Consider the following 44,186-nt stretch of genomic DNA (forward strand, 5'->3'; position numbering starts at 1 on the left):
GGAGATGTGTATAAGAGACAGGATCTGGAGGATTACGCCGCCGCAGTCCCCTGGTACGAACGGCGGACTCAAATGGGGGGCTACGACGAAGAGGTCTACTTCTCGATGTACCGCAAAGCCGGCGCAATGGAGGTACTCGGCGAACCGTGGCCGGAAGTGCAGGCCGCCTACCTACGGGCCTGGGAGTTTCGGCCGACCCGCGCCGAACCGCTGTATTGCATCGCGTTCGCCTACCGCTCCGCGGGGCGCTACCAGCTCGGTCACCTCTTCGCCAGGCAAGCCGAGGAAATCCCGATGCCCGACGACAACCTTTGGGTCGACGCGGGGGTCTACAACTTCCGCGCGACCGACGAGCGCGCGGTGTGCGCGTCGTGGCTCGGCAACCACGACGAAGCCTTCATGCTGTGCCGGGACCTGGTGGCGCGCACCGAGGTCCCCGACGACGAACGGCAACGCATCGCCTCCAACCGCGATTATTCGGTTCCTGCCATGCTCGACGCAGCGTCGCAGTATCCGGAGGCGGTGGTGCACAACCTGGTTGGCGGGCCGCCCGACGCGCAGGTGACGCTCACCCTGCGCACCGGGCCTGACCGATCCGGTACCGAGCAGACCCTGAACTCGTTCCTGCACTGCTGCCTCGACGTGGCCCGCGTCGGACGCTTCGTGGCGATCGACACCGGCCTGTCAGGCGAAGATCGGGCGCTGCTGGCCCAGCGGTACCCGTTTCTGGAGTTCGCCGATCCGGGCACGGCGGCCATCGACGCGGTCGGCGGTCGCTATTGGCTGCGGCTGGACGCGGGCTGGCGGTTCTTCGCCCCGGAGAACTACATCGCCCGACTGACCGGCGTACTGCAGGCCGAACCACAGGTGTTCCAGGTCGGCGTCAACTTCACCGACGCGGTAAAGCTGACCGGCACCTGCGCCCCAGAGGACCTGGTGCGCCGCACCCCCGATGCGGGCCGTTACCTGTTGACTGACAGGGCGGCCACCGGCCCGGCGATGTTCGACACCACGCGACTGGATCACGTGAGCGGCACCGCCACTCTCGACGAAGTCCTCTGCGTCCTTCAGTAAGCCGACCGGCCGCCCGCCGCCGCGTCAGTCCTTGGCGTCGATCGCAGCGTTGAGTGTCGGGCTGGGCCGCATCACCGCCGAGGTCAGCGCGTGATCGGGTGCGTAGTACCCGCCGATGTCCACCGGCTTGCCCTGCACCACGCTCAGCTCGTTGAGGATGGCGTCCTCGTTCTTGTCCAGCACGTTCGCCAATGCGGCGAAGTGCTCGGCCAGTCCGGGGTCCTCGGTCTGCGCGGCCAGCTCCTCGGCCCAGTACTTGGCCAGGTAGAACTGGCTGCCGCGGTTGTCGAGCTCGCCGGTCTTGCGCGACGGGGATTTGTTGGCGTCCAGCAACTTGCCGATCGCCGCGTCCAGGGTGACACCCAGGATCTTGGCCGCCGAGTTACCGGTTTTGGCACCCAGGTCGTCGAAACTGGCCGCCAAGGCGAGGAATTCACCGAGCGAGTCCCAGCGCAGGTGGTTCTCCTCCACCAGCTGCTTGACATGCTTGGGCGCCGAACCGCCCGCGCCGGTCTCGTACATGCCGCCACCGGCCATCAGCGGGACGATCGACAGCATCTTGGCGCTGGTGCCCAACTCCAGGATCGGGAACAGGTCGGTGAGGTAGTCGCGCAGGATATTGCCGGTGACGGCGATGGTGTCCTGGCCGCGGATCAGCCGTTCGAGGGTGTATCGCATGGCCCACACCTGCGGCATGATCTGGATCTCCAGACCCTCGGTGTCGTGGTCTGCCAGGTAGGCCTTGACCTTCTTGCGCAGTTCGGCCTCGTGCGGACGCTCGGTGTCCAGCCAGAACACCGCCGTCATGCCCGAGGCCCGGGCCCGCTGAACGGCCAGTTTCACCCAGTCGCGGATGGCGGCGTCGGTGACGGTGCACAGCCGCCAGATGTCGCCGGCCTCCACCTTCTGACTCAGCAACACCTCGCCGGTGGCGAGGTCGACGATGTCGGCGACACCGTCCTCGGGCACCTCGAAGGTCTTGTCGTGGCTGCCGTACTCCTCGGCCTTCTGCGCCATCAGACCGACGTTGGGCACGGTGCCCATGGTGGCGGGGTCGAACTGGCCGTGGGTCTTGCAGAAGTTGATCAACTCCTGGTAGATCCGCGCGAAGGTCGACTCGGGGTTGACGGCCTTGGTGTCCTTCTGCCGCCCGTCAGCGCCGTACATCTTGCCGCCGGCCCGGATCATCGCCGGCATCGAGGCGTCGACGATCACGTCCGAGGGCGAGTGGAAGTTGGTGATGCCGTTGGCCGAGTCGACCATCGCCAGTTCGGGCCGGTGCTCGTGGCAGGCGTGCAGGTCTTCGATGACCTCCTCACGCTTGGAGGCCGGCAGCGTCTCGATCTTGCTGTAGAGGTCGACCAAACCGTTGTTGACGTTGACGCCCAGGTCGTCGAAGAGCTGCTGGTGTTTGGCGAAGGCATCCTTGTAGAACACCTTGATGGCGTGGCCGAACACGATGGGGTGGCTGACCTTCATCATGGTGGCCTTGACGTGCAGGGAGAACATCACGCCGGTCTTGCGGGCATCCTCCATCTGCTCCTCGTAGAACTCCCGCAGGGCGCGCACGCTCATGAACATCGAGTCGATGACCGTGCCGTCGAGCAGCGACACCTTTTCCTTGAGCACAATTGTCTTGCCGCTCTTGGTTTTCAGTTCCATCTTGACGTCGCGGTCACGGTCCAGTGTCATCGACTTCTCACCGTGGTAGAAGTCGCCGTGGCGCATGGTGGCGACATGGGTGCGCGACGCCTGTGACCACTCCCCCATGCTGTGCGGGTGCTTGCGCGCGTACTCCTTGACCGCTTTGGGCGCACGGCGGTCGGAGTTGCCTTCCCGCAGAACCGGGTTTACCGCACTTCCCAGGCACCTGGCGTAGCGGTTGCGGACGTCGCGTTCACGCTCGGTCTTGGGGTCTTCGGGGAAGTCCGGCAGCGCGTAACCCTTGCCCTGCAGCTCCTTGATCGCGGCGACCAGCTGGGGCACCGACGCGCTGATATTCGGCAGTTTGATGATGGTGGTGTCCGGCAGCAGGGTGCGGCGCCCGAGTTCGGCCAAGTTGTCCGGAACCCGCTGCTCCTCGGTCAACTCGTCGGGGAACTCCGCGAGGATGCGGGCCGCCAGCGAGATGTCACTGGGCTGCACGTCGATGCCCGCGGGGCCGGTGAAGGCCTGCACGATCGGCAGGAACGAGTAGGTCGCCAGCAGCGGCGCCTCGTCGGTCAACGTGTAGAAGATGGTCGGCTGGTCGGCGCACATGGCTGTTCTCCCGGCGTCAGGTTCGTGGCGAACGATCGTGTGCCGCGTTGTACACGGCGGCCCCCAGTATCGCGTACCTCTCCGGCGTGCACACCGCCGGTGAGTAACTGGCGACAGCTCCGGGGGATGCGATAAGATCCGTGGCGGTCATGAGTGCCAGCGCGAAGCCCCGGCTTGCTGGCCGGCAACCCTCCAACCGCGGTGGGGTGCCCCGGGTGATGACCGGGTTGAGTAGCCACCGTCGGCTACGCGGCAAGCGCGGGTCCGCCACAACGGGCCCCCCGAGTAGACAGGGGAACCTGATGCGTGCCTCATTGCGCCCGCTCGGCCGTTGTTGTTGTTGCTGATCCCAGACCCAGACTTGCTCTTCTGTCCAGCGATAACACCCCCGAGGAACCGATGACCGCCGACAACACCACCGACCCGACTGCGCTCTGGTCGTTCGAGACCAAGCAGATCCACGCCGGGCAGGCTCCCGACGCCGCCACCAACGCCCGTGCGCTGCCGATCTACCAGACCACCTCCTACACGTTCGACAGCACCGATCACGCGGCCAAGCTGTTCGGCCTGGAGGTTCCGGGCAACATCTACACCCGGCTCATGAACCCCACGACCGACGTCGTCGAACAGCGGATCGCCGCACTCGAAGGCGGGGTCGCGGCCCTGCTGGTGGCCTCCGGGCAGGCCGCGGAGACCTTCGCGATTCTGAACCTCGCCGGCGCCGGCGACCACATCGTGTCCAGCCCGCGCCTGTATGGCGGCACCTACAACCTGCTGCACTACTCACTGGCCAAGCTGGGCATCGAGACCACCTTCGTCGAGGACCCGGATGACCTGGACTCCTGGCGGGCGGCGGTGCGGCCGAACACCAAGGCGTTCTTCGGCGAGACCATCTCCAACCCGAAGATCGACCTGCTGGACATCCCGGGCGTGTCGGCCGTGGCGCACGAGCATGGTGTGCCGCTGATCGTCGACAACACCGTCGCCACCCCGTATCTGATCCAGCCGCTGGCCCACGGCGCCGACATCGTGGTGCACTCGGCCACCAAGTACCTGGGCGGGCACGGATCGGCGATCGGCGGCGTGATCGTCGACGGCGGGAACTTCGACTGGACCCAGGGCCGCCACCCCGGGTTCACCACACCCGACCCGAGCTACCACGGCGTGGTCTTCGCCGACCTGGGCGCCCCGGCGTTCGCACTGAAAGCCCGCGTGCAGTTGCTGCGCGACCTGGGTTCGGCGATCTCGCCGTTCAACGCCTTCCTGATCGCTCAGGGCCTGGAGACGTTGAGTCTGCGGGTGGAGCGGCACGTGGCCAACGCCCAGCAGGTCGCGGAGTTCCTGGCGGCCCGTGACGACGTGCTGAGCGTCAACTACGCCGGACTGCCCAGCTCGCCGTGGCATGCCCGGGCCCAGCAGCTGGCTCCCAAGGGCGTCGGCGGCGTGCTGTCCTTCGAGCTCGCGGGCGGTGTCGAGGCCGGGAGGGCGTTCGTCGACGCGCTTCAGCTGCACAGCCACGTCGCCAACATCGGCGATGTGCGCTCGCTGGTGATCCACCCGGCGTCGACGACGCACGCCCAGCTCAGCCCCGAGGAGCAGCTGGCCAGCGGTGTGACCCCCGGCCTGGTTCGGCTGGCGGTGGGCATCGAGGGCATCGCGGACATCCTGGCCGACCTGGAGCTCGGCTTCGCGGCGGCCTCGGCGCGCCTCGACGGCGCGTCGCTGGCGGCCCGTTGAGGCGGTCCCCGGTGACGGTCTCCGACGTGCCCAGGCAGCTCCTGCCAGCCGAGGGTGAGACCGGCGTGGTCGCCATCGGGTCGCTGACGTTGCAGAGCGGCGCGGTGCTCGATGACGTGCACATCGCGGTGCAGCGCTGGGGCGAGCTCTCGCCCCAGCGCGACAACGTCGTCATGGTGCTGCACGCATTGACCGGGGACTCCCACGTCACCGGGCCCGCCGGCCCGGGCCACCCCACCCCCGGCTGGTGGGACGGCGTGATCGGTCCGGGCGCCCCGGTCGACACCGACCGCTGGTGCGCGGTGGCCACCAACGTGCTGGGCGGCTGTCGCGGGTCGACCGGGCCGGGCTCACTGGCCCGCGACGGAAAGCCTTGGGGCTCCCGGTTTCCCGCGATCACGATTCGCGACCAGGTGCAGGCCGACATCGCCGCGCTGGCCGCGCTGGGCATCACCGAGGTGGCCGCCGTGCTGGGCGGTTCGATGGGCGGTGCTCGCGGGCTGGAGTGGATGGTGGGGCACCCCGACCGGGTGGGCGCCGGATTGCTGCTGGCTGTCGGTGCCCGCGCGACCGCCGACCAGATCGGCACGCAGAGCACCCAGATCGCGGCCATCCAGGCCGATCCGGACTGGCAGGGCGGCGACTACCATGGCACCGGCCGCAGCCCGGAAACCGGACTGGCGATCGCCCGGCGCATCGCGCATCTGACCTACCGTGGCGAGGCCGAACTGGACCGGCGATTCGCCAACGCCGCCCAGGACGGGGAGGACCCTGCCGCCGGCGGCCGCTACGCGGTGCAGAGCTACCTGGAGCATCAGGGCGAGAAGCTGGTGGCGCGGTTCGACGCGGGCAGCTACGTGACCCTGACCGATTCCCTGTCGAGCTTCGACGTCGGCACCGGACGCGGCGGGGTCGCCGCGGCGCTGCGGGGCTGTCCGGTTCCGGCGGTGGTCGCCGGAATCACCTCGGACCGCCTGTATCCGCTGCGGCTGCAGGCGGAACTGGCCGAGCTGCTGCCGGGCTGCGACGGGCTGGCGGTGGTGGAGTCCGACGCCGGGCACGACGGCTTCCTGCTGGAGACCGGTCGGGTCGGCGAGCTGATCCGGCACACTCTGGACCTGGCGAGCGCCTCCCGGGACCGCCGCCGGTGAGCCCGTCTGAGCCGGGCCGCCGCGACCGTTCGCTGTCGTTCGGTTCCCAAGCCGCCGCCTATGAGCGGGGACGCCCGTCGTATCCCCCGGAGGCCATCGACTGGCTGCTGCCGCCCGACGCCCGCGATGTCCTGGACCTGGGTGCGGGCACCGGCAAGCTCACCGCCCGCCTGGTGGATCGCGGCCTGAATGTGGTGGCGGTGGATCCGATCGCCGAAATGCTCGAAGTGCTGGCCAGCGCCCTGCCGGGGACCCCGGCGCTGCTGGGCTCCGCCGAGCAGATCCCCCTGCCCGACAACAGTGTCGACGCGGTGCTGGTGGCCCAGGCCTGGCACTGGTTCGACGCCAGCCGGGCCATTCCCGAACTGGTCCGGGTGCTGCGGCCCGGTGGCCGCCTCGGTCTGGTGTGGAACACCCGTGATGAGCGGCTGGGCTGGGTCAAGGAACTGGGCACGATCATCGGCCGTGAGGATGCCCGCGACGTGGTCGACGCAGGAGTGAGCCTGCCCGCGCCGTTCGGCGACATCGAAAGCCATCAGGTGGAGTGGACGAATTACCTGACGCCGCAGGCCCTGATCGACCTGGTCGCCTCCCGCAGCTACTGCATCACCTCCCCGGACGCGGTGCGCACCAAGACCCTGGACCAGGTCCGCAACCTGCTGGCCACCCATCCCGCCCTGGTCGGTTCCACCGGCCTCGCGCTGCCCTACATCACCGTGTGTACGCGGGCCACGCTGTCGGATTCCTAGCCCAGGCAGATATTTACGCTGGCCCAGTAGCCGGAGCCAAAGCCCTTCTCGCGACGGCGATTCCCGCTAGGCGCTGAACAGGTCGGCGAAGTCATCGGCGATCGACTGGAACGCGCTCATCACGCTCATCAGCTCGAACCCGATGGCTGTGGGGATCAGTCCGGCGTCGGCCGCGCTCGGCATTCCGATGGCGTTCGTCAGAGTGGTCAGCAGGTCGTCGCCGTTCTGGAATGCGTTGAAGAACATGCTGATGTTGTAAGCCGGCATGGTGGTCAGCAAAGCGTTGATGATGTCCGCGGTCGGCAGCAGCACCGAATACAGCGTGGAGGCCGCGCCGGAGAAGGTGTTGACGACGTCGAGCAGACTGGGCAGCGCGAAGTCCATCCCCGAACCGAGCGCATCGGCCGGGCTCCCGAACGACAGGTGCCCAAGGTCGTAGATGAAATCGTTGAAGCCATGCTGCGCGCCCTGCCACAGCGAGTTCAGCAGCGTCATGACGTCGATCTCCGGGAACACGCCGTAGGTGGTGAGCACATTCGCCGGGCCCTGGTCCCAGCCGCCATGGGTCAAGACGCCGTCGACGTAGGTGTCGACGTTGCCGTAGCCCAGGTCGACCAGGATTCGGGTGACGGGCTCCAGCAGGTCATACAGCGGCTCGCCGAACACCGGGATGGCGAGCAGGGGCTGCAGCAGCGGCAGGATCTCCGTCGGGATCATGTAGTAGTCGGTGTTGAGGGCGGCCGAGACGCCGTCCGGCAGCGTCAGGGGTCCGTCGTAGTTGGTGGAGCCCAGCAACAGCTGGGCGCTGTCGATGGAGTCCGGCCGGGTGTAGCCGGGGCCGTGTACCAGCGCGATTCCCAGTACGGCGTTGAGCGTCGACAGGAAGTTCAGCGGATAGCGCGGGAAGTCGGCGAACCCGTCGTATTCCGCGATGTAGATGTCGGTGGCGTACGGGGTGTCGGGCGTAGCCCCGTAGAAGTCGATCCCCATCGACGGGATGTACAGCGGTACCTCCGGGATGGCGAAGCGCGACAGCAGGCCACCGTTAGGGAACATCTCATTGGCGATCAGGACGAACGACAACTGGTCGGCGTCGGGAGCGTCGCCGGATTCGAGCAGCCGGCTCATCTCGACTGACGACAGCACCGCGCTCTGCGAGACGCCGTAGACCACCACGTTGTCGCCGTCGGCGATGCGGTCGCGAAGCGTCCAGTCGAGCATCCGCACACCCTGGTCGACCGAGGTGTCCAGCGGCAGGCTCTTGACGCCGGTTCCGGGGTACAGGCCTTCGGGAGTGAAGACGCCGTGCATGGTGTAGCCGTCGTAGCCGAGGTGCGAGAGGAATTGGTCGGCCCAGTGAAAGTCCCATCTCCCCGGGATGGGGGTTCCGGTGCCGCCCATAACCAGGGCGACGTTGTCGAGCAGCGTCACCTCCGCGGTCACCGTGCGCACCGCAGACGCCAAATCCGGCGTCATGATCGGGGTGGCGACCACCGCGGAGGCACTGGTCACGGCCACTGCCACAACTCCCAGGGAATGGGACGTGGAAATTAGCTTCATGGCGACCTCCGACAGGAGCGGGGACTGCTTATCGCTGGCAGCACCCTAACGCTCACACGATGAAAACCTGAAGCAAATCTGGATAAATCTCCGGCGAGCCGGGCTTTTCTCCGGTCCGATGGCCATGGTCCGACTTACGTTGCTCACTGTCCGTATCCGGAGCGGAAACACACCAAGATTCAAGCGGAGGGCGGCCGCATCCACGAACGGCGCCGTCAGTTCCTCGAGCACGTCGAAAACGCGGTGGTGGCCGCGCCAGCTGTCGCCGTAGGCAAACCGTGACCCGGCCGACTCGTGGCTGTGACGGCTTTGATGCAGGATTTCAACAACAACGTTCGGATACCTTCCGCGCACCGCTCGGCGCCGAACGACCGGACGGGGGACCCATGCGAGGCTTCGGGATCAGGGCGGGCGCGGTGGCCGGCTTGGCGGGCTTGATCGCCGCCGCGGGCTCAGCGGCACCGGCGCAGGCAAGCCCGGTCGACACCACGTTTCTGACCGATCTGGCCAGGGCCGGCGTCCCGGTGGGCGACCCTGCCGCCACGGCAGCGCTCGGCCAGTCCGTGTGCCCGAAGCTGACCGAACCCGCCGGCAAGGCGGCCTCGGTGGCCGCGCCGGTCACCGGCCTGGGGGGCGGGCCCGCCATGTCCCCGCAGATGGCGCGGATGTTCACCGAGATCGCGGTACAGATCTACTGCCCGCAGATGCTGTCCCAGCTGGCCAGCGGCCAGATTCCAGAGCTGCCCCAGATTCCCGGGATACCGATGGGTATCCCCGGCCTCGACGGCGCGTTCCCGCCCATCCTGGGCCGATAGCGCTGCCCGCTAGCCGGGCCCGGCTCCAGGTTTGAGGTAGCTGACCAGGCTGACGTCGAGAACTTCGTCGCTGAAGTAGTGCTCGCAGCCGCGCAGATACTTCAGGTACCGCTGGTAGACCTCTTCGGACTGGATCTCGATGGCCGCGGCCTTGTTGGCTTCCAGCGCATCGGCCCAGATTCCGAGCGTCTTGATGTAGTGCGGCCGCAGCGACAGCGCTTCGGGTACGACGAAACCGACCTTGCGGCCGTGTTGCACCATCATGTCCGTGGTGGGCAGCCGCCCGCCGGGAAATATCTCGGTGAGAATGAACTTGATGAACCGCGCGGTCTCGAAGGTGAGCTTCTTGCCCCGCGCGTTCAGCTCGTACGGGTGGTAACCGACGCTGCTCTGGATCGTCATTCGCCCATCGGTGGGCAGTATCTGGAAACACCGGGCGAAGAAGTCGTCATAGCGCTCGTGACCGAAGTGCTCGAACGCCTCGATGGAGACGATCCGGTCGACGGGTTGGTCGAACTCCTCCCACCCGTGCAGCAGCACCCGCCGCCGGCGCTCGGTGTCGACGGCGTCGAGCAGTCGTTGCGTGTGGGCGTACTGGTTCTTCGACAGCGTCAGGCCGATGACGTTGACGTCGTAGACCTCCAGGGCGCGCTTCATGGTCGATCCCCAGCCGCAGCCGATGTCGAGCAGCGTCATTCCCGGCCGCAGATCGAGCTTGTCGAGATTGAGGTCGATCTTGGCGATCTGGGCCTGCGCCAGCGACAGTTCCGGCGGCTCGAAATAGGCACAGCTGTACGTGCGCGTCGGGTCTTGGAACAGCGCGAAGAAGTCATCGGACAGGTCGTAGTGGGCCTGGACGTCGGCGAAGTGCGGCCGCAACGACCCGGCCGCGGGAGTGTCGGTCATCGCCGGCCTACTTCTGCAACGTGAACTGGTTGACGTCGATGTAGCCGGTGCGAAAGCCGTTGGCGCAACCGGTCAGATAGTGCATGTAGCGGTCGTAGACCTCCCGGCCCTGGATTTCCAGGGCCCGTTCCCTGTTGCTCTCCAGCGCCGCCGCCCAGCAGTCGAGGGTCCGCGCGTAGTGCGGCTGCAGTGAATGCCTGCGGGTCAGGGTGAAACCCGCTCGGGCCGCATGCTGCTCGACCATCTCGATGGTGGGAAGCCGCCCACCCGGGAAGATCTCGGTCACGATGAACTTGATGAAGCGGGCCATCGAGAAGGTCAGCGGCATGCCTCGGTCGACCATCTGCTGTCCGGTGAGCCCGGTGATGGTGTGCAGCAGCATCACGCCGTCGTCCGGCAAAGCGGCGTAGGCCATGGCGAAGAAGTCGTCGTAACGTTCATGCCCGAAGTGCTCGAAGGCACCGATGGACACGATCCGGTCGACGGGTTCGCCAAAGTTCTCCCAGCCCTCCAACAGCACTCGCCTGCTGCGTCTGCTGTCCATCGACGCGAACATGGACTCCACATGGGCCGCTTGATTTCTGCTCAAGGTCAGCCCGGTCACATGAACGTCGTACGCTTCCACCGCCCGGCGCATGGTGGCGCCCCAACCGCAGCCGACGTCGAGCAGCGTCATGCCGGGCTGCAGGCCCAGCTTGCCCAGTGCCAGATCGATCTTGGCGATCTGCGCCTGCTCCAGCGTCATGTCGTCGCGCTCGAAGTAGGCGCAACTGTAGGTCTGGGTCGGATCGAGAAAGAGCCGGAAGAAATCATCGGACAGGTCGTAATGGGCCTGCACGTCCTCGAAATGCGGTATCAGCTTCTTTGCCATGGCAATGTGCCTTCGGCCGGCAGCCGAAGGCGTCCCCCTCCCTGTACTCACTCAGGTGCTAGTACTTTCCGAACGCCAGTGCCACGTTGTGGCCGCCGAACCCGAACGAATTGCTGATCGCGAAGCGGTAGTCGCCTGTTCGTACGTCGGTTGCGACGACATCCAAGTCGATCTCGGGGTCCAGATGGCGCAGGTTGAGCGTCGGCGGGACCACGCCGTCCCGCAACGCCAGGACCGTGAGGATCGACTCCACCGCCCCCACCGCGCCGACCGAATGCCCCAGCGCCGACTTCGGTGCGTACACCGCCGGCCGGTGAGCTCCCATGGCGTTGTTGATCGCCTGCGCTTCGGCGAGGTCGCCGATTCGGGTTCCGGTCGCATGCGCGTTGATGTGGTCGATATCGGTGGCGGCCAGCCCGGCAAGCTCGATCGCCCGGGTGATCGCGTATCCGGCCCGCTCCCCCAGCGGATCGGGCGCCACGATGTGGTAGCCGTCCGAGGTGATTCCGGCACCCATCAACCGGCCCAGAATCGTGGCGCCGCGCGCCTTGGCGTGTGCCAATGTCTCGATGACCATCAACGCCCCCGCCTCGCCGAAGACGAACCCGTTGCGGGTGACGTCGAACGGTCGGCAGGCACCCGCCGGGTCGTCGTTGGACGTCGACAACACGATGCGCATCGCGGCGAATCCGGCGATGGGAACGGCCTCGATCTTGGTCTCGACTCCGCCACAGATCGCGATGTCCGCTTCGTCGTGGACGATGTTGCGCCAGGCTTGGGCGATACCCTCGGCACCGGAGGCACAGGCCGAGATCGGGGTGAACACACCGGCTTTGGCTCCGCGCTCCAGCCCGACTGCCGCGGCCGCCGCGTTGGGCATGTACTTCTGCACGCCCAGTGGCGAAACGCCTTTCATGCCGCTTTCGACCATGCCCTGGTATCCCCAGACCAGTTCCTCCGGCGAGCCGAGACCGGTGCCGATCGACACCAGCAGCCGGCGCGGGTCCACTTCCGGCGCGCCGGCATTCGCCCAGACCCGGCGCCCCAGGATGACCGCCATTTTCTGCAGATACGACAGTCGGTGCAGTTCCTTGCGGTTCAACTCGTGGTCGAAGTCCTCCAGCAGGTGCCCACCGATACGCACCGGCAGGTCGAACCGCTCGACGAAAGGGTCGTCGAGTTTGCGAATGCCGCTCTGGCCGTCCAGGAGTTTCTTCCAGGTCTCCTCGGCGTCGGGGGACAGCGCGGTCGTCATCGCGACGCCGGTGACGACGACCTCGGGGAGGCCGTTTCCGGTGGAAAGCCGGGTCTGTCGGGCCATCTGAGCGCCTCGCTTCCGCACGGCTACTTGGTCAAGAGGAACTGACCGACGTTGCTGATGCCCCTGCGAAAGAGGTCGGCGCAACCGGTCAGGTAGCGCAGATAGCGCTCGTAGACCTCTTCGGACTGGATGGCGATGGCGCGGTCGCGCTGGCCTCGCAGATTGTCCGCCCAGATGTCCAAGGTCCGCACGTAGTGATCCGGCATCAAGAACTCGTCCGCCAAACGGAAGCCGGCGTCCCGGGAGTACTCGTAGATGTCGTTGAGGCCGGCCATCTGTCCGCCGGGAAAGATCTCCCGGCCCAGGAAGCGAAAGAAGTGCAGATCGCTCATCGTCACTTTGATGCCGTGCTCGCGCCAATGGGTTTGGGGGTAGGTGAATATGCTGTGGAGCAACATCCGGCCGTCGTCGGGCAGAATCTTGCGGGCACGTTCGAAGAACGCCGGGTAACGCTCCTTTTTGAACGCATCGAACGCTTCGATGGTGAAGATCCGGTCGACCTTCTCGTCGAACTCCTCCCAACCCTGCAGTCGGGCCTCGGCACGGCGTTCGGTCTGCAGCGATGCCAGCTTGGCAGCGCTGCACGCGCAGTGACTGCGACTGAGCGTGATACCGATGACGTTGACGTCGAATTGCGTCACCGCCCGCACCAGACCTGCCCCCCACCCGCAGCCGATGTCCAGCACCGTCATCCCCGGCTCGAGGTCGAGTTTGCGTAACGCCAAGTCGTACTTGGCGTTCTGCGCTTCCTCGAGGGTCATGTCGTCGCGCTCGAAGTAGGCGCAGGTGTAGGCCATCGTCGGGTCGAGGAACAACGAGAAGAAGTCATCGGAGATGTCGTATGCCGCTTGGGATTCTTCGTAGTACGGCCTGAGATCGACCATCTGCCCCCTCCTCGCCTTCGAAAGATCTCTTATGCCGCTGTCTTTTCCATCGTGAACTGGCATACGTCGGTGTAGCCGTCGCGGAACAACTCCCGGCAACCCGTCAGGTACTTCAGGAATGTCTCGTAGGTCTGTTCGCCTTTGAGCTCGACGGCTTGGTCTTTGTGCGCTTCGAGCGCTTTGGCCCAGGTGTCAAGGGTGCGCACATAGTTCGAACCGATCATGTGGTGGCGGGTGATCGAGAAGCCGCAGCGGGTCGCGTGCTCGTCCACCGTCGATATCTGCGGCAGTCGCCCGCCGGGGTAGATCTCGGTCAGGATGAAATGGATGAAGCGCAGCAGCGACATCGTCTTCTTCAGCCCGCGCCGCTCCCCTTCTTCGGCGGTGGGCACCACGATCGAGTGCAGCAGCATCACACCGTCGTCGGGCAGCACGCGGTGGCACATGGTGAAGAAGTCGTCGTAGCGCTCATAGGTGCCCACTCCGTCGGCGAAATGCTCGAAAGCTCCCAGCGACACGATGCGATCCACCGGTTCGTCGAATTCCTCCCATCCCTGCAGCCGCACCTGTTTGGAGCGCGGGCTGTCCATTTCGGCGAATTTCTGCTCGCAATACGCCACCTGGTTTTCGCTCAGGGTCAGCCCGATGACGTTGACGTCGTACTTTTCGACGGCCCGCCGCATGGTGGAGCCCCACCCGGACCCGATGTCGAGCAGGGTCATCCCGGGCCGCAGGCCCAACTTGCCCAGCGCCAGGTCCACCTTGGCCATCTGAGCTTGTTCCAGCGTCATATCGTCGCGCTCGAAATATGCGCAGCTGTAGGTCATGGTCGGATCCAGCCAGAGCCGAAAGAATTCGTTGGAACGGTCATAGTGCGACCGGATGTGGTCGACATCCGGGGCCAGTTCGACATCGCTCATATTTTTTCCTCCGCTGGGTGCGGGCGTCGGGTCTGGGCGGGATGTCGTTGCGCCGTGATCGCGGGCCCCGGCACCCTCGCCGACACGGCCGACCGATACCGGACGACCGGGACACGGATTCCCCGGCGATGAAACAGTCAAACCCGGCACCGGCACTCAAATTGAGCGTGGCGGTGTCCGAATCACGCCCGGCGACAACAATTGTCGGGCCAGTAAATTAGGGTTAGCTGGTTCCGAGCGGGTCGATCGTCGCGGCCACATAGAGCATCACCGTCGCCGCCGTCGTCATAGTGGCGAAGTCCAGGCCCCGGTCGCGCAGCACCAGCAGACCTGCCCGGTCCTCGGACAGGACCAGTCGCAACACGGCCGCCACCCCGGTCCCGATTCCGATCAGCAGCGCGCCGCGCCGCCAGAAATTCGCCCCGGCCAGCACGAACGCCGCGGTGAAGATCAGACCGACCAGCAGGATCGGCCACTGCGCGGCGATCACCCTGCGGACAGCTGCGAACCTCATCGCGTGCTCTCGACCCGTTCCACGACGTTGGTCAGCAGGAACGCCCGGGTCAGCGGCCCCACCCCGCCGGGGTTGGGCGACACGTGACCGGCGACCTCCCACACGTCGGGGTGCACGTCACCGACCAGGCCGGCCTCGGTGCGCGACACCCCGACATCGACGACGGCCGCACCCGGTCGCACCATGTCGGCGGTCAGCATGTGCGGCACGCCGACCGCGGCGACGATGATGTCGGCCTGGCGGGTCAGCGCCGGCAGATCGCGAGTTCCGGTGTGGCACAGCGTCACGGTGGCGTTCTCCGACCGGCGGGTCAGCAACAGCCCCAGCGGGCGCCCCACCGTCACGCCGCGTCCGATCACCACCACGTGGGCGCCGGCTATGGGCACCTCGTAACGGCGCAGCAGGTGCACGATCCCGCGCGGCGTGCACGGCAGCGCCGCCGGAGTGCCGAGCACGAGCCGGCCCAGGTTGGTCGGGTGCAGCCCGTCGGCGTCCTTGGCCGGGTCGACCCGCTCGAGTGCGGCGTTCTCGTCCAGATGCTTGGGCAGCGGCAGCTGCACGATGTAGCCGGTGCACTCGTCGTTGGCGTTGAGCTCGTCGATGGTGTCGTTCAGCTGGGCCGGACTGGCATCGGCCGGCAGATCGCGCCGTATCGAGTTGATGCCGACCTTGGCGCAGTCGGCGTGCTTGCCGCGCACGTAGGCCTGCGAGCCGGGGTCGTCGCCCACCAGGATGGTGCCGAGCCCGGGCGTGCGCCCGGCGGCGGACAGCGCCGCCACCCGTGCCTGAAGGTCGACGAAAATCTCGTCGCGCGTGGCCTTGCCGTCCAACGTGATCGCACCCACGCCGCACATTGTGGCACGGCACCGCCGGCTTGCGGCTCGTCGTATGCACCCGCCCCGCGTGTTCGGCACCGCCAGTGCCGACAACACCGGCGGGCCACTTGTAGGCTCCCGCTATGGCTGCTCCCGACGTCTTCAGTCCCGCCAAACTCGGTCCGCTCACCCTGCGCAACCGGGTCATCAAGGCGGCGACGTTCGAAAACCGCACGCCTGATGCGCTGGTCTCCGATGACCTCGTCGAATACCACCGGCTGCCGGCCGCCGGCGGGGTGGGCATGACGACGGTGGCCTACTGCGCGGTCTCCCGCGGCGGGCGCACCTCCAACGACGGGCTGTGGATGCGCCCCGAGGCCATCGCCGGGCTGCGGCGGCTCACCGACGCCGTGCACGCCGAAGGTGCCCTGGCCAGTGCTCAGATCGGCCACGCCGGCCCGGTCGCCGACGCCCGCTCCAACGGCGCGCGCGCCCTGGCCCCGGTGCGGTTCTTCAACCCGATCGGCATGCGCTTCGCCAAGAAGGCCACCCGCGACGACATCGACGAGGTGATCGCCCAGCACGCCGACGCCGCCCGCTACGCCCTCGACGCCGGGTTCGACGCCGTCGAAATCCATCTCGGCCACAACTACCTGGCGAGTTCGTTTCTCAGCCCGCTGATCAACCGCCGCTCCGACGAGTTCGGCGGATCGCTGGCCAACCGGGCCAAGGTCGCCCGTGGCATCGTGGCCGCGGTACATCGCGCGGTCGGCGGCCAGATCGCGGTGACGGCCAAGCTGAACATGACCGACGGGGTCCGCGGAGGGATCAGCCTCGACGAGGCGCTGACCACCGCGAAGTGGCTGCAGGACGACGGCGGTCTGGACGCGTTGGAGCTGACCGCCGGCAGCTCGCTGGTCAATCCGATGTACCTGTTCCACGGCGACGCCCCAGTGAAGGAGTTCGCCAAGGTCTTTCCACCGCCGTTGAGCTGGGGCATGCGACTGACCGGCAAGAAGTTCCTGCGCTACTACCCCTATACCGACGCCTACCTGCTGGACCACGCCCGACTGTTCCGCGCCGAACTGTCGATGCCGCTGATCCTGCTGGGCGGCATCACCAACCGCGCCACGATGGATCAGGCCATGGCCGAAGGCTTCGACTTCGTCGCGATGGCCCGGGCGCTGCTGGCCGAGCCGGACCTGGTCAACCGGATCGCCGCCGAGCCGTCGACGAAGTCGGACTGCATCCACTGCAACCGGTGCATGCCGACGATCTACCGGCGCACGCAATGCGTCATTACCGGCGCACCGGACGCAACTCGCTAGAGTTGACTCGATGAGTCACCCAGCCCCGCCGGTGCTGACCGTCCGCTACGACGGGTCGCAAGGCACGTTCTCCGCTGGCCACGACGTGGTCATCGGGCGTGACCTGCGGGCAGACGTCCGTATCCCCCATCCGCTGGTCTCGCGAGCGCACCTGCTGCTGCGCTTCGAACAGGGCAGGTGGCTCGGGATCGACAACGGCTCATTGAACGGCATCTACGTCAACGGGCAGCGGGTGCCGGTCGTCGACATCCGCGACGGACAGGCCGTCAACCTGGGCAACCCGGACGGGCCCCGGCTGTCCTTCGAAATAGGCCGGCACCAAGGCCACGCCGGCCGGCCTCCGCAGACCGTCTCCCTTCAGGTTCCGCAGCCGGGCATCGCGCGCCCGGGCCGGCCGGCGCCGGTACCGAACCGGCCCGTGCCGGCCGAGCACGCGCCCTACGCCGAGCCGCGCTCGGCCGGGCATGTTCAGCCACCGCCCTACCGGCCGCCGACCGGCCCGGCACCGTACCCACCACCGCCGGCACCGCCACGGCCACCGGCCTACCAGCCCGCTCCGCCGGGCCCGGGCGCAGACGCCGCACTGCGCCCCGGCTATGTGCCCCCCGCGCCCCCGGCGCCACCGGCAGAGCCGTTCGGGCCGCACCAGCCGGCCACCCGGATGGCACCGGTGTCGTCGACTCCCCCGGATGCGGGCAACCTCGCCACCCGGATGGTCGACATCCTGCGCCCGTCGTCGGCCGCGGCGCCGAACGCGCCGGCCGGGGCGCTGACCATCGGCCGTGCCACCGACAACGACATCGTGATCTCCGACGTGCTGGCCTCCCGGCACCACGCCATGCTGGTTCCCACCCCGCTGGGCACCGAGATCCGGGACAGCCGCAGCATCAACGGAACATTCGTCAACAGCGTCCGGATCGGCTCGGCGATCCTGACCGAGGGCGACATCGTCACCATCGGCAACGTCGACCTGGAGTTCACCGGCGGCACCCTGCAGCGGCGCACCGAAGCCGCCGGGCGCGCCGGCGGCCTGGAGGCCCGCGATCTGTGCTTCGACGTCGAAGGCGGCAAGCGCCTGATCAACGACGTGTCGCTGACCGCCCGGCCGGGCACCCTGACCGCGATCATCGGCGGCTCGGGGGCGGGCAAGACGACGCTGGCCCGGTTGATCGCCGGCTACACGCGCCCCAGCAAGGGGTCGATCACCTTCGAGGGCCACAACATCCACACCGAGTACGCATCGCTGCGCAGCCGGATCGGGATGGTGCCCCAGGACGACGTGGTGCACCGCCAGTTGACCGTCAACCAGGCGTTGGGCTACGCCGCCGAGCTTCGGCTGCCGCCCGACAGCAGCCAGGCCGACCGCGACCAGGCCGTGGCGCGGGTGCTCGAAGAACTCGAGCTCACCAAGCACGCCGACACCAGGGTGGACAAGCTCTCCGGCGGTCAGCGCAAGCGGGCGTCGGTGGCTCTGGAGCTGCTGACCGGCCCCTCGCTGCTGCTCCTTGACGAACCGACATCGGGCCTGGACCCCGCCCTGGACCGCCAGGTGATGCTGATGCTGCGGTCCCTGGCCGACGCGGGCCGGGTGGTGCTGGTGGTCACCCACTCGACCTCCTACCTCGATGTGTGCGACCAGATCCTGCTGATGGCACCCGGCGGCAAGACCGCGTTCATCGGTCCCCCCGACCAGGTGGAAAGCGCGCTGGGCACCCGCAACTGGGCCGACATCTTCGCCAACGTCGGCGCCGACCCCGACGAAGCCAACCGACGCTTCCTGGAGCGCGAAGGCAATCGGCGCGCCGCCCCGGACCCGGCCACGCCCCCCAGTGATCTGGGCAGCCCACCAGCCACCAACGTGCTCAAACAGCTGTCGACCATCGCGCGCCGCCAGATTCGGCTGGTGATCTCCGATCGCGGCTACTCGGTCTTCCTGGCGCTGCTGCCGTTCATCGTCGGCTTGCTGTCGCTGACTGTGGAAGGCAGCCACGGACTGGGGATGCCCGGACCCGACGCGCCCACCGAGCCGCGCTATGTCATGGTGCTGCTCAACATCGGCGCGGTGTTCATGGGCACCGCGCTGACCATCCGAGATCTGATCGGCGAACGGCCCATCTTCAAGCGAGAACAGGCGGTGGGCCTGTCGACCACCGCCTACCTCCTGGCCAAGGTCGCGGTGTTCTGCGCCTTCGCCACGGTGCAGGCCGCCATCGCGACCACCATCGTGGTGCTGGGCAAGGGCGGGCCGACCCAGGGCGCGCTGCTGCTCGGCAGCGCGAACTTCGAGCTGTTCCTGACGGTCGCCGGGACCTGCGTGGCTTCGGCGCTGCTCGGCCTGCTGCTGTCGTCGTTCGCGCAGTCCAACGAGCAGATCATGCCGATGCTGGTGGTGTCGATCATGTCGCAGCTGGTGCTGTCCAGCGGCATGATCCCGGTCGGCGGCCGGATGGGGCTCGACCAGTTGTCCTGGCTGACCCCGGCGCGCTGGGGTTATGCCGCGGGCGCTTCGACGGTCGACCTGAACACGGTGGTCAATGTCCCGCAGGTGCCCAAGGACCAGTTGTGGAACCACACCACGGGCACCTGGCTCAAGGACATGGCCATGATCTGTCTGCTGTCGGTGCTCTACACCACCGGGGTGTGGTGGAAGATCCGGCTCAAGCGCTGAGTCAGGGCCGAGCTGAAGCCTGCGGCGCCAGCGTCGACAACGCGTATTCGCTGATCGCGATGAGGGCGTCGCGGGCCGACCGGGGGTCGCGCGCGTCCACGCTGATCACCGGGATGGCGTCGGGCAGCGCCAAAGCCTGGCGCACCGCGGCGGCCGGGTAACGCGGCGCGCCGTCGAACTCGTTGACCGCGATCAGAAAAGGCAGCTTGCGGTGCTCGAAGAAGTCGACGGCGGCGAAGCTGTCTTCCAGCCGGCGGCAGTCCACCAGAATGATGGCGCCGATCGCGCCGCGGACCAAGTCGTCCCACATGAACCAGAATCGGCGCTGGCCGGGTGTACCGAACAGGTACAGCACCAGGTCGTCGGCGAGCGTGATGCGGCCGAAATCCATCGCCACGGTGGTGGTCCGCTTGTCCGGCGTGGCCTCCAGGCCGTCGACACCGAGCGAGGCGTCGGTGACCAGCGCCTCCGTGCGCAGCGGCATGATCTCTGAGACCGTGCCGACGAACGTGGTCTTGCCGACTCCGAATCCGCCCGCGATGACGATCTTCGTCGAGGCCGCGCCTTTCGGGGCTGCCGGCCCGTCCGAGCGCCTCCCTGGGGGCCTATCCGAGGGCTCGTAGGCCACGAAGCGTCCTTCCTATCAGGTCTCGGCGTTCGTCGCGGGTGGATGACTCGGTCAGTGTGGCACGCACCCGAAGGTATCCCGACGTGACCAGGTCCCCCACCAGGACGCGGGCCACCCCCAGGGGCAGGTTCAGCCGAGCGGAGATCTCGGCGACCGACGGAGCCGCCTGACACAGTTCGACGATCCGCCCACGGGGATCGCTGAGCGGCCATTGATGGGGCTGGGCCGTCGGCAGTGCCTGCACCGGGGCTTCCAGCGGCAAGGGAACGTCGGTGTGGGTTCTGCCGGCGGTCAGCGTGTAGGGACGCACCAAGTTGGCCTCAGGTTCGGGCTGCGGCGCGTCCCGGCGCGCCCACCCCGCGGGGCTGTCCGTCATCATTCACCGGCACCTCCCGCGGGGGCTCCCCGCGACGGGGCCACACGGCGCGACGACTGGACCACTGCTCCGACTCGTTCCACCAGGATCGCCATCTCATAGCCGATCTGCCCGATGTCACTGGATGTACTGGCCAGCGTCGCCAGGTGCGAGCCGTCCCCGACCCGCATCAGCAGCAGGTAGCCGTGCTCCATCTCCACCACCGACTGCAACACCCGGCCGCCCTCGAACAGCTGGGATGCACCGGTTGCCAGGCTGGCCAGGCCGGACGCGACGGCGGCCAACTGGTCGGCCCGCTCGGTGGGCAGGTGCTCGCTGGCCGCGACGGTCAGGCCGTCGACGGACACCAGCACCGCGTGCGACACCCCGGGGACCTCGCGGGCGAAGTTCGACACCAGCCAATCCAGGGAGGCGTCGGCGCTTCGGCGGTGTCCGGTGGGGTCGGTGGGGAAAGTCATCGCTGGTTCTGTCCCTGGTCGGTGCCGGGGCCGTGGTCCCGGACGTGCGATCGAGCGGCCCGGACCCCGCCGAAGTGGCTGTTGATCGAAGCGCGGATCGCCGCGGGATCGCGTTCCGGTGGCTCGTGAGCGGGTGCGGCGGGCGTGCCGTTGGATGTTACCGGCTGTTCGGGATCACCGGGATCGGGTGCCGGGGCAGGGGTGCCGGTGGTGGCCGTCGGCGGCTCGTCTGCCGTGGCCGAGCCGGGAACCAGCCGGGCACCGGGCTCCCGGACCGGAAGGCCGTGTTCGGTGCGGGCAGTGACCGGCACGTTCTCCGCATCGGCCGCCACCGACCAGCCGTGGTCCCACACCGTCTGCCAGTCCAGGTCGGCGCGCAGCCCGGGCTCGTTCGGGTCGATGCCCGCGGACTCGGCGAGCATCCGCTGATAGATCGAATCGGATTCTGGGGCGGTTCCGCCGGCCTTGGCCCGGGCCGCGAAAAAGCCCGACGTGTCGGCGGGAGCGAACCTCTCGCCGGCCGGTTCCGGTGGGCGCTGCGGCTCGGGCGCTTCCGCGGCGGCCTCCTCGTCGGGCTCCCACCAGGTTTGCGGCGGCTCAGGGCGCGCCTGCGGTGCGGCGGCCGGCGGTGGCTGCGCGGGACCCGCGGTGATACCGCTGGACCCCGGAGTGCGCTGCGGCAACAACGACGGGCCGGGTTCGGCAACCGCGACCTGCGCACCGTGCTCGTCCGGCTCGGGCTCCGGTGTGGGCATAGGCGGTGGCGGCTCGGCGAAGCGGTGCTGCGGTGCGCCCGGCGCCGGCTGCGCGGGCGGCGCCTCGACGGGCCGGGTGGTCAGCAGGTGCGAAGGCAGGTACACCTCGGCGGTGATGCCGCGGGCCCCCTGCGACGCCGGGAACAACCGGACCTCGATCTGGTGCCGGGCCGCCAGGCGGGAGATCACGAACAGGCCCATGTGGCGGGCGTTCTCCGGGCTGAACTCACCGCCGGCCGCCAGGCGCATGTTGGCCATCCGCAGGTCGGCGTCGGTCATCCCCAATCCGGCGTCGACCACCTCGACCACCACCCCGCCGTCGTTCTCGAAACCGGCGACCACCCGCACCGGCTCCGTGGGCGCGGAGTACCGCAGCGCGTTGTCGATCAGCTCGGCCAGCAGGTGCACGCAGTCGGCCGCGGCGGCGCCGATCACGGTGGCGTCGGGCACCAGCACCGTCTGCACCCGCTCGTAGCCCTCCACCTCCGAGGCGGCCGCGCTGATCAGGGTCGCCAGCGCCACCGGCCGGCCCCGTTCGTGCGGCGCCCGCGCACCGGCGAGCACCATCAGGTTCGCGCCGTTGCGCCGCATCCGGGCGGCCAGATGGTCGAGGCGGAACAGGCTCTCGAGCCGGTCCGGGTCGTCCTCGTTGCGCTCCAGCCGGTCGATCAGGGCCAACTGCTGGTCCACCAGCGACCGGTTGCGGCGCGACATCGTCTCGAACATCTCGTTGACCAGGCGCCGCAGCCGCGCCTCGTCGCCGGCCAGCAGCAGCGCCTGGGCGTGTAGTTCGTCGACGGCATGGGCGACCTGCCCCACTTCCTCGGTGGTGTAGACGGGCAGCGGGTCGGGGTCGCGCTCCGGGCCGGACTCACCGGCCCGCAGCCGGGCGATCTCCTGCTCGAGGTCGGAGTGGGCGACCTTGAGCGCGCTGTCGCGCAAGGTGCGCAGCGGGCGCACCAGCGAGCGGGCCCCCAGCCACACCGCCAGCAGCGTGGCGGCGATCGCGGCCAGCACCAGCACGATGTCACGCATGGCGGCGGCGCGCCGGTCGGCGGCCCGATCCTGCACCGCCGAGGTCACCGCCACGGTGTTCTCGCTGATCAGCCGGGCAGCGATCTGGTCGGTGGTGCGGATCGAGTCGCGCAGCACCGGGTTGTTGGGCAGCACCTGCTCGGGGTCGGACATGATCGACAACCGGGTCACCAGCTGCTGCTGCAGCGACTTGGCGTCCGGGGAGTCCACGCCGAGCACCTCGGTCATGCCGAACAGGGTTGACGGCTCGGTGCCGGCCAGCGTCATCATCGAGCTGCGCAGCTCTGGGTCGGGAAGCTCGCCACCCCGGTTGAGCAGCAGTTCCTGCAGCATCATCTGGCCGCGCGCTCCCACGGCACGGCTCAGCGCCGCGGTCTGGGCCCGGATGCGCTCGCTGTCCACGCGCACCGACCCGTTGATGGTGTCCTCGGCGGTCAGCAGGATCGGCGCGTAACCGGTCACCTCGTCGCGCAGCCCGATACCGGTGGTCGACACCTGACTCAGCAATGCCTGGCCGCGCTCGATGAGCGTCTGGACCCCGGACCGCACATCGGTTGCCACGTCGGTGTGCGCCAGTCGCGAGCCGAGCTCGTACTTTCGGTTCTCGAAGTTCTTCCGGGCCCCCTCGGTGTCCCCGTCGGAGGAGGCGGCCACCAGCGCCTCGCCCAGCGCCGACATGTAATTGGTGATGGCGGGGATCATCTGGGCACGGTCGGCGACCAGCCGGAGCCCGCTGGACTCGGCGAGCGCGTCAGAGACCCGCAACCCGCCGAACAGCCCGGCCAGGGCCAGCGGCAGCAGCGCGATGGCGAACACCTTCCACCGCACCGGCCAGTTGCGCACCGACCACCGCGACGGGCGTCTGACCGCCGCGGCCTCCGGCGTGTGAGCGCCCTCGGCTGATTCCTCCTGGGTCTGGCCCACCCCGTCCGGGTGGTCAAAGAGTGTCACCGGTCGGCGGCCAGTTCGCCGGCCGCGCGGCTGAGATTCACCGTCTGCGCCTCATTCATCGGACTCTCCGGACATCGCACCCGCCCAACGTGTTGCGGTGTGATTCACGGCATAGCAATGCCGACGAGTATGACAGTCAGCCGTAGGCATGACCAGAATTTTTACTGAACAGAACACCGGCCGAGACCTGCGCGTGTCTTGCCCGAGTCCGGTCGAGCAAACACTCCGACGGGCTGTCATGATCAACGCCATGATCCGGGTGCTGTTCTATTCGCCCCGCATTCCGCCCAACACCGGCAACGCGATCCGGATGGTGGCGGCGACCGGTGCCGAACTTCATCTGGTGGAACCCATGGGTTTCGACCTGTCCGAGCCGAAGCTGCGGCGGGCCGGTTTGGACTATCACGACCTGGCCTGGGTGCGGGTTCACCCCTCGCTGCCGGCAGCGTGGGAGGCGCTGGGGCCGGCCCGGGTGTTCGCGTTCACCGCGGGAGCCCACACGCCCTACACCGACGTGCGCTACTCCCCCGGCGACGTGTTGATGTTCGGCCCCGAGCCCACCGGGCTGGACGAGGCGACGCTGGCCGACCCCCGCATCACCGCGCGGCTGCGCATCCCGATGCTGGCCGGGCGGCGCTCGCTGAACCTGTCGAACGCCGCCGCGGTCGCGGTCTATGAGGCGTGGCGCCAGCACGGGTTCACCGGCGGCATGTGAAGCCGGGAGTCACCAGGTGTCGAAGTGCGCCACCTGCTCGGCCGGCAGCCGCTTGGCCGGTTTGAAGTCGGTGCCCTTGGTGTAGGCGATCGGGAACAACCCGCCCTGGCTGTAGCCCTCGTACGGGATGCCGAGGATCTCGGCGGCCTGCTGCTCGCCGTCGCCGAGCAGGTGCAGGGTGGTCCAGCAGGAGCCGAGTCCGCGGTTGCGCAGCGCCAGGCAGTAGCTCCACGCGGCCGGGAACAGCGACGCCCAGAATGAGGCGCTCAACCCCAGCGACCCGTTCTCGGGCTTGCCCTCCAGGCACGGGATCATCAGCACCGGCACGTCCTGCAGATTCTCGGCCAGGTACCGGGCAGATTCGCTGATGAGTCCCATCCGCTCGCTGCGCACATCACCCTCGCCGTAGTCGGGTTTGATGCGGTCCAGGTAAGGCAGGGCGTTGGCGCGGTAGATGTCGGCGATCGCCTGCTTCTTGACCGGGTCGGTGATGAACATCCACTGCCAGCCCTGGGCGTTGGATCCGGTGGGCGCCTGCAGGGCGATCTCCAGACACTCCATCAGCACTTCGCGGGGAACCGGCTTGTCGAGATCGAGGCGCTTGCGGACCGATCGCGTGGTGGTCAGGACTTCGTCTGCGGACAAGTTCAGGTTCATGTCGGCAGACTACCGCCAGGGGCCGAACATGTAGTGGCTGCGAGATTTTCCGCCCTTTTTCGTACCCCTACCGAAAATCCCGGGACCGCGAACGCACGGCCAGCTCCAGGGCGCCCAGCCGATCGGCCAGCACGGTGACCGCCCCGCTGGCGTTCTGCACCCGGCCGCGGATCAGCAGCGCCGTCGCGGTCTGGGCCAGCCGTCGATACCGGGCCCACACCCCCGGTGTGCACAGCACATTGACCATCCCGGTCTCATCCTCGAGATTGATGAACGTGACCCCGCGGGCGGTCCCCGGCCGTTGCCGGTGGGTCACCGCTCCGGCCACCAGCACGCGGGTACCGTCCGCGACGGCACTCAGGCCGCCGGCCGCAATCACCCCGAGTGCGTCGAGATCCGCGCGCAGGAACTGGGTCGGGAAGCTGTCACAGGAGATCCCGGTGGCCCATACGTCGGCGGCGGACAGCTCGATCTCGCTCATGCCGGGCAGGGCCGGGGTGTGCGTCGCGACACCCACCCCGGGCAGCCGGTCGGGACGCTGCCCCGCCGCCGACCCGGCCGCCCACAGCGCCTCCCGGCGTGACAGCCCGAACCCGGCGAACGCCCCGGCGGTCGCCAGCGCCTCGACCTGTGGCACTGAAAGCTGAACCCGCGCAGTTAGATCCAGCATCGACGCGAACGGACCGTGGGCCTGGCGGTCGGCCACCAGCCGCTCGGCGAGGTCGGTGCCGATGCCCCGCACCGCACCCAGCCCGAGCCGGACCTGCGTTCCGGCCTCGGCCAGGGTCGCGTGCGCCAGGCTGGCGTTGACATCCGGGCGATGCACCACCACGCCGTGCCGGCGGGCGTCGGCGACCAGCGACTGCGGTGAGTAGAAACCCATCGGCTGTGCCCGCAGCAGCGCGGCGCAGAACGCCGCCGGGTAGTGCAGCTTGAACCAGGCCGAGTAGAACACCAGCGATGCGAAGCTCATCGCGTGACTCTCCGGAAATCCGTAGTTGGCGAAGGCTTCCAGCTTCTCGTAGATCCTCATCGCCACCTCGCCGGTGATGCCGTGGCACTGAGCCATGCCGTCGTAGAACCGGTCGCGCAACCGGCGCATCCGCTCCGGTGATCGTTTGGAGCCCATGGCCCGGCGCAGCTGGTCGGCCTCGCCCGCGGTGAACCCGGCGCAGTCGACCGCCAGCGTCATCAGCTGTTCTTGAAACAGCGGAATTCCCAGGGTTTTGCGCAGAGCTCTCTCCATACACGGATGCTCATAGGTCACCGGGTCGATACCGTTGCGGCGACGGATGTAGGGATGCACCGAACCGCCTTGGATCGGCCCGGGGCGAATCAGCGCCACCTCCACCACCAGGTCGTAGAACACCCGGGGGCGCAGCCGTGGCAGGGTGGCCATCTGCGCGCGCGACTCGACCTGGAACACCCCGACGGTGTCGGCGCGCGCCAGCATCTCATACACCGCCGGCTCGGACAGATCGATCGCGGCCAGATCCACCTCGACGCCGCAATGCTGTGCCACCAGGTCGATCGCATAGTGCAATGCCGACAGCATTCCCAGGCCAAGTAGGTCGAACTTCACCAAACCGATTGCCGCGCAGTCATCTTTATCCCACTGCAGCACGCTTCGCCCGGCCATCCGAGCCCACTCCACCGGGCACACGTCGGCAATCGGGCGATCACAGATCACCATGCCTCCGGAGTGGATGCCCAGGTGCCGCGGCAGATCGGCGACCTGGTCGGCCAGCTCGATCACCTGTTCGGGGATGCCCTCAAGATCGGAGTCCTCCCGGCCAGGCCGGCCCCATCGGCTCAGCCGCTTACTCCAGGCGTCCTGCTGCCCCGGCGAATAACCCAGCGCGCGGGCCATGTCCCGCACGGCACTGCGCCCCCGGTAGGTGATGACGTTGGCCACCTGAGCGGCGTGGTCACGCCCGTATTTGTCGTAGACGTACTGGATCACCTTTTCGCGCTCGTCGGACTCGATGTCGATGTCGATGTCGGGCGGACCGTCACGGGCCGGGGACAAAAAGCGCTCGAACAGCAGCCCGTTGGCCACCGGATCGACCGCCGTGATACCCAGGGCGTAACAGACCGCGGAGTTGGCCGCCGACCCCCTGCCCTGACAAAGGATTCCGCTGCGCCGACAGAACTGGGTGATGTCGTGTACCACCAGGAAGTATCCCGGAAATCCCAGTTGGGCAATGACTTCCAGCTCGCGTTCGATCTGGGCGTAAGCAGCCGGCGCGCGCCCGGGCGGGCCGTAGCGCCCGGCGGCGCCGTCCAGGGTGAGCTGCCGCAGCCAGCTGTCCTCGGTGTGCGGGTCCGGTACGGCAAACGGCGGCAGCCGTGGGGCGATCAGCATCAGCGGAAAGGCGCACTGTTCGCCGAGTTCGGCTGCCGCCGGCACCGCCGCCGGATGCGCCGCGAACAATCGGGCCATCTCCGCGCCGGAGCGCAGGTGCGAGCCGCCGAGCGGAGCCAGCCGGCCGGCGGCGGCGTCCAGCGACTGGCGCGCCCGCACCGCGCCCAGCGCCATTGCCAGCCGGCCCCGCTCCGGCCGGGCGAAATGCGCGCCGGTGGTGGCCACCAGGCCCACCCCGAACCTGGGCGCCAGGCCGGCCAGCGCGGCGTTGCGCTCGTCGTCGCACGGTTCCCCATGCCGGGTCAGCTCCACGCTGACCCGCGCCGCGCCGAACCTGTCCACCAGGTCGGCCAGCGCAGCGGCGGCCGCGTCCGGGCCGCCGGTGGCCAGCGCATGACGGACGTGCCCTTTACGGCACCCGGTCAGAATGTGCCAATGCCCGCCTGCCGCCTCGGTCAGCGCGTCCAGATCGAAACGCGGCCTGCCTTTTTCGCCGGCCAGATGGGCGGCGGCGATCTGCCGCGACAACCGCCGGTAACCCTCCGGACCGCGGGCCAGCACCAGCAGATGCGGGCCGGGTGGATCCGGGTCGTCGGTCCGGGCCTTGAGAGAAGGGGAGGCAGCGGCGGGTCCCAGTGACAACTCGGCGCCGAACACCGTGCCGATCTCCAGGCCCGCGGCCTGCAGTTCGGCAGCCGCCTCGGCAAACCGCACCACCCCGTACAAACCGTTGTGGTCGGTCAGCGCGATCGCCCGCAGACCCAGCCGTGCGGCCTCGGCGACCAGCTCCTGCGGGGTGCTGGCGCCGTCGAGAAAGCTGTATGCCGAATGCGCGTGCAGCTCGGCATAGGGCACCGTGGGCCCGGCCGGCCGGATGCGCTCGACCTGCGGGTTCGACGTACCGAGATGCGCTGCCACATCACCCGTATCACCGGTGTGACGAGGCTTACCATCGAGCACCCGCTCCATTTCCGCCCAGCTCGGCGGCCCACTGCTCCAGCCCACACCCCTCAGGATATCGAACGTATGTGCGAAAACGGACCCGCTGGGTGTGAAAAAGAACTTTGATGCACTAATCTGTGTCAGATTCCGGCACGATGCGAAAGGGCCACTGCATTCATGTTCGGCGCTGTCAGACGCGCGTGGTTACCCCTGCTCATCGTCGTAGTTCTCGCGGTAGGGGGGTTCACTGTGCAGCGAGTCCGGGGCTTCTTCGGAGCCGACGACAGCAGCAGTTCCACCGTGCCGTTCGAGGACACCAAACCGTTCCATCCCAAGGTCGTGGTCTACGACATCTTCAGCCCGGACGGGACCTACGCCGACATCAACTACCTCGACCTCGACGCCACGCCGCAGCGGCTCGACGGCGCTCCCCTGCCGTGGTCGCTGACCCTGTCGACCACCAACCCCGCGGTGAGTCCGAACATCGTCGCCCAAGGTGACGGCACCACCATCGGCTGCCGCGTCACCATCGACGGGGAACTCAAAGAAGAACGCATCTCCAGCAGCCCCGTCAGCGCCCAGACCTTCTGCATTGTGAAATCCGCATGAGCGACCACACCGGCTCCGACACCCCCACCGACACGCTGCCGGTCACCCAACCGCCCAAGCGGGGCGGGATTCCGGCGTGGATCCGCCGGCTGGCGGTGCCCATCATCCTGGCCTGGGTGGCGATCACCGTGCTGGTGAACGTCATCGTGCCGCAGCTCGACGAGGTCGGGAAGATGCGGGCGGTGTCGATGGCTCCCCACGACGCTCCGTCGATGATCGCGATGATGCGCATCGGCAAGGTGTTCGACGAGTTCAAGTCGGACAGCTCGGGCATGGTGGTCATCGAAGGCGACCAGCCATTGGGTGATGAGGCACACCAGTACTACGACGAGTTGGTCGCCAAGATGGAGGCCGATCACGTCCATATCGAGCACGTCCAGGACTTCTGGAGCGACCCGCTGACTGCTGCGGGGTCGCAGAGCCCGGATGGCAAAGCCGCCTATGTCCAGGTGTACATGGCCGGCAATATGGGCGAGACCCTGGCCAACGAGTCGGTCGAGGCCGTACAGAAGATCATCGCCGAGACCCCGGCCCCCGAGGGGGTGCACGCCTACGTCACCGGCGGGGCCGCCCTCAATGCCGATCAGCACATTGCCGGCGACAAGAGCCTCAAGCTCATCACCGCGCTGACGTTCGTGGTGATCATCACCATGCTGCTGAGCATCTACCGGTCGATCGGCACGGTGCTGTTGGTGCTGGGCATGGTGGTCTTCGAGCTGAGCGCGGCCCGCGGCGTGGTGGCCGTGTTGGGCTACTACAACATCATCGGCCTGTCGACGTTCGCGGTGAACCTGCTGGTGACCCTGGCGATCGCCGCCTCCACCGACTATGCGATCTTCCTGCTCGGCCGCTACCAGGAGGCCCGAGCGCTCGGCGAGGACAAAGAGTCCGCCTTCCACACCATGTATCACGGCACCGCCCACGTGATCCTGGGCTCGGGGCTGACCATCGCCGGCGCGACCTTCTGCCTGCACTTCACCCGACTGCCCTATTTCCAGTCGCTGGGCGTGCCCCTGGCGATCGGCATGATGGTCGTGGTCCTCGCGGCGCTCACCTTCGGCTCCGCGGTGGTGGCGGTCGCCAGCCGCTTCGGCATGCTGGAGCCCAAGCGGGCCATGCGGATCCGCACCTGGCGGCGCATCGGGGCGATGATCGTGCGCTGGCCGGGACCGGTGCTGGTGGCCACCACGGCGGTCTGCCTGGTCGGGCTGCTCACCCTGCCCGGGTATCGGACCAACTACAACGACCGCGACTACCTGCCGGATTATGTGCCGGCAAACATCGGCTACGCCGCTGCGGACCGGCACTTCTCCCAGGCCCGGATGAGTCCGGAACTGCTGATGATCGAGACCGACCACGACCTGCGCAACCCGGCCGACTTCCTGGTGATCAACCGGATCGCCAAGCGGGTGTTCGAGGTGCCGGGCATCGGGCGGGTGCAGACCATCACCCGGCCGCTGGGCACGCCGATCGAACACACCACCATCCCGTTCGCGATGAGCATGCAGGGCACCACCCAGCAGCTGAACATGAAGTACATGCTCGACAGCATGAAGAACATGCTCAAGATGGGCGACGACATGCAGGTCTCCATCGACAGCATGAAGCAGATGCTCGAAGTCACCCGGGAGATGTCGGCGACCACGCACAGCATGGACGTCAAGATGCACGAAATGCTCGACGACATCCAGAAGATGCGCGACTCGATCGCCGACTTCGACGACATGTGGCGCCCGATGCGTAACTACTTCTACTGGGAGCCGCACTGCTTCGACATCCCGATCTGCTGGTCGATCCGGTCGATCTTCGACGTGATGGATGGCCTCGACCAGATGACCGAGGATTTCGAGCGGGTGCTGCCTGACATCGACAACCTCGACCGGCTGATGCCGCGGATGCTCGAGATCATGCCGCCGATGATCGAGACGATGTCGAATATGCGGGTCACCCAGCTGAAGATGCAGTCCACCATGGAGGGCCTGCAGCTGCAGATGGAGAAGATGATGGAGGGCCAGAACGCCATGGGTAAGGCGTTCGACGAGTCCAAGAACGACGACTCGTTCTACCTGCCCCCGGAGGCGTTCGACAACCCCGACTTCAAGCGCGGCATGAAGATGTTCCTGTCCCCCGACGGGCATTCGGTGCGGTTCATCATCTCCCACGAGGGCGACCCGATGTCCGAGGAGGGCATCTCGCACGTCGCGCCGATCAAACACGCCGTGCACGAAGCGCTCAAGGGCACCCCCCTGGAGGGCGCCAAGGTCTATCTCGGCGGCACCGCGGCCACGTTCAAGGACATGAAGGACGGGTCGAACTATGACCTGATCATCGCCGGCATCGCCTCGTTGTGCCTGATCTTCATCATCATGCTGTTGATCACCCGCGCGGTGGTGGCCTCAGCGGTGATCGTCGGTACGGTGCTGCTCTCGCTGGGCACCTCGTTCGGGCTCTCGGTGCTGATCTGGCAGCACATCATCGGCCTGCACCTGCACTGGATGGTGCTGGCGATGTCGGTGATCGTCCTGCTGGCGGTCGGTTCGGACTACAACCTGCTGCTGGTCTCCCGGATGAAGGAAGAGCTGCACGGCGGTCTGAAGACGGGCATCATTCGCGCCATGGGCGGCAGTGGCTCCGTCGTCACCTCGGCGGGCCTGGTGTTCGCATTCACGATGATGTCGATGGTCGTCTCCGAACTGAAGGTGATCGGTCAGGTGGGCTCCACCATCGGGCTGGGTCTGCTCATCGACACCCTGGTGATCCGGTCATTCATGACGCCGTCGATCGCCGCCCTGCTGGGCCGCTGGTTCTGGTGGCCGCAACGGGTGCCCTTGCGGCCGTCGCCGACGGCGCGGCAGGTCGCGGCGCTGCGCGCGGAGACCGAACCCGTCTCGGTGAGCTGAGGGGTCGGTCAGACCGGCCGCACGACGATGACCGGGGCGTGTGCCGACTGCACCACCTCCTGGCTGACCGAGCCCAGCAGCATGCCGGTGAAGCCGCCGCGGCCATGGCTGCCCACCACCACCAGCTGGGCCGCCCGCGACTGGTCGATCAGCTGGTCGGCGGGCCGGTCGTCGACCACCACCCGACGCACGGTGACGTCGGGGTAGCGCTCCCGCCAGCCGGCCAGCCGCTCAGCCAGGGCCAATTCGCTTTCCGACGCCAGCACGGCGGTGTCGAGGCCGGGAAAGTCCATCAGTCCGGTGTCGTGCCAGGCATACACCGCGATCAGTTCCACCCCGCGCAGCGATGCCTCTTCGAACGCCAGCGCCGTTGCCGCCTCCGACACCGGCGAGCCGTCGATGCCGACGACCACCGCAGCGGTGTCGGAGTGCTGATGGTCTTCGTGGATGACCGCGACCGGGCAGTGCGCGTGCCGCACCAGTGACGAGCTGACCGAGCCGAGCAGCAGGCGGCGCACCCGCCCGTACCCGCGGCACCCGACCACCAGGCAGGCGGCCTCGCGGCTCATGTCGACCAGCATCGGGACGGTGGAACCCACCACGATCTCCGCGGAGACGTGCGTCGCCCCGGCCGCCGCGGCGATCTCGGCGGCCTCCCGCAGGTGTCGTTCGCCTTGGTCACGCTGCCATTCGGTGTAGCCGGACGGCATCGGTGTCTCGGGGAACGTCATCACCACCGGGGAGGCCAGCACGTGCACCAGAGTCAATGGCAGGTTGTGCAGCGCGGCGTCGCGCGCCGCCCAATCGACGGCCGCTGCCGACGACGGCGACCCGTCGACACCGACCAGGATTCCGGGAGTGGACGACATCGGGCGCTCCTTGTGTTCCGGGACCTCTCTAGACCCCTACCACGCTAATCGGAGCACGGCTATGGCACCGTGGTGGACATGGTTGGCATGTCGGTCACGATCGACCCGCGCCGGCATGACGCGGTGCTGTTGCGCCTTGACAGCGGCGTCGACACGGCTGCGTTGACCGAGCGACTTCGACGCGCCGGCGTGCGGGTGGGTGCGGACCCCGACTGCTGCGACAGTCCAGACGCCGAACTGGTGGCCGCCGCCGCCGAGCTGGCGGTTCGGCCGGGCCGGTGCGTGGTGCTCACCGACTCCGAATCGGTGGTAATCGCCGCTCACAGTGCCGGATTCGCGCTGGTGATCGGCGTGGGGTGTGGTGGCGGTGACGCAGTGGTCGCTGATCCGAGCGCGGTCGACGTGCGTACCGGCGATCGGCCGATGTCGGCGTTGCCGGATGCGACCATGGCTGCGGAGTTGCACGACCTCGATCATCCCGCGGTGTTCTTCGATTTCGACGGCACGCTCTCCGACATCGTCGACGATCCCGATGCTGCCCGGCCGGTCTCCGGCGCCGTGGAGGCACTGGCGGCCTTGGCCGCCCAATGCCCGGTCGCGGTGCTGTCCGGTCGCGACCTGGCCGATGTACGGAGCCGAGTGGGGCTGGACGGGATCTGGTATGCGGGTAGCCACGGCTTCGAGCTGATCGGGCCCGACGGGGCACACCACCAGAACGACGCCGCCGTCGATGCGGTCCAGATACTGGCTCACGCAGCCGTTTTGCTCACTGAGCAACTCGGTTCCATCCCGGGAATCATGGTGGAAAACAAGCGGTTTGCGGTCGCCGTACACTACCGCAACGCTGCCCGAGATCGGGTCGGACAGGTGTTGGCGGCGGTGCGTGAGACCGGTCGGCGCCACGGACTTCGGGTCACGACCGGGCGCGAGGTGATCGAGCTTCGCCCCGAGATCGACTGGGACAAGGGCCGTACACTGCACTGGCTGCTGGATCGGATGCCCGGAGTGAGGACACCACTGTTTCTCGGCGACGACATCACCGACGAGGACGCGTTCGATGCGGTATCCGAACTGTCAGGTGCTGGAATAGTGTTGCGACACAACGACGACGGCGATCGCGCGACCGCCGCCCGGTATGCGCTGGACAGCCCCGCACAGGTCGCCGAGTTCACCGCGCGGCTGGCGAGTCGCCTGGCAGGCTGAGCACACCGCCCGGTCCGCCGGCCAGCAGCCAGGGCCTCGCGTTGTCATGGTCTGCGCGGCGGTGAGCGCCCAGCCGGTAGGCAAGGGCGGCCACCGCCGCGAGCAATAGCACCGTCACCTGACTGGATCAGCGCGGCGGTTCAGGCGGTGTTGCGGGCCCCGCAGGAGGTGGCGGCCCCCAGCCCGGAGACGGCGGCACTCCTCGCCCGGGGTGTTGCGGAGCTTCCCCCTCTGGGGGCTGCGGTGCTCCTCGCCCGGGGTGTGCCGGCGCGCCCCACCCCGGCGGAGGCGGCGGCGGCGGTCCCCACCCTGGCGGCGGAGGCGGCGGTCCCCACCCCGGCGGATGCGGCGGCCCCGGCGGCCCCGGCGGAGGTGGCGGCGCCGGCCAAAGAGGCGCGGGGGCAGCGAGCGGGATTGGGGCAGCGGCCAATCGGCCAGGACCACCCACGCCCAACAGCCCCGCACAGCCCGCGACGGCAAGGCCACCGACGATCAGGCCGCCGAGACCGGCGGCGACCGGGGCGAACCACGGACGATTGGTCACCGGCCGCGCCGGCTTGTCGGGTGATGGCGTCGGGTTAGGGGTCAACGTGGGATTAGGCGGTTCAATGCGTTCCGGCACTTCGATGTGTTCCGGCACTTCGATGCGTTCCGATTCAGTCATGGTGTCCTCCGTGCGTCGTGCACCGCTGCAATGCCAAGGTCTGTACTGCCCTACCAACGTTGCGCCACAATGCTGAAGCCCAGCTGAAAAGATGGGCCAGGGCCTCGATTGCTCAGCTCCGCCTCAGCGATCGAGCGGTCACAATGGCAAGGTGCACAACAACGCACCCAGGGTGCTGGTGGTTGAGGACTCCGACGCGATCCGCGAGACCGTGGTGGCGGCGCTCGCCGACGCCGGCTTCGTCAGCGAGGGTCGAGTCGACGGCCGCGGCCTGGAGCACGTATTGCCCGCGTTCCGCCCGGACTTGGTGGTTCTCGACGTGATGCTGCCAGGCCGGGACGGGTTCACCCTGATCGATGTGGTGCGCGGCTACGGCGACACCGGAATCATTCTGCTCACCGCCAAAGACGCACTTGAGGACCGACTGCGCGGGCTGGACACCGGCGCCGACGACTATGTGATCAAGCCGTTCGAATTGGCAGAGCTGGTGTCCCGTATCGCAGCGGTACTGCGACGACGCGGGCGGGTGGCGTCTGCGATACAGATCGGCGACTTGGTGGTCGACATGGAGGCCGGGGTGGTGAGCCGTGCGGGTGCCGTGATTGAGCTGACGGGCACCGAACTCAAGCTGCTCGGCTACCTCGCCGAGCAGCGCGGCCGAACAATGAGTAAGGATCGGATCCTGACGGCGGTCTGGGGCTACGACGCCTACGACGCCAACCTTGTCGAGGTCTATGTCAGCGGACTACGTCGCAAGCTGGAGGCGCACGGACCGCGGATGCTGCACACCGTCCGCGGTGTCGGCTACCAGTTGGCGCCAGCCCGCCCATGAGCACACCCACACCATCGTTGCGCCGGCGAGCAACGGTTGCCACGGTCGGCGTGATCGCAGCACTGTTGGTCGTGCTGGGCGTGGCCGGCGACCAGCTGGTCGGCGCACAACTCAACCGTGACCTACGGACCAGGCTCGACAACACGGCCGTCCGTGCCACCAATCTGGTCGACGCCGGGGTGAGTCCAGCCGCTCTTGTCACCCAATTACAGGGCCAAGACATCCGGGTACAGGTAGTCGCTCCGGATGGCACCACCTACGGCGACCTGACCGTTAGGCCCGCCCCACCACCGCCACCACCGCCACCACCACCGCCGCGCCATCACTGGCCCCCGCACCCGCCCGGCGGGCCGCCACGACCGCCATCACCGCCGCCCGGCGAATGGACCAGCACCACAGTGACCCGCCCGCTGCCGGACGGTTCAACACTCACCCTGGTGGCCGACACCTCGGCTATCAGCGCCCGCCATTCGGAACTGCGGTACGACCTACTCGTCGGCGGCGCAATCGGGCTCGGGTTGGTCGCGTTGCTCGTCAGCCTCGCCGCCGCTCGGGCACTTGCTCCCTTGCAGCGAATGACCACGACTGCGCAGCTGATCGCCCACGGCGACCGGGGCCGTCGACTCCGCCCGGATCGGCCACACACCGAGCTCGGACAGGCCGCCGCCGCGTTCGACGGCATGCTCGACGCTCTGGAAAACGCCGAACGCGAAGCGCGTCAAGCCGCAGATTCCGCGCAGCGCGCCGAGGCCAATACCCGTCGTTTTCTCTCCGACGCCGCACACGAGCTGCGCACTCCGCTCGCCGGGATCCAGGCCCTGGCACAGCAACTCGCCGCCAACACCGGAAATGCCGCTCGCAGAGGTCGATTCGCGACATTACTCGCGGCCGAAACCCGCCGCGCCGCTCGGCTGGTCGCTGACCTTCTTGATATAGCGCGCATCGACGCCGGGGCGGCGCTGCGCTGCGAGAACGTCGACTTGGTCGAGATCGCGGCCGCCGAAGTCGAGCGTGCCGCGATGCTGGCCCCCAACCTGACTGTGCGCCTCAACGGGGACGGTCAGACATTGCCGGTGCATGCCGACCCACAACGCATCGCGCAGATCCTGACCAACCTGCTGGACAACGCCTGTCGGCACACCCCGCAGGGCGGCGAGATCACCGTGCACACCGGCCGCTGCGAACACCACGCCGAAGTGACCGTCACCGATACCGGTCCTGGGATTCCCGACTCCGACTGCGAGCGGGTGTTCGACCGACTGGTCCGCCTCGACGACGCGCGTAACCGCGACTCCGGGGGTGCCGGTCTGGGCCTGCCGATCGCCAGGGCACTGGCGCAGGCGCATCACGGCAGCCTTGAGTGTCTGCCGAGGCAAGCCGGCGCAGCATTCCGGCTCAGCGTGCCGCTGGCACACGAGAAGGACCAGCAGAACGGCTAGGAATACCTAAGCGCCTACGGATCTTCGTCGTCTTCCTGGTCGCCGGAATCGTTGTGGCTCAGTAATTTTTCCGGATGGTGGTAGTGGTTGGTGCGGGGTTGGCCGTGGTCGAGGTGCGGTGGGGGCAGGGTTTGGGTGGTGCCGTTGGGGGTTTTGCGGGTCTTCCAGCCTCCGGTGGTGATGAGTTGATGGTGGGGGCCGCAGCGCAGGCTCAGTTCGTTGATGAGGGTGCGCCCGGTTTTGGCGTAGTCGGTGTCGTGGTGGACTTCGCACAGGTAGCCGGGTACGGGGCAGCCGGGGTGCGAGCACCCGCGCTCTTTGGCGTACAGCACAATCCGTTGCCCGGGCGTGGCCAAGCGTTGGTGTGAAACAAGGCGAGCTCTTTGGCGCCGTCGTAGATGCACAGGTAGTGGTGGGCGTGTGACGCCAGGGCGATCACGTCACGCATGGGCAGCCAGGTGCCGCCGCCGGTGTGGGCTTTACCGATGCCGGCCTGCAGCTCGGCCAGAGTGGTGGACACGATGAGGGTGGCGGGTAATCCGTTGTGCTGGCCGAGTTCTCCGGAGGCCAGCAGGGCGCGGCCCATGGCGGTCAGGGCGTCGTGGTTGCGTTGGGCGGCGCTGCGGGTGTCGGTGTCGATGGCGGCTTGGCTGGGGGTGCCGCCGGTGCACGGGGTCTGATCGTGGGGGTTGCACATGCCGGGAGCGGCCCAGCGGGCCAGGACGGCGTCGAGGGTGGCGCGGGCCTGGGGATCCAGATGGCCCGTGATGGGGGTCATGCCGTCACGGTCTTGGGGCCCGAGTGTCAGGCCCCGACGTTTGGCGCGCTGCTCGTCGGTGTAGTTGCCGTCGGGGTGTAGATGGTCGGCCAGGCGTTGGGCGAGTTTGGCGAGTTGCTCGGGCCGGTACTGGCCTGCCAGCTCGGTGAGGTGGCGTTCAGCCTGGGTCAGTGTGCCGGCATCGATGTCACTGGGCAGATAGCCGAAGAACGAGCGGATCACCGCGATGTGCGCGGTGCCGATCTGCCCGGCGCGTTGGGCTGCCGCCACCGCGGGCAGTATCGGTTGCAGGGGTTCGCCGGTGAGGGTGCGGCGGTCGCCGAGTTCGGCGGCTTCGGTGATGCGGCGGCCCGCCTCACCCCGGCTGATCCGTAATTCCTCGGCGAGTATCCAGCGGGATTTGCCGCCCAACTCCGCCGGGTCAGTGGCGGCGAGCCGGTTGACCATCGGGTGCTCGACGGCGGGAAGGCGCCGCCGCAGCCGCTCGCACCGGCGCAGCAGTGCCAGACACTCCCGTGGCGTCAGGGCATCGAAGTCCAGTTCCAGCGCACGATCCAGGTCAGCCGAAAGCGCGTCGAAGACTTCAACGATCGCTTCCCGGCCATTCGAACGCATGTGCTAATGCTAGCGTCGACCCCCGACAAACCGCCGAAGCTGTCCACAGCCTAAAACCACTGTTACACAAGTGATCACAGTGGCAAGCAGGCCAAAAAATATCAGTCCCGGTATTCCACCGCGCCGTCATCAAGCACCACCCGAGGGTTGGCGCCGTCGGGACCGGCGGCCTCGGTACGGAACACCGCTTTGCCCGGCTCGGTCCGCCAGATCGAAGTGGTCAGCGTCTCCCCCGGGAACACCGGATCGGTGAACCGCGCCGAGATGGCGCTGACCCGGCCGGCGTCGCCGTCGCCGAGTTCGGCGACCAGCGCTCGACCGGCGAAACCGTAGGTGCACAGCCCGTGCAGGATCGGCTTGGGGAAACCGGCCAGCGTGGTGGCGAACCACGGATCGCTGTGCAGCGGGTTGCGGTCGCCGGAGAGCCGATAGAGCAGCGCCTGGTCCTCACGGGTCGCATATGCCACGCGGGAATCCGGTTCGGAGTCGGGGATCTGCGGCGCGACCGCCCGCTGCCCGGGTTCCCCGCCGAAGCCGCCGGCTTTGCGGATCACCAGGGTGGTCAGCGTCTCAACGACCAGCTCGGACGTCTTCGAATCGGTGCCGCGCGCCCGCAGCATCACAACGGCGTTCTTGCCCTCGCCCTTGTCCTGGATGTCGGCGACCTCGGCCACCACCTGCAGGCTTCCGGCGGGCGGAAGCGGCGCGAACAGTCGCACCTCCTGGGATCCGTGCAGCAGCAGCGCCGGGTTGAAGGTGCCGATCTTGCCGGCGGCGGCAAAGCCCATGCAGCAGATGACGGCATAGGTGGGCAGCACCTGCTGCGGGGTGTCATGGCTGTTCTCGGTGGTGAACGCCAGATCAGCAGTTCCGGCACCGACCCCGAGCGCATAGAGCATGGCGTCGCGCTCGGTCCATGCGAATGTCATCGGGTCTGCGGTCGCGCCAATGGCCGTCGGGTCCAATGCCACGGATTCTCCTCACGTCGGACGAATCGGCCCCACCATTTCAGCAGAACCTGTCCCGTCAGCGCCATCCACACGGCAGGCTGTCGGCATGGGGAAAGGCATTCTGAACCGCGGCGGGACCCTGTTCGCACTGCTGGCGGCGGCGCTGGCCGCAGTGCTGGTGCTCAGTGGCTGCTCGGGGACATCGCATTCGCGCAACATCACGCTGACGCTGATACGCCATGCCGAATCGGAAGCCAACGCCGCCGGAATCCTCGACACCTCGGTACCCGGACCCGGGCTGACCGACAAGGGCCGGGCTCAAGCCCAGGAGATGACAAATCAGCTCTCGCGCAACCATTACGACGCTGTCTACGCCTCCTCGATGGTGCGCACCCAACAGACCGCCGCGCCGCTGGCGCGCGAGCTTGGGCGTCAGGTGCAGATCCTGCCGGGGCTGCGCGAGATCAGCGCCGGGTGGTTCGGCGACAAACCCAACTCGATCGCGCACGCGCCGTATCAGCTGGCCCCGCTGGCCTGGATTCACGGTGAGCGGACCGCAACCATCCCCGGCTCGATCGACGGCAATCAGTTCAACGACGAGTTCGGCGCCGCGGTCCAGCAGATCTACAACGCCGGCGACAAGAATCCCGTGGCGTTTTCCCACGGGGCGTCCATCGCCACCTGGACTCTGATGAACGTCCGCAACCCCCGCGACGAGCTGCTCATCGACCACCCGCTGCCCAACATCGCCAAGGTGGTGATCACCGGCAGCCCGACCACCGGCTGGACGCTTGTGGAGTGGGACGGCATTCGCGCGTTCTCCCCCGCGTCCGCTGCGCGGCGGTGATCGGCGCCGGCCCGCTGTCGACTCTGCTGTCGACTCCACTGTTGACGTAGCTCCCACGACCGGTAACCATGACCGGTATGCATTATGTCGTTACCGGCGGTACCGGGTTCATTGGGCGGCGAGCAGTGTCGCGTCTGCTGGAGACCAGGCCAGAGGCCCAGGTGTGGATGCTGGTGCGCCGCGCCTCGCTGGGCCGCTTCGAAGCTCTCGCCGACGACCAGGCGTGGGGCGAGCGGGTCAAACCGCTGGTCGGCGACCTGACCGCCGAGAACCTTGGGCTGAATGACACGGCGATCGCCGAACTCGGCGACATCGACCACGTGCTGCACTGTGCGGCCATCTATGACATCACTGCCGGCGCGGCCGAACAGCAGGCAGCCAACGTCGAGGGCACTCGCGCGGTGATCGGCCTGGCGAAACGCCTGGGCGCCACCTTGTCGCACGTGTCGTCGATCGCGGTCGCCGGCGATTTCGCCGGCGAGTTCACCGAAGATGATTTCGACGTCGGCCAGGAGCTGCCCACGCCCTATCACCAGACCAAGTTCGAGGCTGAAGCGCTGGTGCGCTCAGCATCGGGACTGCGCTACCGGGTATACCGGCCGGCGGTGGTGGTGGGCGATTCCCGCACTGGCGAGATGGACAAGGTCGACGGACCGTACTACTTCTTTCCGCTGCTGGCCAAGCTGGCCGCACTGCCCCGGCTTACCCCGATGGCGGTACCGGACACCGGACGCACCAACGTCGTTCCGGTCGACTACGTCGTTGATGCGTTGATCGAGTTGATGCACGCCGACGGATACGACGAGCGCACCTTCCACCTCACCGCGCCGCGATCCATCGGACTGCCTGATATCTATCGGGCCGTTGCCCGAGAGGCCGGGCTTCCGCCGCTGCGCGCCACGCTGCCCGCCGCGGTGGCGGCCCCGGTGCTCAACGTCGGCGGACGCACCCGGGTATGGCGCAACATGGTGGCCACCCAGCTGGGGCTTCCCGCCGAGGTGCTCGATCTGGTGGAACTGCGGCCCACGTTCATCGCCGACGCCACCCGCGCGGCGCTGGGACAGCGTGTCCGGCTGCCCGAGTTCAGCGACTACGCACCGAGGCTGTGGCGGTACTGGGCGCAGCATCTGGATCCCGACCGCGCTCGCCGCGACGATCCGGCGGGCCCGCTGGTCGGCCGGCACGTCGTCATCACCGGGGCGTCCAGCGGTATCGGCCGGGCCTCGGCCATCGCGGTCGCCGAGCGCGGCGGCACGGTCTTCGCGCTGGCCCGCAGCGGCTCAGCGCTCGACGAGCTGGTGGCCGAGATCCGGGCCGGCGGGGGGCAGGCGCATGCCTTCACCTGTGACGTGACCGATTCGGCATCGGTGGAGCACACCGTCAAGGACATTCTGGGCCGGTTCGGGCATGTCGACTACCTGGTGAACAACGCCGGCCGGTCCATTCGCCGCTCGGTGGCCAGTTCCACCGAGCGGCTGCACGACTACGAGCGCACGATGGCGGTCAACTACTTCGGTGCGGTGCGCATGGTGCTGGCGTTGCTGCCGCACTGGCGGGAACGCCGGTTCGGCCACGTCGTCAACGTCTCCAGTGAAGGAGTCCTGGCGCACAGTCCGCGCTACAGCGCCTACGTGCCCACCAAGGCGGCGCTGGATGCGTTCGCCGACGTGATCTCGACCGAGACCCTGTCCGAGCACATCACATTCACCACCATCCACATGCCCCTGGTGGCCACTCCGATGATCGCGCCGACGGGCAAGCTGCTCCCGGTCGGGGCGATCAGCGCCGAGCACGCGGCGGCCATGGTGGTACGCGGCCTGATCGAGAAGCCGGACCGGATCGACACCCCGCTGGGGACGCTGGCCGAAGCCGGCAACTACTTCACCCCCCGGTTGGCGCGCCGGGTGCTGCACCAGGTCTACCTGGGCTACCCGGACTCGGCCGCGGCGCGCGGTGTGGCACTGCCCGAAACCACGCAAACCGCTGCGGCACAACACAGTCGACAGATGGCACGCAGACCCAAGCGGCCGTCGCGGGCGATCCCCCGGGTGCGGGTGCCCCGCCCGGTCAAACGGGCGGTGCGGTTGGTTCCGGGCGTGTACTGGTGAATCTGCGCTCGTGACACTGCCCGTCTTCGCCGACTGCTGCGTCGGCTGACCCGCCATGCCGCGCCGCGGTAGCCCTGCCCTCCGCCGCGAGCGTGAAATCAGGGCGATTTTCGGGGCGGATTCTCGCCGTGATTACACGCTCGGCGCAGTGGGCTGACACCGCCGCACCGGCCCCGCCGAGTTATTCGTAGACCCCCTCCAGGTACCACCGCCGCAGCCGGTAGCACAGCAGGAGCGCCTGCCCAGACCCCGCGCTCGGTGGCCCATCCCCCAGCAGCACCTGGACCCGGGCGGTGCGCCCCGACCCCGGACCCTCCCGCTGCGGGTCCCACCACCGTTCGTCGACCAACCAGGGCCCGGCCCACCAGCGCACCCCGTCGTCCCGCCCCCGCGCGACCAACCACGCCGGATCGGCGGAGAAGAATCCCCGGCTGCTCACCCGGATCGGATTACGTTCGGCATCGAGCAGTTCCACGGGATCGTCGAGCAGTACCGCCGGCGACGGCTCGGGGAGCCGACCGGGCCACGGCTGGCGCGGGTCGGCCAGCGGCACCGGCTCATCCCCCAGCGGGGTCAAGGTGATGCGCTCCGCGGGACCGCGGCCACCGGAGAGCACCGGCACCCGGACCGCCTCGGGGCCGAGCAGGCTCTGCACGCGGATCAAGGCACGCCGGGCCCGTAGCCGATCCTCCTCACCGGGGCCACCCCAGAGCGGCAGCTGCAGCGCCTCGACCGCCGATGCCACCTCCACCGGTTGCAGCCGTAACAGCGTCACCGGGCCGGTGGGCCGGTCGGCGGCGACGCGGCTGTTCAGCCAACCGTCCAACTGCCAGCGCACCCGGTCCGCGGTGGCCTCCTCGGTCAACGGCTCGGCGCACCGCCACACCCGGGTCAGCTCTTCTCCGGTTGCGGTGACGGCGTGAATGGCCAGCCGGGTACAGCCGACGCCGGCGGCCATCAGCGTCCGGTGCAGGGCAGCCGCCAGCGAGCGCCCGGCAAACGCCGCGGCGTCTACCCGCTCGATCGGCGGATCGCACGGCAGCACCGCCTCGAGGTCCGGTTCGGGCTCTCGCCCGGACGGTCCGCGTTGCGGCTCGGCGCGGGCGAACCGGTGCGCGGCGAGCGCGTCCGGGCCGAATCGCGAGGTGACATCCGAACGGGGCAGCGCGGCGAACTGCCCGATGGTCCGAATGCCCAAGCGCCACAGCAAGTCGATCAGGGCGTCCCGGCCCGGCCCGGACAGACTGGGCTCGGCGGCCAGCTGCCGGATCGACAGCGCCGACAGGAACCGGGCGTCTTTCCCGGGCGGCACCACGGCGCCGGCACGCGCGGCGAGCACGGCGGTGGAGAGGCCGTCGGCGATCCCAACCTGGCATTCGACATCGGTCGCGCCGACCGCGTCGATGAGGCGTTCGGCGGCTTGTTCCTCGGAACCGAAGGCCCGCACCGCCCCGCGCACCGACACCACCAGCAGCCCGGGCCGCAAGACCTCGGCGGACGGTATCAACTCGTCCACCGCGGCAAGAACCGGCTCGAACAACCGGGCATCACGATCGGCGTCGGCGGCCACCACGTGCAATGCCGGGCAGCGGGCCGCCGCATCGCGGCGCCGCAGCCCACGCCGCACCCCCGCCGCGCGAGCGCCCGCCGAGCACGCGATCACCCGGTTGGCCAGGGTGACCGCAACCGGCGCGGTGGGCGGCAACCCCGCCGCGGCCGCCGCGGCGACCGCGGGCCAGTCCATGCACCACAGCGCCAGCACTCGGGAGTCGGGCATGCCAGGACCCGCTAGCCGATCCGGGCCCGCCCGGCCGCCCGACCAGCGGCCCGCACCTCGAGGCGCACCGCGCCGATCCGGCCGAAGCCGCCAACGGCCGCGCAGCCCGCCGTCGGGTGGCCGGTGGTCTCATAACCGCTC

At 68.2% G+C, this 44,186-nt stretch carries 34 protein-coding genes, 1 pseudogene and 1 riboswitch; of the genes and pseudogenes, 15 read left to right on the forward strand and 20 right to left on the reverse strand.

Annotated features, from left to right (window positions below; translation table 11 throughout):
- A partial coding sequence (locus LI92_RS23650) for a hypothetical protein (protein WP_046316289.1) occupies nucleotides 1–1,074 on the forward strand: 1,074 nt, incomplete at its 5' end.
- Nucleotides 1,075–1,098: 24 nt separating this feature from the next.
- Here LI92_RS23650 and LI92_RS04240 read toward each other — a convergent pair.
- Nucleotides 1,099–3,333 (reverse strand): NADP-dependent isocitrate dehydrogenase, encoded by a 2,235-nt coding sequence (locus LI92_RS04240; RefSeq protein ID WP_046316292.1) that lies wholly within the window; start codon nucleotides 3,331–3,333, stop codon nucleotides 1,099–1,101.
- 145 nt (nucleotides 3,334–3,478) lie between these two features.
- Nucleotides 3,479–3,598: riboswitch (SAM riboswitch) on the forward strand.
- A 134-nt stretch (nucleotides 3,599–3,732) separates the two neighbouring features.
- On the opposite strand from LI92_RS04240, the gene LI92_RS04245 reads away from it, so the two are divergent.
- From LI92_RS04245 to LI92_RS04255, 3 genes are read left to right on the forward strand one after another with little or no spacing between them, the layout of a single operon-like run.
- Nucleotides 3,733–5,070 (forward strand): bifunctional o-acetylhomoserine/o-acetylserine sulfhydrylase, encoded by a 1,338-nt coding sequence (locus LI92_RS04245; protein ID WP_046316294.1) that lies wholly within the window; start codon nucleotides 3,733–3,735, stop codon nucleotides 5,068–5,070.
- A gap of 11 nt (nucleotides 5,071–5,081) precedes the next feature.
- On the forward strand, nucleotides 5,082–6,221 hold the full coding sequence (gene metX, locus LI92_RS04250) for a homoserine O-acetyltransferase MetX (protein ID WP_046316295.1): 1,140 nt from the start codon (nucleotides 5,082–5,084) through the stop codon (nucleotides 6,219–6,221).
- The gene (locus LI92_RS04255; protein WP_046316297.1) at nucleotides 6,218–6,970 is read left to right on the forward strand and encodes a class I SAM-dependent methyltransferase; all 753 of its coding nucleotides are present in this window, start codon (nucleotides 6,218–6,220) and stop codon (nucleotides 6,968–6,970) included. The genes metX and LI92_RS04255 overlap by 4 nt, the downstream gene beginning before the upstream one ends.
- Before the next feature lie 66 nt (nucleotides 6,971–7,036).
- Here LI92_RS04255 and LI92_RS04260 read toward each other — a convergent pair whose 3' ends face one another.
- Nucleotides 7,037–8,530, reverse strand: coding sequence for a PE-PPE domain-containing protein (locus tag LI92_RS04260; protein ID WP_046316299.1), 1,494 nt, complete (start codon nucleotides 8,528–8,530; stop codon nucleotides 7,037–7,039).
- Between the two features lie 386 nt (nucleotides 8,531–8,916).
- Here LI92_RS04260 and LI92_RS04265 point away from each other — a divergent pair, with 386 nt between their 5' ends.
- Entirely contained in the window at nucleotides 8,917–9,345 is a 429-nt protein-coding gene (locus LI92_RS04265) for a DUF732 domain-containing protein (protein ID WP_046316302.1), read from the forward strand.
- A 9-nt stretch (nucleotides 9,346–9,354) separates the two neighbouring features.
- Here LI92_RS04265 and LI92_RS04270 read toward each other — a convergent pair whose 3' ends face one another.
- From LI92_RS04270 to LI92_RS04300, 7 genes are all read right to left on the reverse strand, one after another.
- Nucleotides 9,355–10,251 (reverse strand): cyclopropane mycolic acid synthase family methyltransferase, encoded by an 897-nt coding sequence (locus LI92_RS04270; protein ID WP_046316303.1) that lies wholly within the window; start codon nucleotides 10,249–10,251, stop codon nucleotides 9,355–9,357.
- Nucleotides 10,252–10,258: 7 nt separating this feature from the next.
- Nucleotides 10,259–11,122 (reverse strand): cyclopropane mycolic acid synthase family methyltransferase, encoded by an 864-nt coding sequence (locus LI92_RS04275; RefSeq protein ID WP_046316304.1) that lies wholly within the window; start codon nucleotides 11,120–11,122, stop codon nucleotides 10,259–10,261.
- A gap of 58 nt (nucleotides 11,123–11,180) precedes the next feature.
- Complete coding sequence (locus tag LI92_RS04280) at nucleotides 11,181–12,443, reverse strand: KasA/KasB family beta-ketoacyl-ACP synthase (protein ID WP_046316343.1); 1,263 nt, start codon at nucleotides 12,441–12,443, stop codon at nucleotides 11,181–11,183.
- 23 nt (nucleotides 12,444–12,466) lie between these two features.
- Nucleotides 12,467–13,327, reverse strand: a complete 861-nt coding sequence (locus LI92_RS04285; protein WP_046316306.1) for a cyclopropane mycolic acid synthase family methyltransferase — start codon at nucleotides 13,325–13,327, stop codon at nucleotides 12,467–12,469.
- A 29-nt stretch (nucleotides 13,328–13,356) separates the two neighbouring features.
- The gene (locus LI92_RS04290) at nucleotides 13,357–14,247 is read right to left on the reverse strand and encodes a cyclopropane mycolic acid synthase family methyltransferase (protein WP_046316308.1); all 891 of its coding nucleotides are present in this window, start codon (nucleotides 14,245–14,247) and stop codon (nucleotides 13,357–13,359) included.
- A gap of 223 nt (nucleotides 14,248–14,470) precedes the next feature.
- Nucleotides 14,471–14,761: a DUF3017 domain-containing protein gene (locus LI92_RS04295; protein ID WP_046316310.1), complete on the reverse strand. Its 291-nt coding sequence runs from the start codon at nucleotides 14,759–14,761 to the stop codon at nucleotides 14,471–14,473.
- A complete protein-coding gene (locus LI92_RS04300) occupies nucleotides 14,758–15,606 on the reverse strand; it encodes a bifunctional methylenetetrahydrofolate dehydrogenase/methenyltetrahydrofolate cyclohydrolase (protein ID WP_046316346.1) in 849 nt (282 codons plus the stop codon). Before LI92_RS04300 ends, LI92_RS04295 begins: the two co-directional genes overlap by 4 nt.
- Before the next feature lie 113 nt (nucleotides 15,607–15,719).
- Here LI92_RS04300 and LI92_RS04305 point away from each other — a divergent pair, with 113 nt between their 5' ends.
- Together LI92_RS04305 and LI92_RS04310 are read left to right on the forward strand one after the other, a co-directional pair.
- On the forward strand, nucleotides 15,720–16,904 hold the full coding sequence (locus LI92_RS04305) for an NADH:flavin oxidoreductase (RefSeq protein WP_046316312.1): 1,185 nt from the start codon (nucleotides 15,720–15,722) through the stop codon (nucleotides 16,902–16,904).
- A gap of 10 nt (nucleotides 16,905–16,914) precedes the next feature.
- Nucleotides 16,915–19,572, forward strand: a complete 2,658-nt coding sequence (locus LI92_RS04310; RefSeq protein WP_046316314.1) for an ATP-binding cassette domain-containing protein — start codon at nucleotides 16,915–16,917, stop codon at nucleotides 19,570–19,572.
- A 1-nt stretch (nucleotide 19,573) separates the two neighbouring features.
- Here LI92_RS04310 and LI92_RS04315 read toward each other — a convergent pair whose 3' ends face one another.
- Genes LI92_RS04315 through LI92_RS04330 form a run of 4 tightly spaced genes read right to left on the reverse strand, consistent with a single transcriptional unit; the run spans nucleotide 19,574 to nucleotide 23,775 of the window.
- Nucleotides 19,574–20,119 (reverse strand): GTP-binding protein, encoded by a 546-nt coding sequence (locus LI92_RS04315; protein ID WP_046316348.1) that lies wholly within the window; start codon nucleotides 20,117–20,119, stop codon nucleotides 19,574–19,576.
- Nucleotides 20,120–20,177: 58 nt separating this feature from the next.
- Nucleotides 20,178–20,576: a DUF742 domain-containing protein gene (locus tag LI92_RS04320; RefSeq protein ID WP_046316316.1), complete on the reverse strand. Its 399-nt coding sequence runs from the start codon at nucleotides 20,574–20,576 to the stop codon at nucleotides 20,178–20,180.
- Entirely contained in the window at nucleotides 20,576–21,034 is a 459-nt protein-coding gene (locus LI92_RS04325) for a roadblock/LC7 domain-containing protein (protein ID WP_046316318.1), read from the reverse strand. Before LI92_RS04325 ends, LI92_RS04320 begins: the two co-directional genes overlap by 1 nt.
- The gene (locus tag LI92_RS04330) at nucleotides 21,031–23,775 is read right to left on the reverse strand and encodes an ATP-binding protein (protein WP_046316320.1); all 2,745 of its coding nucleotides are present in this window, start codon (nucleotides 23,773–23,775) and stop codon (nucleotides 21,031–21,033) included. The genes LI92_RS04325 and LI92_RS04330 overlap by 4 nt, the downstream gene beginning before the upstream one ends.
- A gap of 250 nt (nucleotides 23,776–24,025) precedes the next feature.
- On the opposite strand from LI92_RS04330, the gene LI92_RS04335 reads away from it, so the two are divergent.
- Nucleotides 24,026–24,490, forward strand: a complete 465-nt coding sequence (locus LI92_RS04335) for a tRNA (cytidine(34)-2'-O)-methyltransferase (protein WP_046316350.1) — start codon at nucleotides 24,026–24,028, stop codon at nucleotides 24,488–24,490.
- A 9-nt stretch (nucleotides 24,491–24,499) separates the two neighbouring features.
- Here LI92_RS04335 and LI92_RS04340 read toward each other — a convergent pair whose 3' ends face one another.
- Nucleotides 24,500–25,147, reverse strand: coding sequence for a nitroreductase family protein (locus LI92_RS04340; RefSeq protein WP_046316322.1), 648 nt, complete (start codon nucleotides 25,145–25,147; stop codon nucleotides 24,500–24,502).
- Nucleotides 25,148–25,214: 67 nt separating this feature from the next.
- A complete protein-coding gene (locus LI92_RS04345) occupies nucleotides 25,215–28,517 on the reverse strand; it encodes an error-prone DNA polymerase (protein WP_046316324.1) in 3,303 nt (1,100 codons plus the stop codon).
- A gap of 114 nt (nucleotides 28,518–28,631) precedes the next feature.
- On the opposite strand from LI92_RS04345, the gene LI92_RS04350 reads away from it, so the two are divergent.
- Together LI92_RS04350 and LI92_RS04355 are read left to right on the forward strand one after the other, a co-directional pair.
- Nucleotides 28,632–29,063: an MmpS family transport accessory protein gene (locus tag LI92_RS04350; protein ID WP_046316326.1), complete on the forward strand. Its 432-nt coding sequence runs from the start codon at nucleotides 28,632–28,634 to the stop codon at nucleotides 29,061–29,063.
- The gene (locus LI92_RS04355; protein WP_046316328.1) at nucleotides 29,060–31,963 is read left to right on the forward strand and encodes an MMPL/RND family transporter; all 2,904 of its coding nucleotides are present in this window, start codon (nucleotides 29,060–29,062) and stop codon (nucleotides 31,961–31,963) included. The genes LI92_RS04350 and LI92_RS04355 overlap by 4 nt, the downstream gene beginning before the upstream one ends.
- Nucleotides 31,964–31,971: 8 nt before the next feature.
- Here the strand turns inward: LI92_RS04355 and LI92_RS04360 are convergent, their stop codons facing one another.
- Nucleotides 31,972–32,832 carry a universal stress protein gene (locus LI92_RS04360; RefSeq protein WP_046316331.1) on the reverse strand — a complete coding sequence of 287 codons (861 nt, stop codon included), beginning with the start codon at nucleotides 32,830–32,832 and terminating at the stop codon, nucleotides 31,972–31,974.
- A gap of 87 nt (nucleotides 32,833–32,919) precedes the next feature.
- On the opposite strand from LI92_RS04360, the gene otsB reads away from it, so the two are divergent.
- The 3 genes from otsB to LI92_RS04375 all read left to right on the forward strand — a co-directional run bounded on the left by otsB (nucleotide 32,920) and on the right by LI92_RS04375 (nucleotide 36,970).
- On the forward strand, nucleotides 32,920–34,035 hold the full coding sequence (gene otsB, locus LI92_RS04365; protein ID WP_046316353.1) for a trehalose-phosphatase: 1,116 nt from the start codon (nucleotides 32,920–32,922) through the stop codon (nucleotides 34,033–34,035).
- Nucleotides 34,036–34,790: 755 nt separating this feature from the next.
- Nucleotides 34,791–35,531, forward strand: coding sequence for a response regulator transcription factor (locus LI92_RS04370; RefSeq protein WP_082109544.1), 741 nt, complete (start codon nucleotides 34,791–34,793; stop codon nucleotides 35,529–35,531).
- Nucleotides 35,528–36,970, forward strand: a complete 1,443-nt coding sequence (locus LI92_RS04375) for a sensor histidine kinase (RefSeq protein WP_046316334.1) — start codon at nucleotides 35,528–35,530, stop codon at nucleotides 36,968–36,970. The genes LI92_RS04370 and LI92_RS04375 overlap by 4 nt, the downstream gene beginning before the upstream one ends.
- Before the next feature lie 14 nt (nucleotides 36,971–36,984).
- Here LI92_RS04375 and LI92_RS04380 read toward each other — a convergent pair.
- Nucleotides 36,985–38,363 (reverse strand): annotated as a pseudogene (locus LI92_RS04380) (HNH endonuclease signature motif containing protein).
- Nucleotides 38,364–38,464: 101 nt separating this feature from the next.
- Nucleotides 38,465–39,334, reverse strand: a complete 870-nt coding sequence (locus tag LI92_RS04385; RefSeq protein ID WP_046316336.1) for a MaoC/PaaZ C-terminal domain-containing protein — start codon at nucleotides 39,332–39,334, stop codon at nucleotides 38,465–38,467.
- A gap of 85 nt (nucleotides 39,335–39,419) precedes the next feature.
- Here LI92_RS04385 and LI92_RS04390 point away from each other — a divergent pair, with 85 nt between their 5' ends.
- Both LI92_RS04390 and LI92_RS04395 read left to right on the forward strand, forming a co-directional pair.
- On the forward strand, nucleotides 39,420–40,160 hold the full coding sequence (locus LI92_RS04390; RefSeq protein WP_046316338.1) for a histidine phosphatase family protein: 741 nt from the start codon (nucleotides 39,420–39,422) through the stop codon (nucleotides 40,158–40,160).
- Between the two features lie 77 nt (nucleotides 40,161–40,237).
- Entirely contained in the window at nucleotides 40,238–42,268 is a 2,031-nt protein-coding gene (locus LI92_RS04395) for an SDR family oxidoreductase (RefSeq protein WP_046316356.1), read from the forward strand.
- A gap of 181 nt (nucleotides 42,269–42,449) precedes the next feature.
- Here the strand turns inward: LI92_RS04395 and LI92_RS04400 are convergent, their stop codons facing one another.
- Nucleotides 42,450–44,045, reverse strand: coding sequence for a DNA polymerase Y family protein (locus LI92_RS04400; protein WP_046316340.1), 1,596 nt, complete (start codon nucleotides 44,043–44,045; stop codon nucleotides 42,450–42,452).
- An 11-nt stretch (nucleotides 44,046–44,056) separates the two neighbouring features.
- Nucleotides 44,057–44,186: Rv3395c family protein (locus LI92_RS24595; protein ID WP_502691395.1), on the reverse strand; the 130-nt coding region annotated here is incomplete at its 5' end.

Source organism: Mycobacterium sp. UM_Kg1 (genome assembly GCF_000972925.1).
GTDB lineage: Bacteria > Actinomycetota > Actinomycetes > Mycobacteriales > Mycobacteriaceae > Mycobacterium > Mycobacterium hiberniae.

Bases quoted from the DNA above. Each gene is read 5' to 3' on its own strand.
- LI92_RS04240 (WP_046316292.1), bottom strand. From the start codon at position 3,333: ATGTGCGCCGACCAGCCGACCATCTTCTACACGTTGACCGACGAGGCG.
- LI92_RS04245 (WP_046316294.1), top strand. From the start codon at position 3,733: ATGACCGCCGACAACACCACCGACCCGACTGCGCTCTGGTCGTTCGAG.
- LI92_RS04260 (WP_046316299.1), bottom strand. From the start codon at position 8,530: ATGAAGCTAATTTCCACGTCCCATTCCCTGGGAGTTGTGGCAGTGGCC.
- LI92_RS04265 (WP_046316302.1), top strand. From the start codon at position 8,917: ATGCGAGGCTTCGGGATCAGGGCGGGCGCGGTGGCCGGCTTGGCGGGC.
- LI92_RS04270 (WP_046316303.1), bottom strand. From the start codon at position 10,251: ATGACCGACACTCCCGCGGCCGGGTCGTTGCGGCCGCACTTCGCCGAC.
- LI92_RS04275 (WP_046316304.1), bottom strand. From the start codon at position 11,122: ATGGCAAAGAAGCTGATACCGCATTTCGAGGACGTGCAGGCCCATTAC.
- LI92_RS04280 (WP_046316343.1), bottom strand. From the start codon at position 12,443: ATGGCCCGACAGACCCGGCTTTCCACCGGAAACGGCCTCCCCGAGGTC.
- LI92_RS04285 (WP_046316306.1), bottom strand. From the start codon at position 13,327: ATGGTCGATCTCAGGCCGTACTACGAAGAATCCCAAGCGGCATACGAC.
- LI92_RS04290 (WP_046316308.1), bottom strand. From the start codon at position 14,247: ATGAGCGATGTCGAACTGGCCCCGGATGTCGACCACATCCGGTCGCAC.
- LI92_RS04295 (WP_046316310.1), bottom strand. From the start codon at position 14,761: ATGAGGTTCGCAGCTGTCCGCAGGGTGATCGCCGCGCAGTGGCCGATC.
- LI92_RS04305 (WP_046316312.1), top strand. From the start codon at position 15,720: ATGGCTGCTCCCGACGTCTTCAGTCCCGCCAAACTCGGTCCGCTCACC.
- LI92_RS04310 (WP_046316314.1), top strand. From the start codon at position 16,915: ATGAGTCACCCAGCCCCGCCGGTGCTGACCGTCCGCTACGACGGGTCG.
- LI92_RS04320 (WP_046316316.1), bottom strand. From the start codon at position 20,576: ATGACGGACAGCCCCGCGGGGTGGGCGCGCCGGGACGCGCCGCAGCCC.
- LI92_RS04325 (WP_046316318.1), bottom strand. From the start codon at position 21,034: ATGACTTTCCCCACCGACCCCACCGGACACCGCCGAAGCGCCGACGCC.
- LI92_RS04335 (WP_046316350.1), top strand. From the start codon at position 24,026: ATGATCCGGGTGCTGTTCTATTCGCCCCGCATTCCGCCCAACACCGGC.
- LI92_RS04340 (WP_046316322.1), bottom strand. From the start codon at position 25,147: ATGAACCTGAACTTGTCCGCAGACGAAGTCCTGACCACCACGCGATCG.
- LI92_RS04350 (WP_046316326.1), top strand. From the start codon at position 28,632: ATGTTCGGCGCTGTCAGACGCGCGTGGTTACCCCTGCTCATCGTCGTA.
- LI92_RS04355 (WP_046316328.1), top strand. From the start codon at position 29,060: ATGAGCGACCACACCGGCTCCGACACCCCCACCGACACGCTGCCGGTC.
- LI92_RS04360 (WP_046316331.1), bottom strand. From the start codon at position 32,832: ATGTCGTCCACTCCCGGAATCCTGGTCGGTGTCGACGGGTCGCCGTCG.
- otsB (WP_046316353.1), top strand. From the start codon at position 32,920: ATGTCGGTCACGATCGACCCGCGCCGGCATGACGCGGTGCTGTTGCGC.
- LI92_RS04370 (WP_082109544.1), top strand. From the start codon at position 34,791: ATGGGCCAGGGCCTCGATTGCTCAGCTCCGCCTCAGCGATCGAGCGGT.
- LI92_RS04375 (WP_046316334.1), top strand. From the start codon at position 35,528: ATGAGCACACCCACACCATCGTTGCGCCGGCGAGCAACGGTTGCCACG.
- LI92_RS04390 (WP_046316338.1), top strand. From the start codon at position 39,420: ATGGGGAAAGGCATTCTGAACCGCGGCGGGACCCTGTTCGCACTGCTG.
- LI92_RS04395 (WP_046316356.1), top strand. From the start codon at position 40,238: ATGCATTATGTCGTTACCGGCGGTACCGGGTTCATTGGGCGGCGAGCA.
- LI92_RS04400 (WP_046316340.1), bottom strand. From the start codon at position 44,045: ATGCCCGACTCCCGAGTGCTGGCGCTGTGGTGCATGGACTGGCCCGCG.